Annotated in this window: 52 protein-coding genes and 1 tRNA gene (2 of these 53 only partly in view); 37 read left to right on the forward strand and 16 right to left on the reverse strand. The window is 63.3% G+C overall.

What is annotated here, in order from left to right; genetic code table 11:
• The 3 genes in view from METAC_RS26530 to METAC_RS0116140 are tightly spaced (at most 34 nt apart) and all read left to right on the forward strand, a layout consistent with a single transcriptional unit that may run on beyond the window.
• A protein-coding gene (locus METAC_RS26530) for a MarR family winged helix-turn-helix transcriptional regulator (RefSeq protein WP_156898249.1) crosses the window boundary here: on the forward strand, positions 1–421 show its 3' portion. The gene continues 53 nt to the left of window position 1, outside the view; only the last 421 of its 474 coding nucleotides appear in the window; its start codon lies off the left edge, out of view; its stop codon occupies positions 419–421.
• Positions 418–1,158 (forward strand): response regulator, encoded by a 741-nt coding sequence (locus METAC_RS0116135; protein WP_051335628.1) that lies wholly within the window; start codon positions 418–420, stop codon positions 1,156–1,158. The genes METAC_RS26530 and METAC_RS0116135 overlap by 4 nt, the downstream gene beginning before the upstream one ends.
• Before the next feature lie 34 nt (positions 1,159–1,192).
• Positions 1,193–2,560, forward strand: coding sequence for an ATP-binding protein (locus METAC_RS0116140; RefSeq protein ID WP_026607844.1), 1,368 nt, complete (start codon positions 1,193–1,195; stop codon positions 2,558–2,560).
• Positions 2,561–2,574: 14 nt separating this feature from the next.
• On the opposite strand, the gene METAC_RS0116145 is transcribed toward METAC_RS0116140, so the two are convergent.
• The 5 genes from METAC_RS0116145 to METAC_RS0116165 form a co-directional block, all read right to left on the reverse strand.
• The gene (locus METAC_RS0116145) at positions 2,575–3,027 is read right to left on the reverse strand and encodes an OsmC family protein (RefSeq protein WP_026607845.1); all 453 of its coding nucleotides are present in this window, start codon (positions 3,025–3,027) and stop codon (positions 2,575–2,577) included.
• A gap of 43 nt (positions 3,028–3,070) precedes the next feature.
• A complete protein-coding gene (locus METAC_RS0116150; RefSeq protein ID WP_026607846.1) occupies positions 3,071–3,796 on the reverse strand; it encodes a glutamine amidotransferase in 726 nt (241 codons plus the stop codon).
• A gap of 31 nt (positions 3,797–3,827) precedes the next feature.
• A complete protein-coding gene (locus METAC_RS0116155) occupies positions 3,828–4,640 on the reverse strand; it encodes an SDR family NAD(P)-dependent oxidoreductase (RefSeq protein WP_036256674.1) in 813 nt (270 codons plus the stop codon).
• The gene (locus METAC_RS0116160; protein WP_026607848.1) at positions 4,637–5,149 is read right to left on the reverse strand and encodes a tellurite resistance TerB family protein; all 513 of its coding nucleotides are present in this window, start codon (positions 5,147–5,149) and stop codon (positions 4,637–4,639) included. Before METAC_RS0116160 ends, METAC_RS0116155 begins: the two co-directional genes overlap by 4 nt.
• 179 nt (positions 5,150–5,328) lie before the next feature.
• Positions 5,329–5,739, reverse strand: coding sequence for a hypothetical protein (locus METAC_RS0116165; RefSeq protein WP_156898251.1), 411 nt, complete (start codon positions 5,737–5,739; stop codon positions 5,329–5,331).
• Positions 5,740–6,213: 474 nt separating this feature from the next.
• Between METAC_RS0116165 and METAC_RS24050 the strand changes: the two genes are divergently transcribed.
• From METAC_RS24050 to METAC_RS0116180, 3 genes are all read left to right on the forward strand, one after another.
• Positions 6,214–7,053, forward strand: coding sequence for a transporter (locus METAC_RS24050; protein WP_198017235.1), 840 nt, complete (start codon positions 6,214–6,216; stop codon positions 7,051–7,053).
• A gap of 130 nt (positions 7,054–7,183) precedes the next feature.
• Entirely contained in the window at positions 7,184–7,558 is a 375-nt protein-coding gene (locus tag METAC_RS0116175) for a cupredoxin domain-containing protein (protein ID WP_084144034.1), read from the forward strand.
• A gap of 10 nt (positions 7,559–7,568) precedes the next feature.
• On the forward strand, positions 7,569–8,411 hold the full coding sequence (locus METAC_RS0116180; protein ID WP_026607851.1) for an FTR1 family iron permease: 843 nt from the start codon (positions 7,569–7,571) through the stop codon (positions 8,409–8,411).
• A gap of 71 nt (positions 8,412–8,482) precedes the next feature.
• On the opposite strand, the gene METAC_RS24055 is transcribed toward METAC_RS0116180, so the two are convergent.
• On the reverse strand, positions 8,483–9,781 hold the full coding sequence (locus tag METAC_RS24055) for a glycosyltransferase family 4 protein (RefSeq protein ID WP_051335630.1): 1,299 nt from the start codon (positions 9,779–9,781) through the stop codon (positions 8,483–8,485).
• Between the two features lie 197 nt (positions 9,782–9,978).
• On the opposite strand from METAC_RS24055, the gene METAC_RS24060 reads away from it, so the two are divergent.
• Complete coding sequence (locus METAC_RS24060; RefSeq protein ID WP_051335631.1) at positions 9,979–12,039, forward strand: WD40 repeat domain-containing protein; 2,061 nt, start codon at positions 9,979–9,981, stop codon at positions 12,037–12,039.
• 49 nt (positions 12,040–12,088) lie between these two features.
• On the opposite strand, the gene METAC_RS24065 is transcribed toward METAC_RS24060, so the two are convergent.
• A complete protein-coding gene (locus METAC_RS24065) occupies positions 12,089–13,117 on the reverse strand; it encodes a glycosyltransferase (RefSeq protein ID WP_036256682.1) in 1,029 nt (342 codons plus the stop codon).
• A 266-nt stretch (positions 13,118–13,383) separates the two neighbouring features.
• On the opposite strand from METAC_RS24065, the gene METAC_RS0116205 reads away from it, so the two are divergent.
• The 5 genes from METAC_RS0116205 (at position 13,384) to METAC_RS0116225 (ending at position 17,908) form a co-directional block, all read left to right on the forward strand.
• Positions 13,384–14,589: an efflux RND transporter periplasmic adaptor subunit gene (locus METAC_RS0116205; protein WP_026607852.1), complete on the forward strand. Its 1,206-nt coding sequence runs from the start codon at positions 13,384–13,386 to the stop codon at positions 14,587–14,589.
• Between the two features lie 52 nt (positions 14,590–14,641).
• The gene (locus METAC_RS0116210) at positions 14,642–15,796 is read left to right on the forward strand and encodes an ABC transporter permease (RefSeq protein ID WP_026607853.1); all 1,155 of its coding nucleotides are present in this window, start codon (positions 14,642–14,644) and stop codon (positions 15,794–15,796) included.
• Positions 15,793–16,536: an ABC transporter ATP-binding protein gene (locus METAC_RS24070; protein WP_051335632.1), complete on the forward strand. Its 744-nt coding sequence runs from the start codon at positions 15,793–15,795 to the stop codon at positions 16,534–16,536. Before METAC_RS0116210 ends, METAC_RS24070 begins: the two co-directional genes overlap by 4 nt.
• Positions 16,537–16,646: 110 nt before the next feature.
• Complete coding sequence (locus METAC_RS0116220) at positions 16,647–17,393, forward strand: glycosyltransferase (RefSeq protein WP_036255668.1); 747 nt, start codon at positions 16,647–16,649, stop codon at positions 17,391–17,393.
• Complete coding sequence (locus tag METAC_RS0116225) at positions 17,384–17,908, forward strand: hypothetical protein (RefSeq protein WP_026607855.1); 525 nt, start codon at positions 17,384–17,386, stop codon at positions 17,906–17,908. The genes METAC_RS0116220 and METAC_RS0116225 overlap by 10 nt, the downstream gene beginning before the upstream one ends.
• A 17-nt stretch (positions 17,909–17,925) precedes the next feature.
• Here the strand turns inward: METAC_RS0116225 and METAC_RS25310 are convergent, their stop codons facing one another.
• A complete protein-coding gene (locus METAC_RS25310; RefSeq protein ID WP_051335633.1) occupies positions 17,926–19,125 on the reverse strand; it encodes a glycosyltransferase in 1,200 nt (399 codons plus the stop codon).
• 97 nt (positions 19,126–19,222) lie between these two features.
• Positions 19,223–19,468 (reverse strand): hypothetical protein, encoded by a 246-nt coding sequence (locus tag METAC_RS0116235; RefSeq protein WP_026607856.1) that lies wholly within the window; start codon positions 19,466–19,468, stop codon positions 19,223–19,225.
• Between the two features lie 224 nt (positions 19,469–19,692).
• On the opposite strand from METAC_RS0116235, the gene METAC_RS0116240 reads away from it, so the two are divergent.
• The 11 genes from METAC_RS0116240 (at position 19,693) to pgi (ending at position 32,579) form a co-directional block, all read left to right on the forward strand.
• On the forward strand, positions 19,693–21,099 hold the full coding sequence (locus tag METAC_RS0116240; protein WP_026607857.1) for a cytochrome P450: 1,407 nt from the start codon (positions 19,693–19,695) through the stop codon (positions 21,097–21,099).
• Between the two features lie 17 nt (positions 21,100–21,116).
• Positions 21,117–22,787: a cyclic peptide export ABC transporter gene (locus tag METAC_RS0116245; RefSeq protein WP_198017236.1), complete on the forward strand. Its 1,671-nt coding sequence runs from the start codon at positions 21,117–21,119 to the stop codon at positions 22,785–22,787.
• 72 nt (positions 22,788–22,859) lie between these two features.
• Positions 22,860–23,600: an alpha/beta fold hydrolase gene (locus METAC_RS0116250; protein ID WP_026607859.1), complete on the forward strand. Its 741-nt coding sequence runs from the start codon at positions 22,860–22,862 to the stop codon at positions 23,598–23,600.
• 250 nt (positions 23,601–23,850) lie between these two features.
• Complete coding sequence (locus METAC_RS0116260) at positions 23,851–24,519, forward strand: LON peptidase substrate-binding domain-containing protein (RefSeq protein WP_026607861.1); 669 nt, start codon at positions 23,851–23,853, stop codon at positions 24,517–24,519.
• 79 nt (positions 24,520–24,598) lie between these two features.
• Positions 24,599–24,820: a Trm112 family protein gene (locus METAC_RS0116265; protein WP_026607862.1), complete on the forward strand. Its 222-nt coding sequence runs from the start codon at positions 24,599–24,601 to the stop codon at positions 24,818–24,820.
• Between the two features lie 212 nt (positions 24,821–25,032).
• A complete protein-coding gene (locus tag METAC_RS0116270; protein ID WP_198017237.1) occupies positions 25,033–26,121 on the forward strand; it encodes a choloylglycine hydrolase family protein in 1,089 nt (362 codons plus the stop codon).
• Positions 26,122–26,158: 37 nt separating this feature from the next.
• Complete coding sequence (locus tag METAC_RS0116275) at positions 26,159–26,836, forward strand: methyltransferase family protein (protein WP_026607864.1); 678 nt, start codon at positions 26,159–26,161, stop codon at positions 26,834–26,836.
• A gap of 99 nt (positions 26,837–26,935) precedes the next feature.
• Positions 26,936–27,802 (forward strand): acyl-CoA thioesterase II, encoded by an 867-nt coding sequence (gene tesB, locus METAC_RS0116280; RefSeq protein WP_026607865.1) that lies wholly within the window; start codon positions 26,936–26,938, stop codon positions 27,800–27,802.
• A gap of 580 nt (positions 27,803–28,382) precedes the next feature.
• Positions 28,383–28,721 carry a P-II family nitrogen regulator gene (locus METAC_RS0116295; protein WP_026607866.1) on the forward strand — a complete coding sequence of 113 codons (339 nt, stop codon included), beginning with the start codon at positions 28,383–28,385 and terminating at the stop codon, positions 28,719–28,721.
• Between the two features lie 33 nt (positions 28,722–28,754).
• Positions 28,755–30,299: an ammonium transporter gene (locus METAC_RS0116300; RefSeq protein ID WP_026607867.1), complete on the forward strand. Its 1,545-nt coding sequence runs from the start codon at positions 28,755–28,757 to the stop codon at positions 30,297–30,299.
• A 633-nt stretch (positions 30,300–30,932) separates the two neighbouring features.
• Positions 30,933–32,579 (forward strand): glucose-6-phosphate isomerase, encoded by a 1,647-nt coding sequence (gene pgi, locus METAC_RS0116315; RefSeq protein WP_026607868.1) that lies wholly within the window; start codon positions 30,933–30,935, stop codon positions 32,577–32,579.
• A 112-nt stretch (positions 32,580–32,691) separates the two neighbouring features.
• Here the strand turns inward: pgi and bfr are convergent, their stop codons facing one another.
• Together bfr and METAC_RS24080 are read right to left on the reverse strand one after the other, a co-directional pair.
• Positions 32,692–33,177: a bacterioferritin gene (bfr, locus tag METAC_RS0116320; protein WP_026607869.1), complete on the reverse strand. Its 486-nt coding sequence runs from the start codon at positions 33,175–33,177 to the stop codon at positions 32,692–32,694.
• A 330-nt stretch (positions 33,178–33,507) separates the two neighbouring features.
• A complete protein-coding gene (locus tag METAC_RS24080) occupies positions 33,508–33,732 on the reverse strand; it encodes a (2Fe-2S)-binding protein (RefSeq protein ID WP_084143709.1) in 225 nt (74 codons plus the stop codon).
• Positions 33,733–34,052: 320 nt separating this feature from the next.
• On the opposite strand from METAC_RS24080, the gene METAC_RS0116330 reads away from it, so the two are divergent.
• Entirely contained in the window at positions 34,053–35,579 is a 1,527-nt protein-coding gene (locus METAC_RS0116330; RefSeq protein ID WP_026607870.1) for a malonate--CoA ligase, read from the forward strand.
• On the opposite strand, the gene tssM is transcribed toward METAC_RS0116330, so the two are convergent.
• Both tssM and METAC_RS0116340 read right to left on the reverse strand, forming a co-directional pair.
• Positions 35,571–38,993 (reverse strand): type VI secretion system membrane subunit TssM, encoded by a 3,423-nt coding sequence (gene tssM / locus METAC_RS0116335; protein WP_026607871.1) that lies wholly within the window; start codon positions 38,991–38,993, stop codon positions 35,571–35,573. The two genes, METAC_RS0116330 and tssM, sit on opposite strands and share 9 nt — an antisense overlap.
• A gap of 87 nt (positions 38,994–39,080) precedes the next feature.
• A complete protein-coding gene (locus METAC_RS0116340; protein ID WP_026607872.1) occupies positions 39,081–40,301 on the reverse strand; it encodes a DotU family type IV/VI secretion system protein in 1,221 nt (406 codons plus the stop codon).
• Positions 40,302–40,543: 242 nt separating this feature from the next.
• Here METAC_RS0116340 and METAC_RS0116350 point away from each other — a divergent pair.
• Both METAC_RS0116350 and METAC_RS0116355 read left to right on the forward strand, forming a co-directional pair.
• Positions 40,544–40,618, forward strand: a tRNA-Val gene (locus METAC_RS0116350).
• 289 nt (positions 40,619–40,907) lie between these two features.
• Entirely contained in the window at positions 40,908–42,014 is a 1,107-nt protein-coding gene (locus METAC_RS0116355; protein ID WP_026607873.1) for a glycosyltransferase family 4 protein, read from the forward strand.
• A gap of 8 nt (positions 42,015–42,022) precedes the next feature.
• On the opposite strand, the gene METAC_RS0116360 is transcribed toward METAC_RS0116355, so the two are convergent.
• Complete coding sequence (locus tag METAC_RS0116360; protein ID WP_026607874.1) at positions 42,023–43,237, reverse strand: low temperature requirement protein A; 1,215 nt, start codon at positions 43,235–43,237, stop codon at positions 42,023–42,025.
• Between the two features lie 281 nt (positions 43,238–43,518).
• On the opposite strand from METAC_RS0116360, the gene METAC_RS0116365 reads away from it, so the two are divergent.
• The 3 genes from METAC_RS0116365 (at position 43,519) to METAC_RS0116375 (ending at position 46,242) form a co-directional block, all read left to right on the forward strand.
• Positions 43,519–44,949, forward strand: coding sequence for an aspartate aminotransferase family protein (locus METAC_RS0116365; protein ID WP_051335635.1), 1,431 nt, complete (start codon positions 43,519–43,521; stop codon positions 44,947–44,949).
• Between the two features lie 16 nt (positions 44,950–44,965).
• Positions 44,966–45,493 (forward strand): ribosome maturation factor RimM, encoded by a 528-nt coding sequence (rimM, locus tag METAC_RS0116370; RefSeq protein WP_036255670.1) that lies wholly within the window; start codon positions 44,966–44,968, stop codon positions 45,491–45,493.
• 335 nt (positions 45,494–45,828) lie between these two features.
• Complete coding sequence (locus METAC_RS0116375) at positions 45,829–46,242, forward strand: hypothetical protein (protein WP_026607877.1); 414 nt, start codon at positions 45,829–45,831, stop codon at positions 46,240–46,242.
• Here the strand turns inward: METAC_RS0116375 and METAC_RS25315 are convergent.
• Together METAC_RS25315 and METAC_RS0116385 are read right to left on the reverse strand one after the other, a co-directional pair.
• A complete protein-coding gene (locus tag METAC_RS25315) occupies positions 46,239–47,039 on the reverse strand; it encodes a DUF1275 family protein (RefSeq protein WP_198017238.1) in 801 nt (266 codons plus the stop codon). The genes METAC_RS0116375 and METAC_RS25315 overlap by 4 nt on opposite strands.
• A gap of 92 nt (positions 47,040–47,131) precedes the next feature.
• Positions 47,132–48,244, reverse strand: a complete 1,113-nt coding sequence (locus METAC_RS0116385) for a cobalt-precorrin-5B (C(1))-methyltransferase (RefSeq protein ID WP_036255672.1) — start codon at positions 48,242–48,244, stop codon at positions 47,132–47,134.
• Between the two features lie 15 nt (positions 48,245–48,259).
• On the opposite strand from METAC_RS0116385, the gene METAC_RS0116390 reads away from it, so the two are divergent.
• The 8 genes from METAC_RS0116390 to METAC_RS0116435 all read left to right on the forward strand — a co-directional run.
• Positions 48,260–49,609: a cobyrinic acid a,c-diamide synthase CobB gene (locus tag METAC_RS0116390; RefSeq protein WP_026607879.1), complete on the forward strand. Its 1,350-nt coding sequence runs from the start codon at positions 48,260–48,262 to the stop codon at positions 49,607–49,609.
• A 909-nt stretch (positions 49,610–50,518) separates the two neighbouring features.
• Positions 50,519–51,238 (forward strand): response regulator transcription factor, encoded by a 720-nt coding sequence (locus tag METAC_RS0116400; protein ID WP_084143711.1) that lies wholly within the window; start codon positions 50,519–50,521, stop codon positions 51,236–51,238.
• A gap of 220 nt (positions 51,239–51,458) precedes the next feature.
• Positions 51,459–52,073 (forward strand): GNAT family N-acetyltransferase, encoded by a 615-nt coding sequence (locus tag METAC_RS0116405; protein WP_026607881.1) that lies wholly within the window; start codon positions 51,459–51,461, stop codon positions 52,071–52,073.
• Positions 52,074–52,217: 144 nt separating this feature from the next.
• Positions 52,218–53,600, forward strand: a complete 1,383-nt coding sequence (locus tag METAC_RS0116415) for an ABC1 kinase family protein (RefSeq protein ID WP_026607882.1) — start codon at positions 52,218–52,220, stop codon at positions 53,598–53,600.
• A gap of 319 nt (positions 53,601–53,919) precedes the next feature.
• Positions 53,920–54,069: an aa3-type cytochrome c oxidase subunit IV gene (locus tag METAC_RS26535; RefSeq protein WP_156898252.1), complete on the forward strand. Its 150-nt coding sequence runs from the start codon at positions 53,920–53,922 to the stop codon at positions 54,067–54,069.
• 104 nt (positions 54,070–54,173) lie between these two features.
• A complete protein-coding gene (locus METAC_RS0116425; protein ID WP_026607883.1) occupies positions 54,174–55,313 on the forward strand; it encodes a Re/Si-specific NAD(P)(+) transhydrogenase subunit alpha in 1,140 nt (379 codons plus the stop codon).
• A 45-nt stretch (positions 55,314–55,358) separates the two neighbouring features.
• The gene (locus METAC_RS0116430) at positions 55,359–55,796 is read left to right on the forward strand and encodes a proton-translocating transhydrogenase family protein (protein ID WP_026607884.1); all 438 of its coding nucleotides are present in this window, start codon (positions 55,359–55,361) and stop codon (positions 55,794–55,796) included.
• Between the two features lie 4 nt (positions 55,797–55,800).
• Positions 55,801–56,353: the 5' portion of an NAD(P)(+) transhydrogenase (Re/Si-specific) subunit beta gene (locus METAC_RS0116435; protein ID WP_026607885.1), read on the forward strand. Its footprint extends 848 nt past the window's final position; only the first 553 of its 1,401 coding nucleotides appear in the window; it begins with the start codon at positions 55,801–55,803; its stop codon lies beyond the right edge, outside the window.

Consider the following 56,353-nt stretch of genomic DNA (forward strand, 5'->3'; position numbering starts at 1 on the left):
CGCCGACCATCTTCTGGAGAATTTCGGGCTCGGCCGGGCGCATCATCGAGTCTTGCATTTTGTTAACCGGCGGCCAGGGCTGACGATCGCCGAACTTCTCGAGATTTTGAAGATCACCAAGCAAAGCCTCAACCGCGTGCTCAAGGATCTCCTCGATCAGGACTATGTCGAGTCGCGGCCCGGCGTGAACGATCGCCGCCAGCGCCAATTATTTCCGACCGCGCAAGGCAAAACCTTGGCGCTCGACGTGGCGCGTCTGCAATCGCGACGGTTCGCCCGCGTATTTGCGCATTTGCGCGACGGCGCGCGCGCGGACGCGATCGATTTTCTTCTCGCCATGGTCGACGCCGGCGAGCGGGACAAGGTGGCGGCGCTCGTTGGCGCGCGCCCGGTCCTGGCGGCTCCGGGACCACGCAGGTGACTGCGCTCGAGATCGCCGGCTCGTCCAGCGCCGCCCCTGCGGATGACGCCGCGCATCTTTTGGTCGTCGACGACGACCGCCGGATCCGCGCCTTGCTGTCGCGCTTCTTGACCGATCAAGGCTATCGAATCACCACGGCGGCCGATGCAGCCGACGCCTTCGCCTGCCTCAAGAGCCTCGCCTTCGACCTCATCGTGCTCGACGTCATGATGCCGGGCGAGAACGGGTTCGATTTCGCGGCCAGACTGCGCCAGGGCGCATCCGAGCTCGCGCATGTTCCGATCCTGATGTTGACGGCCAGATCCGAGGCGATCGACCGAGTGCGGGGCTTCGAGGCCGGGGTCGATGATTATCTTGGCAAGCCTTACGAGCCGCGCGAGCTGTCGCTGCGCATCGCCTCCATCCTGAGGCGCGCGCAGCCCCGCGCCGCGCAAGGTCAAGTGACCGTGGTGCGGTTCAGCGACTTCACCTTCGATCTCGAGCGGGGCGAGCTTCGCCAGCGCGACGAGATCGTGCGCCTGACCGATCGGGAGCGCGACATGTTGAGGCTGCTCGCCGAAAACGCCGGCGAGACCGTGTCGCGCGAGGCGCTCGCGGGACATGGCGCCCCCGGCAATGAGCGCACCGTCGACGTTCAGGTCAATCGCCTACGTCGCAAGATCGAGCGCGATCCGGCCAATCCGTTGCATTTGCAAACGGCGCGCGGGGCGGGATACCGTCTGCTGGTCGATCGTTGAGCCGGCGGCAGTCGCCGCCGATCTGGAGCCGCCTTTGAGCCTCTCCCTTTCAGCCGCCTTCGAGCAGCCCCGCTCCTGGTGGCGGGGATTCTGGCGCTGGCTCGCGGCCATATTGCCGAAGGGGCTCTACGCTCGCTCGGCGCTGATCGTCATCGCTCCGATGGTGATCCTCCAATGCGTGCTCACCTATGTGTTCATGGAGCGGCATTGGCAGCTCGTCACGCGGCGGCTCTCGACCGTGCTCACCCAGGACATCGCCGCGGTCATCGAGCTTTACAAGGCGGACCCGAGCGAAAAGGCGCGCAGCGCGCTGGTGCGGATCGCGCAGGAGCGCCTTAAGATCGACATTGAATTTCTGCCGTTGGAGCCCCTGCCGCCGGTCTTGCCGAAGCCTTTTTTTCCGATCGTCGACCAGGCGCTGTCCAATGAGATCCGGCGCCAGATCGGACGACCCTTCTGGCTCGACACGGTCGGCCGCTCGACCTTTATCGAGATCCGCATCATGCTCGACGGCGCGATCTTGCGCGTCGTCGCCTATCGCAGCGCCGCCTACGCCTCGAATTCGCATATTTTCCTGCTCTGGATGGTCGGCACGTCCTTCGTCTTGATCGTGGTCGCGACCGCCTTTTTGCGCAATCAGATCAAGCCAATTCTTCTCCTGGCCGGCGCCGCGGAAGCTTTCGGCAAAGGGCGTGATCCGGAGTTCCGGCCGCGCGGCGCGCGAGAGGTGCGCCAGGCCGGCTACGCCTTCATTGAGATGCGGCGCCGCATCGAGCGCGCCTTCGAGCAGCGCACCGCCATGCTCAGCGGCGTGAGCCACGACCTTCGCACCATCCTGACGCGGTTCAAGCTCTCCCTCGCCCTCCTGCCGGAGAGCGACGAATCGCAGGATCTGCAAAAGGACGTCGAGGAGATGCAGCGCATGCTCGAAGCCTATCTCGCCTTCGCGCGCGGGGCGGCGGGCGAAGGCGCAGTCGAGATCGACATGCATGATTTTCTCGAGGATCTGCGCCTCGAATCCGAGCGGCGCGGCCGCGACGTCAAGCTCGCCTTCAGCGGCGATCCGCTCGTGGCCATTAGGCCCGACGCCTTCAAGCGCTGCTTGTCGAATCTGATCGGCAATGCGCAAGGCCATGCCGAGCATGTTTCGATCGAGGCGTGCCGAGACGAGCGCTTTCTGACGATCCATGTCGATGACGATGGACCGGGCATTGCGCCCGAGTGGCGCGAGGACGTCTTCCGGCCCTTCGTTCGTCTCGACGAATCGCGCAACCAGGATTCGGGCGGGACCGGCCTCGGCCTCGCCATCGCGCTCGACATCGCCCGTTCCCATGGCGGCGACATCGGCTTGAGCGATAGCCCTTTAGGAGGGCTGCGGGCGACGGTCCGCGTGCCGGTCTGAATTGCCGGTTCGGATCAAGGCTCCGGCAGAATCCTCACTTCCGCCGTCACCGAATTGGCGATGAAACATTCCCTGTGCGCCTTCTCGTGTAGACGATCGAGATCGTCCTGCGTCGGGCGCTTGTCGCCGCTGAAGACGATTTTCGGGCGCAGCTCGATGCGCGTGACGGCGAGCTTGCCGGCGGCGTTCTTCTCCAGAAAGCCTGTGGCGGCGTCTTCGTAGCTTTCGACCACAAAGCCGCGGTTCGCGGCGAGCGCGAGGAAGGTGAGCATATGGCAGCTTGCGAGCGCCGCCGCGAAAGCGGATTCCGGATCGACCCGGCTCGGATCGCCGAGATAGGCGGGCGCCGCCGAGGCCGGCGTCTCGACGCCGTTCTCGAACCGCCAAATATGGTTGCGGCTATAGGTCTTGTAACCGAAGTCGGCGCCGTCGCGCGCCCATAGGATCGTAGCTTTATGCTCGGACATGGGAAGCTCCTTTGGTTCGGCGCCCGCCCATTGTCGCAACGGGTCAGGCCGCCTTGCGGCCGCCGTCGAGCCAGGCTCTTAAAAAAGCGTCGGACCAGCGCGCGACCGCGGCGTCATGCCGAAGCCAGCCTTCGAGATGGCGGTGGCGGGGGCGCGCGCCCGGCGCCGCGAGGCGCGAAGCGCCGCGCATCGTCCAGAGGCACATCATCCCGAAGGTGACCTCGGGATGGAACTGGAAGCCATAGGCGGTTCGACCGAAGCGGAACGCCTGGGCCTCGAAATCCTGGCCTTTGGCGAGCAAGGTCGCGCCTTTCGGCAAATCGAACCCTTCGCGATGCCACTGATAGACGCGATCGGGAAAGCGGCGCTCGCAGCAGCTATGCCCGTGCTCGGTCGGATGGATCGGGTAGTAGCCGACCTCGACCCGCCCTTGCGGATGCGGCCGGACGCCATGGCCGAGATGCCGCGCCAGCATCTGCGCGCCGAGGCAAATGCCGAGAAACGGCTTTTCCTCCTTCAGCGCGACGCCGATCCAGTCGATCTCTCGCCGTAGCCAGGCGTGCTCGTCATTGGCGCTCATGGGGCCGCCGAAGACGATCGCGCCGTCATGCTCCGACAAGGTTTTGGGGAGCGGATCGCCGAAGCGCGGACGCCTGACGTCGAGCTCGCGCCCTTGGGCTTGCAGGATCCTGCCGAAACGGCCGGCAGAGGAATGTTCCTGGTGAAGGATGACGAGAATCTTCCCGCAATGTGAGAGATTAGTCGGCATTGTCCACAAGTTGATGAAATATAGCTGAGCTTTAGGCGCTCGCGCGGTGTTTTTGCTGCAACATCGCTATGATTCGCAGGATCAGTGTTTTTGGCTGGAAGGGCAAGGCCAAAACGGTGATTTTATTCAATAATCCGGGAACAGCCTCGCGTCGCCCCGCCATCAATGCGCGATAGCCGACTTCCGCGACCTCGGCTGCGCTTTGCGCCGGCATAGAGTTCAAGGCGGTTTCCGGGCCGAATCCGGCGCGCGACTGAAACCCGGTCTTCGTGACGCCGGGGCACAGCGCCGTTACTACGACGCCCTCGGCGCGCAATTCCTGCCAAAGCGCCCGCGAGAAGGAGAGGACAAAGGCCTTCGAGGCGTAATAGACCGCCATGCCCGGTCCGCCCGGGAAATAGGAGACGACCGACGCCACGTTCAGGATCTTGCCTTTGGCTGCGCGGATCTCTGGCAGGAATTGGGCGGTCATCTCGACAAGAGCCCGGACGTTGAGATCGACGATCCCGCTCTGCTCGACCGGGTCGAGCTCGGCGAAGGCGCCGATGAGCCCAAATCCAGCATTGTTGACCAAAATTTCGAGCGATGTGTCGAAGGCTTCGAGCGTAGCGGCGACCTCGCGCGACGCGCCGGGCCGGGCCAGATCGAGGGCGATAACAATCGGGCGCGGTCGGCCGGACGCCGCGATCTCGTCAGCGAGCGCTTCGAGCCTATCGCGGCTGCGCGCGACAAGCGCGAGATCATGGCCATGGCGGGCCAAAACGCGGGCGAGATCGGCGCCGATTCCGCCCGAGGCTCCGGTGATCAGGGCGATGCGGCGCTGTTGCGGCTGGCCAGAGTTCATGCGCGTCCCTTCGCCGGAGCCGTCGACCACGGGCTTTGGAATTCGGCTTCGGCCGGCGCTCGCTCGCCGACGCGCTGACGCAGCAGGACGCGGTCGCGCGTCGACACCCCGAGAAGCTCAGCCACGCGCCAAATAGTGTTTTCCTCGAGCTCGTCCGCCGTGCCATCGGCGAAGGCGATCTCCCACATCATCTCGACGATCTTGAGCCGTCCATCCTCGTCGAGCGCGCGCTTCAGGACGCTCGTGAACTGATAGAAATCAACCGCGTCGCGATCGCTCCGCTCGGCCTGCCGGATCAGCTCCGCGGCCGCGCTCGCGTCGAGCCCGAAACGCTCCTCAATGATCGCCGTGAGGCGGCGGCGCTCGGCGAGATCCGTCTGCCCGTCCACATTGGCGGTGTGAACCAGCAAGGCCACGGCGGCGAGCCGATAATCATCTTCGCTAAAGGCTCTGTCGCCGCCTTCAGTCCCTGCGACTTCGGCGATGAAATGTCTCAAGGCGTCGAACATTCGAAAATTCTCCCGGGGCCTGACCCCTGCGCTGGCAATTCTACAAAAAATCGCGCGGACCAACAGCTCGGCTCGTGACCCGCGGTCAAGATCCGCTTCGAGCGAATATGGGAAGGGCGGATCGACGCCGCACGGCTATCTTCAATCAGTCTGCGCTAATTTTGGGCGCGGCGGCTGGCTCAACGCAGGAGCAGGCAGGTCCACCAGCCCTCCGGGCGATGATAGGCGCGGCGCAATTCATTGATCCAGGCCTGACATTGCGCGCGAGAGGCGAAACAGACCTTCTCGTCGCGCCAGTCGACGCGACCATAGAAGACCGGGTCCGGCCTGCCGCCGGAAAAATGGCCGAGCCAGACAGAGGGCCATGGCAAGGTCTGGGCTGTCACCGGAGGCGACCAGGGCGGCGCGCCGATCATGCAGGGAACGCCGATGCTTTCGGGGGCCTCGTCGGGGCTGAGCGGCGCGCCGCCGAGCCCGAAAGGAATGGCGTTGAAACCCAGACTGTCGGCGCCGGCAGGGAGAACGTTGCTCACGAAGGCGGCGAAGGCGACCGCCATTCCGAGCCCCCGCGCGATCCGTCTCGACGTCATGCTCGCCTCCAACCGGCCTGAAATTCCCGCGCGCCCTCGCCCGAGCGGGACGACGCGCGACAATGCTAATTGCTGAAGCGCGACTTTGAAAGGCTTTTCCGGCAAGCGCTCGTGGGCCGTGCGGGCTCTCATGAGGAGCGGCGCATAGCGTCTCCGAGACGGATGTTGCGCTATCACGATAGGATATCAAGTTTTTATTTAAAATAACTATAAAATACGGTCGACTCTACTTAGAAGATGCCGGGAATATTTATTTTAGAATGAATATAAACTTGAAATATTGGTTGTGTGTGCAAGTCTTTTGCGCTTACCTCCGAAATATGACGCCTTGGCGTCGATCGCAGGCAAATAGGGGGCCCTATGTCTTCTTTCTGCATCGGGCCGCGCGCTGGCGCGGCTTTTATGGGCGCTGCGCTTTTCGCAGCTTTCGTCACTGCTGGCGCAAAGCCGGCCCGCGCAGCGGATGGAGCCTCTTTGACGCCTTCCACCGCAGCCCCGCCGGCGATCGATCCCTACCATGAGCTCGAGACGAAATATCTCTTCGGCTTCACCCAAGGCGCAGACATCGGCGCCGAGGGCGAGCAAGCGGTCGAATTCGAGACCACAGGCTCGTTTCGGATGCGGGGCGGCTCCTTCAACGCGATCGAGCAGGAGATCGAACTCGAGGGCGTGCCGACCCAGTTCTTCAGCTATGAGCTCTCGGCGCATCTCCTTGGCCAGTCGGTCAATTACGTCGAGGGGGTCGATAGAAACTACCATGACATCAATTTCAGCGGCCTTTCCGGAGAGTTCAGGTTCGCCCTCCTCGATCGCGGCCCTGGATCGCCGATCGGCCTCACTTTCAACATCGAGCCTGAATGGTCGCGGGTCGATGACGTCAGCGGCGCCTTGACGCGGGACTTCGGCACAGAGTTCAAGATCGTCGCCGACACGGAGCTCATTCCCAACCGGCTTTATGCGGCGGCCAATTTGAGCTACGGGCTCGGCTACGGCCGGGAATTCGGCGAGACGAAATGGCAGCAAGGCTCCGACATCGGCTTGACGGCGGCCATGGCCTATCGCGTCGCGCCGACCGTCACCTTGGGCGGCGAGATCCAATATTACCGCACCTTCGACGGCTTTGGCATGCAGAGTTTTGTCGGCAACGCTCTCTATGTGGGCCCGACCTTGCATGTCCAATTCACCCCGAAGATCATGCTGGCCGCGGCCTTTTCCATGCAAGTCGCGGGACATGCCGCTGGCGAGGGCCGGGCTCTGGATCTCACCAATTTCCAGCGCGACCTCGCCAATCTGAAGCTCGAATTTGAATTTTAGCATGGTGCGGAATCGCAGAGTTTTTGGAAGGCCCCATTTACTATGTTGCGGGAGCGACGACGTGACCGGGTGTCGCTTTCCGCTTGACTATTCGCTCGGCCGAGGCTGTGACGTTGAGGAGTTGAAAGAAATGAAGGCTTCCGCCTCAAAAGGATTTGTGATCGGCTTCGGCGCGGCGGCGATCGGCCTCTTCGCCTTAGTCGCTTCGATAGCCGGAATAGCTCCGGCCGCGGCCGAGGACGCCGCGGTCGTGCGCCTTGCGATCAAGGATCACCGCTTCCAGCCGGCGGAGGCGCGCGCGCCGGCCGGCAAGCCGATCACGATCGAGATCAGAAATCTGGACCCGACGCCGGCCGAATTCGAGAGCAAGACCATGCGCGTCGAGAAGGTCGTCGCGGGCGGCGGCGCGATCACAGTCCAGATTCGTCCGCTCCCTGCGGGGCGCTATCGGTTCTTTGACGATTATCACGAAGATACGACTGAAGGTTTCCTGGTGGTTCAATGAGAAGAAATCCATGCTTGGCGCGCTGATTATCGTTTTCAGAGAAGTGCTCGAGGCCGGCATTATCGTCGGCATTCTTCTCGCCGTGACGCGCGGCGTTCCGCGACGTGGCCTCTGGATCGCCGGGGGCGTCGCGGCGGGCGTCGCCGGCGCCGGTCTGCTCGCCATTTTCGCGGAGCAGATCTCCAACGCTCTGGCTGGCGTCGGGCAGGAGCTTTTCAACGCCGGCGTGCTGGCGGTCGCCGTCGTCATGCTCGCCTGGCATAATATCTGGATGGCGCGCCACGGCCGCGAAATGGCGGCGCATATGAAGGAAGTCGGCGATGCCGCGGCCAAAGGCTCGCGCTCGCTCGCGGCGGTCGCGATCGTGGTCGCCGTCGCTGTGCTCCGCGAAGGCTCGGAAATTGTGCTCTTTCTTTATGGCTTGACCATCTCCGGAGATTCGACGAACTCGGGGCTCCTCGTCGGCGGGCTCATCGGCCTCTTGCTCGGATGCGGCGTCACCGCTCTGACCTTTTTCGGATTGGTCAAGATTCCGGCCCGCTATCTTTTCGGCGTCACGACGGTGCTCATCACCTTTCTGGCCGCTGGGCTCGCCGCCCAATCCGTCGCTTTTCTTCAGCAAGCCGGAATCGCCACCGCATGGGAAGGGACCGTCTGGGACACATCGTGGATCTTGTCGGACAGAAGCCTGCTCGGCCGCGTTCTGCACACGTTGGTCGGCTATTCGGATCAACCGTCCGGCATGCAGCTCGCTGTCTACGGCCTGACCCTCATCACGATCTTTGGCCTCACCAAGGCATTGCGCCCGTCCTATCCGGCAAAGCCCAGGGCTATGGTTGAGCAAAGCCTTTGATTGGGATCGAGCTTTGAAAGCGCGGCCCTTGCCGAACTGAAGGAAGCCAGCCCTGCTTGGGCTCGGGCGCGCTAATTGCGCCGAGCTAACGCTTGTCCCTCCTCCCAGAGCGGTGCGGTCTGGTTTGATTGGGACGGGGGCTCGCGGGCGACGGAGCTCCAAAAGCTCGCAGGCAATTGTGCGAGCCATCTTTCCTTTGAAAAGTGGACAAGCGCATGCGCCCGCGCCGCACGTCCGAGACGCTGACGCTCCCCCGGATCGTTCAGAAGCCGCCGCAGCGCGTGGGCCGCCCGGTTGATGTCAGGCTCCGCCCAAACCGCCCCAAAGCCCTCATAGACATGCTGAGGATCGACGACCGGAGCGAGGGCCGCATCGATGAGGATGCCGCTGTCCGGCGTCATGAAATCGAGATTGCCGGACCAGCCCGTCGCGATCACCGGCTTCGCGGCCGCCATCGCCTCGGCGAGCAAGAATCCGAACCCCTCCGAGCGATGCAGCGACAGGACTATGTCGGCGCGCGCCACGAGATCCTTCAGTTGATCCTGGCTCGAGAGATCGTTGATCACATGCGCATTGGCTAATTGATCTAGGGCGCGCCGCAGCCGGGCCATCGATTCCGGCCAGACATGGGCGTTGCTGATCTTGATGACCAAGACCGCCGTTGGATCGTCGCCGGCGGCCCGCCGAAACGCCTCGATCGCGGCTTCGGGGTTCTTGCGCGCGTGTCCCGACCGAACGTCGTACATGAAAAGGACCACGGCGCGACCCCGGAAGGCCGGCAACGGGTCGTTCCGCGGCCTCGTAGGCGTCGCCTCCACGTCGATGAAATGCGGCGCGACATGAATAGGCTTGTCGGGAAGGGCGCGCCGGAACGCGTCCGCCACAAATCGGCTCGGCGTCCAAATTTCGTCCGCCTGAACAGCCGCGCGAGCCCATTGCGCGGGAACCGTCTCGAGCTCCCACGCCCAATAGGCGATGATCTTTCGTCGCGAGAATTGGCGGCGAAGAGCGGCTGAGATGAGATGAAAATCTTGCGGATTGACATGCACGATCGCGACGCCGTCGGCGCCGGCGCCGGGTGGCCAAAGAGGCCCGGCGGCGAAATCATCGAGTAGGGCGAAGAGCCGGCTTGCGTTCGCGGCCGAAGCAGGAAGGCTGATTTGCTGAAATATGTTCAGCATCTGTCGCGCGCCTTGCCCAAGTCCGGACGCCGTCCCCATGAGCCCGCAGACGACAATATCTCCAGGCGCAAGCGGCCGCCAAGGATCGATCGGACGCCTGAGCAGGCGCTCTGCGAGCTTGCGCTCTCTCTCCTGCATCCAGCGCGGCTGCGCGTCGAGGGCGATGCAGGCGAGTTTCCGAAGCACCATGTGTTGTCCAGTTGGCTCCGCGCGGCCGCGGCGACGTTTCGTCAGGATGGCATGCGGGCGCGCCTCGGAAAAGTGGCTTCGAGCGCATGCGCGAAGCTGTGCTAGGCTCTGTCGTGTGGCTCAGCCGAAGCCCCTTCAGTCTCGCCTCGGCGCGAGACTGAACGGTTTGGATCGGCCAGGAAGTTGGTGGAGGGCGCATGCCGGCCTGGTTCATTTTCCTGATCTGCCTCGCGGCCGGTTTGGCCGGCGGGGCGGTGGCGCAAGAAGCGGCGAAGAGCGGACCGCTTTCGGAAGGCGCCGCCGTCGTTCTTCAAATCGGGCATGGCGGGTCCGTTCAATCAACGGCTTTCTCGCCAGACGGCCGCATGGCGCTGTCGGGAAGCCGGGATCGCACCTTGAAGCTTTGGGACGTCGCCAGCGCCCGCTTGATCCGCACCTTCGCCGGCCACGCCGATTATGTTTGGTCGGTCGCTTTTTCGCCGGACGGCCGGACGGCGCTTTCGGGAAGTTGGGACAAGACGCTGAAGCTTTGGGATGTCGCCAGCGGGGATCTGATCCGGACGTTCGAGGGCCACGCGGGCTATGTGCGCGCTGTAGCTTTTTCGCCGGACGGGCGGTGGGCGCTCTCGGGAAGCTGGGACAAGACGCTGAAGCTTTGGGACGTCGCCAGCGGGGATCTGATCCGGACCTTTGACGATTCGGACCTCGTCGAGGGGGTCGCCTTCTCGCCGGATGGCCGCATGGCGGCCTCGGGCGGCGCGGACAAAACCCTGAAGCTCTGGGACCTTTCGAGCGGCGAGCGCCTCAAAACCTTCTCGGGCCATGATGGGGGGGTGTCTTCGATCGCTTTCGCGCCGAACGGGCAGACGATCCTGTCGGGAAGCGCCGATAAGACGGCGAATCTTTGGGATGTCGCCAGCGGCCGTCTGATCAAGAGCTTGGCGGGTCACGCCGCTCCGGTCACGGCCGTCGCCTTTTCGGCGGACGGCCGGTTTGCTGCGTCTGGAGGGCAGGACAACGAGCTGAAGCTTTGGGATATGGCGAACGAAGAGTTGATTCGAACTTACGGGGGCCAGGCGGACCCTGTGCTTTCGATCGCCTTCGCGCCCGACGGCCGCTCGATACTCGCCGGCAACGACGACAACACCTTACGGCTCTGGGACGCAGCAAGCGACGATTTGGTTCGCAAGTTCGAGGGCGCCGGCATGGTGAACGCCGTCGCCTTTTCCCCCGATGGGCGTTCGGCGCTTTCGGGCGGCGGCGATCATGCGCTCAGGCTTTGGGACCTCGGGACGGGCCGCCTGCTGCGGAGCATGTGGGGGCATCAATCCGTCGTGGACGCGGTCGCCGTCGCATCGGACGGCCGCACGGCGCTTTCTGGGAGCGGCGACAAGACCGCGAAGCTCTGGAGCCTGACGAATGGCGCCCTGCTGCGGAGCTTCGAGGGCCATGCCGAGCCGGTGCTGTCCGTCGCCTTCTCGCCCGATCGGCGCAACGCGGCCTCGGCGAGCCTCGACAAGACTCTGAAGCTGTGGGATCTCGCCGACGGCCGGCTCATTCGGACGTTCAAAGGCCATACCGGCCTCGTTTATTCCGTCGCCTTCTCAGCCGATGGACGAAAGCTGCTCTCTGGGAGCGATGATACGACCTTGAGGCTTTGGGACGTCGCCGCAGGTCAGGCGACCCGGACATTCGAGAACGCGGGCCTGGTCGAGGCCGTCGCGCTCTCGCCCGACGGCCGTTCCGCGCTATCCGGGAGCGACGACGCTAAGTTGAGGTACTGGGACGTCGCGAACGGTCGGCTGATCCGCACGTTGGAGGGCCATACGAACACTGTGTTTTCCGTCGCCTTTTCTCCAGACGGACGGACGGCGCTTTCAGGCGGGGGCGACAATAAAGTGAATCTTTGGGATCTGGAGAGCGGCCGACTGATCAAAACCATGGAAGGACATGGCGAACCCGTCCTCTCGGTTGCTTTCTCGCCGGATGGCCGACGGGCGCTTTCGGGCGCCGGCGACAATACATTGAAGCTCTGGGACTTGGCTGACGGCCGCAATCTCGCGACCTATATGGCGTCCGGGCCGGATTGGATCGCGATCGAGCCCGACGGGATTTTCGCGGCGTCTGGGGACCCTGGCAAATTCATCGCCCTCGTGCGCGGCACAGAGCTTCTGCCTTTGGATCGGTTCGTCGCCGACAGGCGGAGAGAGGCTCTGCCAAGCCCCATGCCCGACGCCAAGCCAATAAAGGCCCAGTAAGATCCGAACTCCTGAGCGCCTGTTGGAAATTCTATCGGCCTGATTTGCTTTAGGCGCGCTCCAAATCCTGGATGAGCGCGATGACCGTTTCCCGGTCTTGATCAGCGGCCCGATTATAGGCCTCGAGAATGCGATTGGCCGCGATGCGGCCGGCCGCGCGCCAACCGTCCGACCCGAAGTTTTGGAGGATCGCGTCGGCGGCGGCGCATGCGTCGTCTGGCGGAACGTAAACGGCCCAACGGCGAAGAGTCTCTCGGAAAATCGGAATATCGACCGCGACCGTCGGCAGCCCGGCATATTGGAGCTCGAGAAGCGGCAGGCCGAGCCCTTCGTCGAGCGCGGTGGAGATCAGAGCATCGCTCTCCTGGACCGCTTGGCGAATCTCCGAATCGGTCAGATAGCCGCATAGCTTGACCTGACGTCTACCTGACAGGGCCTGGCGATCGCGCCCCCAGCCGGCCTGGCCGATGATCAAAAGCTCGGCTGGCTGGCCGCGCGCGTTCAGCGCCTCGATGACATCGGCCGCATAGAGATAATTTTTCCGTGGCTCGACCGTGCCGAGCGCGACGAAGCGAAGGATTGGTCGCGGCGGCGGGGACGGCCCTGGATGCAGATCAAAAATATTTCGAATCCGCGGACGGTATAATTCGACCCGGGCCGGCTTTTGCGCTCGCGTCATCAATTCGGCGCGGGTTTTTTCCGAATTCGCGAGAAAGACCTCCTGCTTGCGGAGCAGGCGGGCGAGACTCGGTCGAGTATAAAAGAGGGCGGCTCGATCGAGAATCTGCGGCCGTTCGATTGCGAAGAGGTCGTGAACATAGGGAATGACGCGGCGACAGGCCATTTGCAGCGCGATCGAAGGCGGAAAACCGGGGCACAGGACCACGCTCCCGGGATTCGTCAGAGCTGTCCAGGGCAGGCCGAGCCATTGCTTCGACGCCATCCCGGCGATTGACGCGGCCGTGACATGGATCGTTTCGAGCGGAGCGAGCGCGCTGCGCGAGAAAAGCTCGAGAGCGATGCGCTCGAGGCCGGTGATGGGTCGATGAAGATGGGTGAAGTCGACGAAGACGGTCATATCTGCTTCTGAGACCGCGCGTCATAATCCTGGCGTTGGCGTCGCGGCCCGACGTAGAGCATGACCAAGACGAAATTTGCGACGTCTACAGCCATGCTGTAGGAATAGAGTGAAAATTCTTCTTGCCGCAAGGACAAGCAGCTGATCGGCGAAGACGAGGGCTTGTCCTTGAACGTGGCGCCAGATCATATTGGACGCACGCGCTTGCTTCCCTAAAAGGGGACGAATCGCTCCATGTCACCTGGGACAAAGAACCGTTTGGGCCAATGAACAAGGCGCCGCGAGAGAGCAGTCTGGCGCAGGAGGCTCGACCCGCGCCGCGGTGGCGGCGACGGATCTTTTTTGCCGTCGCGGCGGCGGCGCTCCTCGGTGCGGCGTTCAAGGTTTATGGCGACTATACCCATGTCGAGGCCGTTCAATTCTATCGCATAACGCCCGACGCCGCATTTGAGGTTGCCGGGCCAGGCCTTCTCGACGCAACAAATCGCGTCGTCATCTCGGCGCAGCTCGAGGGGAGGCTCACCGGCCTTCAAGTCGCCCGCAACGACAGCGTCAAGCCGGGCGACCTTCTCGCAACCATTGACGCCGAAGAGATTGCCAGCCAGCTCGTCTCCTTGCGTGCGGACGCCGCCGCCGCTGAAGAACATGTCGCTGAAGCCAGAAGCGAAAAAACCCGGATCGACTCTGTCGTCGAGAAAGCGGCGGAAGACCTTCAGCGTCGCCGCAGCCTCGCGGCGCGGGGCATCGCCTCGCAAAGCGACCTGAGCGCCGCGGAGGCCGCGTTCCAGCAAGGCAAGGCGGAACTCGAGCGCGCAGCGACGAGCATCAACCGAGCCTTGGCGCAAGCCAAGTCGTCGTTCGCCTTGCGCCAGGTTATGGAGGCGAGATACGCGAACGCCGCCCCGAAATCCCCGATCGCGGGGGTCGTGGTGTCGCGCGAGCCGAGCGTCGGGGATCTCGTCAGGCCGGGCCAGAAGATCATGGAGATCGTCGATCCAAAATCGATCGTCGTTTCGGCCCGTTTTGACGAATCGGTCATGGGACAGATGGAGACCGGCCAATCGGCGAAGGTTCGATTTATTTCGGAGCCCTCGGCGTTTCGCGACGGACGCGTCGTCGAGCTGCATAGAATCGTGGATCAGGAGACCCGTGAGTTCGCCGCGGATATTTCGGTCGCGGCGCTCCCAAAAAACTGGGCGCTCGGCCAACGCGCGAATGTTTTGGTCGAGGTCGCGCATGATTCGCGATCCATGCTCGCCCCGATCAGTTTTTTGGCTCGGCGCGACGGACGTGGCGGATTCTGGTTCTACAAAGACGGGCGAGCCCATTGGGGAACCGTCGCAATCGGCTATTCGATCGGCGGTTTCGTCGAGATCGTCTCGGGCCTGAAGGCGAACGACATTATCGTCGAGCCGGAAGGCCGATATGAATTTGAGCGCGTGGCCCTCGCCGCGCAGCCGGCGAACCCGTGATCCGCGAGGCGGCGGCGAGATCGGCGGCGCTTCGGGAACGTAGGTCGACGTCATGATCCTCGCTTGGAAGGACATACGCTTCAACTTCGCCCGCTTCGTCCTTGCGGTCGTGGGCCTAACCGCCATTTTGACCATGTCCCTCGCGATGAACGGCCTCTACCGAGGCATTGTTCATGAATCGCTGGTCATGGCCGCCGGCGTCGGCGCCGACGCCTGGCTCGTGCAAGGCGGCCGAGACGGTCCGTTCAATGACGAATCGCATGTGTCGAGCCTCTTGGATCGTCGCGCGGAAGGCTTGTTCGGGGTTAAGGAGGCGCGCCGCTTCCTATCCTTCAGCTTTCCAGTTTCCTTCGGCAGCCATAAGCAGCGTCTTTCCATTTTTGCGCTCGACTTCCCCAAGGACAAAGGCGATCGAATGCCGCTTGCGGCGGGGCGCTATCTGGAATCGCCGCATTTCGAGATGATCGTCGACAAATCGACAGGGCTCGCGCTCGGCGAGCGGATTAGGATCGGCCGCGACGATTACACCGTTGTGGGAGTCACGCGGGGCCAGGTGGACATGGCCGGCGACGGCTTGATCTTCGTGTCCCTGCCCGACGCGCAAAGCATTCTGAACGTCGCGCCGAGCGAGGCGATCTTGCTCGCCCGCGCGTCGAGCCGGAACCAGACGGCCGCGTCCGCTTTCGCGGCCGGTTCGCGGCCGATCATGGCCGTCATCTTGACCCTCGAGCCGGGCGCTCCGGTCGATCTGATCCGCGAGAAAGTCGCGAGTTGGGGCGATGTGACCATGATCACGAGAGCCGAGCAGATCGACCTCGTCATTCAAGGGCGATTGCGGCGGCTCCGGCTGCAAATTCTGCTCTTCGTCGGCCTGATGTACGCCATTTCCGGCGCGATCGTATCGCTGACGATCTTCACCATTGTTCTCGAAAAGCTTCACGCAATCTCACTGTTGAAGCTCATAGGAGCGAGCGACGCCTTCATCTCGCTTTGGATCCTGCAATATGGCCTGATTCTGGGTTCGATCTCTTATGGCCTGGCGGTCGCGATCAGCCTCGCGACCTTCGATCTTTTCCCGCGCGCGGTCATCCTCGAGCCATCGGACGCTTTGCTCGCCGGCCTTGCGCTTTTGGTGGTCTGCGCCTTCGCCTGCACGTTTTCAATCCGAAAGGCGCTGAGCGTGCGCGCCCGAGAGATCCTGTCGTGACGGAGACCGCACTTTCCCTTCGCGGCGTGAGCAAGTTCTACGGCTCCGGGGAACGGCGCGTGCTCGCTCTGCGCGATGCTTCGGTCGAGATCGCGACGGGGGAGCTTCTCGGCATCATCGGTCCGAGCGGGTCGGGCAAGACGACTTTCCTCATGCTCGCAGGGCTTGTGGAACCCCCGACGCAGGGCGAAATTTGGTTTCTCGGCAGAAAAGTCGCCGATCCCAGGACCCGCAGCGGCGAGCTGAGAAAATTGCGCGGTCGGCATATTGGGTTCGTTTTTCAAAAAGCGAATCTTCTGCCCTTTCTGACCGCCGCGGAAAATGTCCAGGTGGCGAGCGCCGCCGTCGGCCGCGGCGGCTCCGATGCGCGCCGGCGCGCCTGCGAATTGCTCGAGGAACTGGGTTTGGCGCATAGATTGGACGCCTATCCTCAGACGCTCTCCGGAGGCGAGCAGCAACGCGTCGCTCTGGCGCGCGCGATCGCGAATCGGCCGACCCTCTTGCTCGCCGACGAGCCGACGGCGGCCTTGGACAGCGATCGGCGCGGACAGGTCATGGGATTGCTGAGCGGACTCGCGCGTGATGAGGGGGTCACGGTCTGCGTCGTCACCCATGATGTGCGCGCGATCAGTTTTTTTGACAAGATCGTCGAGATCAGCGACGGAGAAATCGCCGGGACGCCCGCGCCTCCGCCGGCCTCGCGGGACGGCGAGCCGCTCTCGCATCGTCCTTCCGAGTGAAATTGCCGCCCACGTGATCGATTCCTACGGTTCAGCACGGCATGCGAACGGACTACCGGTTTCCACTTGTCCCCATCCCGCTCTAGAATTCAGTGAGGAGCCTTGTCGAGATGGTTGACGTTTCCCTCATCATTTGCGCCAGGAACGAGGAATCGCAGATTGCCGCCTGTCTCTCCGCCGCGATTGAGAACTCGCACGGCCGGTTCAAGGAGATCATCGTCGTCGACAATGCCTCGACCGACCAAACGCCCGCGATCGCACGCGCGTTTCAAGGCGTCCGTGTTGTTTCCGAGCCGCGCAAAGGCCTCACCTACGCGCGCCAATGCGGCTTTGAAAACGCCGGAGGAGACATCCTCGCCTATATTGACGCCGACACGCGCCTGCCGCCGGGCTGGCTGGACTCCGTCGAGGAGATATTCGAGGCGCGGGGGGATGTTGTCTCTCTGAGCGGCTCAGCGCGCTATTTCGATGCGAGCCCATGGGAGCGCTTCCTGCTCGGGCTGGGTTGGTGGATCGCCGCCCCGCCCGCCTATTGGTGCGCTGGCTATATGGTCTACGGGGCCCATTTCGCCGTGCGAAGATCTGCGTTGGAGACGATCGGCGGATTCAATACGGCGATTGATTTCTATGGAGAGGACACCGAGCTTGCGCGGCGCCTGGCGAGGACGGGCAAGACATTGTTTCGCATGCGTTTTTTTATCCATACGTCGGCCCGGCGGTTCCACAAGGAGGGCGTCCTACGCACCTGTTTTTTATATGCCGTCAATTTCCTTTGGCCGGCCGTGTTCGGCCAGCCGTTCTCGACGACTCATCTCGACGTCAGGCCTCAGACGCCCGCGAAGTCGCCATGCCGATGATCCGCGCCCTCGCCGCTGGCCTCGGCTTTTCGCTCATGGGCGTGTTCGCATTGTTGCTTCGCGCGCCGAGCACGCCGGAGCTTCTACCCGATTTGATTTTTTACGGCGTTCTGGTGCTGCACACCTATTTCTCCGTGCGCTATTTTTCCCATCTTATCCCGCAAGATTCCTGGCAGGTGGTGACTGACATCGCGCTCGTGGCGATCTATTTTGCTCTTGCCTTGGCCTTGGGCGACGGCTTTCGGTTCCTGTTCCTCGCGCTTTGTCTATTTGGCGTCGCGACACTCGAATATGCGCCCTCTCTCGGGCGAGCCCATCTTCGAGCCCTCATGCGGCGCAAGATCAAATATGAGATCGGCGGAATGGCTCTCGCCGCCTATTCGATCATCCTCGCGGCGGTCGCGAATCAGGCCATCGGCGCATGGTTCTTCGCGGTTGTCTACGCGGCCGTCACCTTCAACATTCTGTTCAACGAACGCATGTATAGCCTGGAGTTTCTATCGCGCCCCGAGTAGGCGGGCGAAGGCCGATTTCAACAATGTTCCGTAGCGTGGCGCCGATAGATGTGCTCCCATTGTTCCGCGATGAGCGCCGGAGCGTATCGCCTCGCGAACTCCACCGCTGAGGCGCCCATGCTGACGCGGAGCTTTTCGTCGGCGAGCAATTGCCCCAGGCGCTCGGCGAGCGCTGTTTCATCGCCTGGCTCGACGAGAAAGCAGCAGGCGGCGGAAACATGTTCCGGCAAGCCTTGGGCCCGCGCGACGACTGCGGGCAAGCCGCTGGCGAACGCCTGCATGAGCGCGAGCGATTGGGTCTCGGCCGTGCTCATCATGACGAAGACATCCGCCGCCTGATAAAATTCGGCGAGCCGCTCCAAGCTGACGAAACCGGTGAATTGTGCGCGCGCGCCGAGTTTTAGGTCGATCGCAAGCGCGCGCAAGCTTTTTTCTGCTTGCCCATGGCCAGTCGCAATGAGCGTCGCCGGCACCTGCGGCGGCAGCCGGGCGATGGCGCGCAAGACGACGTCGACGTGCTTTTCGGCCGCGAGCCGGCCGGCATACATCACGACCGGTCCGGATAAGCCGAGCGCCTTCCTGATTTCGCGCTTGCGTTCGGCGCAGGCCGGCTTGAAGGCTCCGAGCCGCACGGGGTTAGCGACCGCCCGCGCCGGCCGGACGAAACGCATCCGCCGCATGTCTTCGATGAGCCGGTCGTTCGGCGCTGTCACATAGGCGCATCGATTATAATACCAGGCGCTATATCGTCCCGCGACCTTCGAAAGCCTTCGACCGAGAAGGGGGACGTAACCCACGAATTCCTCGATTGGCGTATGATTGGTTCCGATCAGAGGAACATCGAGGACAGAACTTGCCAACAGGGCTTCGAATCCGGCCCCGAATGGAGTCTGCGTGTGAATGATGTCGGGCTTGAATTTTCGTAGGTGCGGCAGGCTCGCGCCGAAGGGAGCGACCAGGCGCCATTGGCCGGTGGGAGATCCAGGCGCTCCTACGGCGGGTAGGCGATGCGCGGTGAAATCCCAATCAACGTCGGGGGGTGCGGATTCGCTCGAATGCGAGGATCCGGCGAGCTTGTAATCCTTCTTGGAATATTCGGAAACGAAATAACCTATATCATGTCCGCGCTGCGCTAGCTCGCGCCCGGTCGCGATGATCGAATCCGCAATTCCGCTAATCTCCGGATAGAAAATGTCCGAGTAGAATGCGATCCGCATTGGCGCGCCTCCAAGAGCTCAAAGGCGCCGGCGCGCGAGCCTCACCCGCCGGAGATCCGTCGCGCGCCATTTTACGTGCATGCGGGATTGGAATGGCTCAATCGCAGGCTTGAAGCAAGCGCTCGCCTTGGGGGGTCGAAACATGACGGACGACGCATGCGGCGCGATCCACGGTTTCCGTGGAGGGGGTCTGGCCGACCGAGGCGGTTTGCGCCTCGATAAAAGTCGAAGGATGAAAATGCAGGCGCCCATTCGCTTCGTGCGCCGAGGCTGTTGGAGGAACGAAGGCCGCGACGAAAAGGGCGGCGACGATGGCGTTGGCGAGGTTCTGTTTCGAGATCATCTGAGCGCTCCGTGGCTGTCGCGAGGGCTGTTCACGCCCTTTCCATGCCGATAGTCATGACGCGATCCGGAAGCGGTCCCTGTGGGAAAACCCACAGGCCGGGACGCTGTTCGGATGGAGCTTGCGAGCGAATGATCTGGCGGTGTTATGGTCGTGCGCCGCCACGATCGGGGGAGCGCCGCGATCGCTTTTGAGATCGCGCCAGAGCTGAAGGAAATCCTCAAATGGACGACGTCGCGAAGCCGCGAGCAAACCGGACGCCGCCCGGTCCCAAAGGCCTTCCGTTTCTCGGCAATTTGCTGGAGCTCAAGCGCGACCCTCTCGGCTTCCTCGCCAATTGCGCCGCCGCCTATGGAGACGTCGCGCGCCTTCGTCTCGGAGGCCAGCCCGCCTATCTCGTCAATAACGCGAAATATATCGAGAGCATTCTGGTCACGAACGCCGGCAATTTCGTCAAGACCGCCGGCGGGACGCAAGCAAGGCCGCGCGCTGCGCGCCGTGCGCCCGATCTCATGACCTGGGTGAGAAACTTTCCGTCCGATGGCGAGGCCTGGCTTCCGGACCGCGAGCTCGCACATCCGGACCATCGAGAACGCCGGGACATTCAGCCGGCGTTTCATGCCGAACGCATCGAGTCTTACGCCGCGCACATGGTCGCTTTGACGGTGGATATGCTTGCGACGTGGAAGCATGGCGAGGCCCGTGACATTCACGCGGATATGACGCATTTGTCCGTGGCGATCATCGCCAAGACCTTGTTCGGCGCCGAGGCCTCGGCTGACGCTGAAACACTGGCGGAATCGTTTCGGGTCGTCATCGCTCAGATCGTCAGCCAGATGGTCGATCCCATCCATTTTCCCAGCTTTGTTCCGACGCCGCATCAACTCCGGCTGCGAAAAGCGATCCGCCAGATCGAGGCATTCCTGAACGAGCTCATTCGCCAGCGCCGCAACGAGCAGCATGACGATTTTCTGTCGCTGCTGCTCGCCGCTCACGAGGACAAAGGCGGCGCGGTCGGCGAGAATAATTGGCGCTATCAGGCGATGACCGTGTTCGTCGCCGGCTATGAGACGACCGCCTTGACCCTCACATGGGCTCTCTATCTCATTTCGCAAAATCCCGACGTCGAAGCCCGGCTTTTGGACGAGCTGCACGCCGTCCTGGGCGGCCGGCCGCCCAGCGCCGCAGACGTGCGCAAGCTTCGATATGCAGACATGGTGATCAAGGAGACCTTGCGCCTCTATCCGCCGGTTTGGCTGCTCGGCCCTCGCGTCGGAGTGGACGCGTTCGAGGTCGGTCCATATCGGTTGCCCGCCGGCGCCACGGTCTTGATCAGCCCCTGGGTGACTCATCGCGATCCGCGCTATTTCGCGCAGCCGGAAAAATTTGATCCGGATCGCTGGTCCGAGAAGACGAACGAGCCGTCGGAGAAATACGCCTATTTCCCGTTTAGCGGCGGCGAGCGTCAATGCATCGGGAAATCCTACGCCACGATGGAGGCTGTTCTTCTGCTCGCGACAATCCTTCAAGGCTTCCGATTGGAGCTTGTGCCGGAGGCGAGGGTTGCGCCGCAAGCGCTCGTGACCCTTCAGCCGCGGCGCGGCTTGCCCATGCGGGTCACGGCTCTCTAGAAGGAGATTGTCTTGAAATGCGCAGACATTTCGCAAGACGGCGCCGCGCTGAGCCGAGGCCGCCCCCGGCAAGCGTTTCGTCGCTTTCTTTCCTAGGCTTGCTCGCGCATTCGCGTCGCCTGCTGCTGGCGTCGGCCGCCACGGGCCTTTCGGCGGGAGCAGGCGTCGCCGCGCTCGTGACCTTGATCGGGGGAGCCTTGGGCCAAGCCCCGCACGATGGGACGGCGTCCGCCCTGCCTTATTTCAGTCTTTGCCTCTTCGTCACCGCCGCCGGCGGCATTTCGGAAATTCTGATCGTGCGATTGGCGCAGGATAATCTGTGCGATTTGCGGTTGCGGTTGGCGCGCCACATTCTCTCCGCGCCCTACCGCCAGTTGCAATCTATTGGGCCGCATCGACTCACCGCGACATTGACTGAGGACGTCGGCCATCTCGCGGCGCTTCTCGAATCGGCGCCGCCGCTTTTGATCGAGGCCGCTACGCTCATCGGCGCCTTTGTCTACATGGGTTGGCTTTCGTGGTCGTTCCTGCTCCTGTTTCTGGCGTTCTTGCTGGTTGGCGGCCTCGGCGCGTACATTTTGCAGATTCGCTCCTACCATTGGCACCAGAAGGCGCGCGAGGCGACCGACGCCTTGTTCGGCCATTTCCGCGGCCTGACCGACGGCAGCAAGGAATTGAACATGAGCGCGCCGCGCCGGCGCGCATTCCTGAATGATTTGAACGCCGCCGCTGACGCCATCAAGACGCGGATTGTCAGAGGCAGAATTCTGACCGTTGCGTCGGACTATTGGGGCAAACTGGCGTTCTTCCTCCTGATCGGGCTTATCGTGTTCGTTCTGCCGAGCCTCGAAGGCGCGAGCCGCGAGAAGGTCGCCGGATTCGCCTTCGTCGTGCTGTTTGCGATGCGCCCTATTTCCGTGCTCCTGAACGCCACGCCTGTTTTCGGCAAGGCCGCCGTTGCGTTGCGCAATATCGAGGAGCTCGGCCTCGCCGTCGGCCCGGAGCCGCGCGTGGAAGGCGAAAGGCTCGGGGCGATCGCAACCAGCCCGACAAGGCTCGAGCTCGCCGGAGTCGCGCATAGGAGCCCGGCCGACGACGGAGAAAGCGGCTTTCTTCTTGGGCCTCTCGATCTGCGGATCGAGCCGGGCGAGCTCCTCTTCGTCACCGGCGGCAATGGCGCCGGAAAGACGACGCTGGCGCTGCTCATCCTCGGGCTTTATCCGCCGGACGAGGGCTCGTTGCGGCTCGGCGGCATGGTCGTCACGGAGGCGAACCGCGATCATTATCGGCAACATTTCGCCGCCGTCTTCGCCGACGCCTTCATATCGGATTGGTTGCCCTGGGATCGCGCGCCGGAGACGGCGGCGCGCGCGGCGGCGTTGCTCGCGCGCATGCGCCTTGCCGAGAAGGTGCGCATTGACGATGGACGGTTCTCGACGATCGATCTGTCTCGAGGACAGCGCAAGCGCCTGGCGTTGATCGCGGCCTATCTCGAAGATCGGCCCTTTTATCTTTTTGACGAATGGGCGGCCGAGCAAGACCCGCCCTTTCGCGATATTTTTTATGAAGAGCTTTTGCCGGAACTCAGGGCGCGCGGAAAGACGGTCGTCGTCATCACTCATGACGATCGGCATTTTCACTTGGCCGATCGGCGGATTCATTTGAATTCCGGGCGGATCGAAGAATAGGCCGCCGAGCTTGCCGCGTCGCGGGCCGCGGCTATGATCTTGTTCCGAACAGGCGCAGGAACAGCGGGCGAGATGAACGGAGAGCGAGACGAGTTCGCCAAGCCTTTCGTGCTGGCGCATGGATCCTGGCATGGCGGCTGGTGCTGGCGGCGCGTCGCCGATCGGCTGGAGGCCGCCGGGCGCCGGGTCTTTGCGCCGAGCTATACGGGAATGGGCGATCGCGTCCATCTCCTGAACAAGAACATTTCGATCGATACTTTCGTGCAAGATCTCGTCGAGGTCTTCGTGGCGGAGGAGCTGACTGGGGCCGTGCTTGTCGGGCATAGTTTTGGCGGCGTCCCGATCACCGGAGTCGCCGACCGAATCCCCGAGCGCATCGCCCATCTCGTCTATCTCGACGCCATCGTGCCGGAGAGCGGCGAGAGCGCCTTTTCGACCCTTCCGGCCGGGGAGGCCGAGCGGCGCATCACCAGCGCTCAAGAAGCGAATGGCGGCGTCGCGGTCCCGGCGCCCGCCATTCTGCCGGCCGCCTTTGGCCTCGCGAAAGGGACCCCTGAGTATGATTGGGTGGCGCGGCGGCTGACCGCTCATCCGCTCGGCGCCTATACGCGCCCGCTTATGCTGCGCGGCCCGACCGGGAACGATCTTCCGCGCACCTATGTCTATTGCGGGAGCCCTCCACATCCTTACATGGCGCCGTCGCAGGCCCGCGTGCGAGCCGCCGCCGGCTGGGACTGGGTCGAGCTTTTAGCGCCGCATGAGGCGATGATCACCCATCCCGACGAAGTGGCGCGAATTCTCCTCGGCCTTTAGCTTCGTTTGGCGTCTCGCTTTGGCCGCCGTGCGGCCGCGCCGAGCGCGCCGATCGGTTCAGGCCAGCGTCGGCCAGACATATTTTACTTGCCAGCCTCTCGAAATCACGACAATGGATTTTGCTTGAAGCGCGGGCGCCGCGAGAAGGCGATGCGCTTCGACCGTGACATAAGGGAAGTGGGGGCGTGATTGCTCGCGGCGGTCGCGAGCCTGTTCAGGCCGGGGCGCGTCCGGGGGCGAGGAGCAGACCATGACGATGAACCACCCCTATGCCGGGCCGGACGAATTGCCCTCCGCGTTCCCGATTTTTCCGCTCGCCAAGGCGCTGCTGCTGCCGCGCGGCCAGCTGCCGCTCAATATTTTCGAGCCGCGCTATCTCGCCATGATCGAGAATGTGATCAAGGGGGAGCGGATTATCGGCATGATCCAGCCGGATCCTACGGCGACCGAGTCTTCCGTAGGGCCGGCGCTGTTTCCGGTCGGCTGCGCCGGCCGCCTCACCCAATTCGCCGAAAGCGGCGACGGACGTTATCTCATCACCTTGACCGGCGTAGCGCGTTTCCAGCTCGTCGAAGAGATCGAGGCCGGCACGCCCTATCGCCAGGCCCGCGCCGATTTCAGTCCTTTCCTGGTCGATTTCAGTCCTCGTGCGGGGGAGGATCTCGTCGACCGTGACGGGGTGCTGCGCGCCTTGCGGGAATTCGCCGAGACGAATAATCTTCAAATCGACTGGAGCAGCATTCACGAGGCGCCCAATGAAGCGCTTGTGAACGCGCTTTCGATGATGAGCCCTTTTGGGACGCGGGAAAAGCAGGCGCTTCTCGAAGCGGGCGACCTGAAGCGCCGCGCCGATGTTCTCGTCGCGATCACCGAGTTTGAACTCGCGCGCGGGAAAGGCGCAGCTTCGCCTTTGCAATAGCCTATCAAAATGCGCGCGGGCGCTTCCAAACCGCAATTCCAAACAATGAACGACAACCACGACCATGAGGGAGAAGGCGATGGTGGACAGAACCCAAAAGACCAGCGGCAAGACGGCGCCCGAACCGTCGCGGATCGACCCGCGGCTGCTCGAGATCCTCGTTTGCCCCCGCACCAAGACGACGCTCGAATATGATGCGCAAAAGCAGGAATTGATCTCGCGCGCGGCGCGGCTCGCCTATCCGATCCGCGACGGCATCCCGATCATGTTGCCCGACGAGGCGCGTCCTCTCGAGGACTGAGGCGTCCCCGCATCCTTTCAAGCCTACGCCCAGATTTACGCCGCGATGTCTTAGTCGCGGCGTTTTTTGTTTCGTATGATGAAAAATCATATTTCCTTGACGCCGAATGATGTCGGTTCATTCTGAGCCGCGGCCGTGAGACGCGTTAACGGACTCGATTCGACTCGTCAGGCCGCCTCACAAGACGAAACCGCTCATTCGACCGGGAGGAAATGATGATCCAAACATTCGCCAAGGCGGTCTTGGCCGCGGCTCTGGCTTTCGCCTCGCCGGCTCAAGCCTGCACCGGCATACGCCTCGTCGCCAAGGACGGCGGAGTCGCGCCCGGCCGCACCTTGGAATTCGGCGTCGATCTCGAATCGGACGTCATCATCATCCCGAAGGGAACGGCGATCACGGGCTCGACGCCCGACGGCGGCAAAGGGATCGCCTATACGACCAAATTTGGCGCGGTCGGCGCCAATGGGGCCGGGTTGCCCGACATTATCGATGGGATCAACGATCAGGGTCTTTATGTCGGGCTCTTCTACTTTCCGGGCTATGGCTCCTTCGCCGAGACGACCAAGGAGAACGCTGCGCGCGCCCTCGCCCCTTACGAATATGGCACATGGCTTCTCGGCAATTTCGCCAGCGTGGACGAGGTCAAGGCGAATTTCGAAAAGGTCGTCGTTGTTCCCGTCGTCGTCGATGCGATCAAGGAGGCGCCGCCGGTCCATTTCGTCATCCATGACCGCAGCGGCAAGTCCGTGGTCATCGAGCCGGCCGATCATGGGCTCAAGATCTACGACAATCCGCTTGGGGTCTTGACCAATGCGCCGACCTTTGATTGGCATATGACCAATCTTCGCAATTACATTAATTTGACCGCCACCAATGTTCCGCCGGTGGATTTGTCGGGCCTCAAGCTCGCACAGTTCGGTCAAGGCAGCGGCATGCGCGGCCTTCCGGGGGATTTCACACCGCCCTCCCGCCTCGCGCGCGCGGTCGCCTTCTCCCAGGCGGCGCCACAGCCGCAAACCGCGCCCGAGGCGGTTCTTCAGGTCTTCCATATCCTGAACAATTTCGACATTCCCTACGGCGCCGTGCGCGACGCGCATGACGGCCTCAAGCATGCCGATTATACGCTATGGACCAGCGCGGCCGACTTGAAAAATTTGAAATGGTATTTCAAGACCTTCAACGATCAGTCGATTCGCAGCGTCGATCTTGGGACCGCCGTCGCGGCGGCCAAGGGCAAGATCAGATATATCAAGATGGATTCGAAACAGCCTGTGCGCGATGTCTCGAAGGACTTGAAGTAGTCCTTCGCCTTCGCGGCGACGGCGGAGGGAGCGTCCCGTGAAAACCAAGGTATGGATTGCGATCGGGGCGGAGTTCGTCATTCTCGCCGCGCTCCTGTTCGGCGGCGCGGGAACGCTGGCCTGGCGCGCCGCCTGGTATTTCCTCATTCTGTTCTTCGGCGCAGCCATACTGGCGACGCAAAAGATCGCGCAGGATCATCCGGACCTGCTCGACGAAAGGCTTAAATTGCCGTTCCAGCCCGACCAGCCGCGTTGGGACAAGATCTTTCTCGCAACCTTCCTCTCTCTCTTCATCATCTGGTTCCCCGTGATGGGACTCGACGCCGTCCGCTTCCGCTGGTCGGTCATGCCGGATTGGCTTCCCTGGATCGGCGCGGATGGCGTCGCCATCGCCATGTGGATCAGCTTTCGTGCCTTCCAGGCGAACCCTTTCGCCGCCAGCGTCGTGCGAATCCAAACCGAACGCGGCCACAGGCTGATCTCGACCGGCCCCTATTCCTATGTCCGGCATCCGCTTTACGCCGCCGCGCTCCTTTTCCTCCCCTCGATCGCCTTGATGCTCGGCTCCTGGGTCGGCCTCGTCATGACGATCCCGATGATCGGCGCCCTGGTCGTCCGCACCATTCTGGAAGATCGCGAACTCCATCGCGCCTTGTTCGGCTATGAGGCCTACGCCCGCCACGTTCGTTTCCGCCTCCTTCCCTTCATTTGGTGAGTTCGACTCTCGACTGGCGAGCCTTGCGCGAAATAGGCGACTTGACGCGCCGCTTCGCGTCGGCCACGTCAGGGCTCCGTAGCGCAACCCCGTCCCGCCATGTCCCGCGCCGTCTCCGATCTTCTGAGCATTCTCGATCTCGAAAAGATCGAGGAAAACATCTTTCGCGGGCGCAGCCCCCAGGTCGGCTGGCAGCGCGTCTTCGGCGGCCTCGTGATCGCTCAGGCGCTCGTCGCCTCGGCCCGCACGGTCGAAGGCCGCGCGCCGCATTCGCTGCACGCCTATTTTCTTCTGCCCGGCGATCCCTCCGCGCCCATCGTCTATGAGGTCGACCGATTGCGCGACGGCAAGAGTTTCGCCACCCGTCGCTGCAACGCGATCCAGCATGGCCGGGCGATCTTTTCGCTCTCCGCCTCGTTTCAAATTGAGGAGCAAGGCTTCGAGCATGCGGTCCCCATGCCGGCCGTTCCCGAACCCGAGGCCTTGCCGAGCGAAGCCGACATGCTGGAGCGCTTCGGCGCCCTCATGCCGGAGCCTATTCGGCGCTGGTTCGCGCAGGAGCGCCCGATCGAGGCCCGTCCTGTCGACCTCGCCCGCTACGTTCGGCACGCGGCCGGGGCGCCGGAGCAAATGGTCTGGTTGCGTGCGACGGGGAGGCTCCCCGACGATCCGGCGATCCATCGCGCCGTGCTCGCCTATCTTTCCGACATGACTCTGCTCGACACCGCGCTGATCGCGCATGGCCGCACTGTGTTCGATACGGACATCCAGATCGCGAGCCTCGATCACGCGCTCTGGTTTCATCGGCCGTTTCGCGCCGACGAATGGCTCCTCTACGCGCAGGACAGCCCGAATACCGGAGGGGCCCGCGGTTTTACGCGGGGGCTGATCTACGCTCACGACGGTCGTCTCGTCGCCTCGGTGGTCCAAGAAGGGCTGATCCGCGGCGCGCATCCGCAGAGATAGGGGCCGCGGAAAGGCTCGAGAATCTTGGCGCGCCGAAAGTAGCTGCGCGATTATGCCTAATTCGACGCCAACTTGGCTGGCTAAGGGAAGCGGGCGGCAATTTCAACGGCGCCGCCTTTAGTCAAAGAGCGGCCTCGCATAGCTTCGGCGCGTTCGAGCGGACTCCATGCCGGTCACGATGCTTCTGTCCAGAAACATGAAACGTGATCCGCTCCTGAAAATAGACCACGATTTCCGCGAAAAGCCGGATTTCGCGTCTTGGCAACCCAATCTCGCCACCGAGCGCGCGAAACGATGTGGAAAGGAAATAGTTGGCGTTCTTAATTCGAGACGGCGCGCAACTCCTCCGTGCGCCAAATGGCTTGCGGCACGGCCGCCGCATCGCCGCTCGGGGAGGTCCAACAACCTCCGGTTTGAGTAAAAAGCCAAAAAAGCCTGTGCTCATCGATTGCGAGGAGGCCCATCGCTTGCTAGCAAGGATGTGAGCATGGCGCGCCTCTCGCATGTCAAGCTCTTCGGCGGCGAGCCGGTTTCCCGGCAGTTCAACGGCTCTCGGGTACACGCAACCAGGAAAATCGACATGAAGATCGTCATTGCGATTATAAAGCCGTTCAAGTTGGACGAGGTCCGTGACGCCCTGACAAATCTGGGCGTTCATGGAATGACTGTCACTGAAGTCAAAGGCTACGGCCGCCAGAAAGGCCACACGGAAATCTACCGGGGCGCGGAATATGCGGTTAGCTTTCTGCCTAAACTGAAGGTCGAAGTCGCCTTGGCGCCGGAGTTCGTCAATCAGGCGATCGAGGCGATCACTGCGGCGGCGCGGACCGGCCAAATCGGCGACGGCAAGATTTTCGTCGCCTCGCTCGATCAAGCGGTGCGGATTCGCACCGGCGAACGTGATCTCGACGCACTTTAGGCCTTCGTTTTTCAAGACCCGCAGGAGTTTGAAATGAAAATCGCTTCACCTCCGCCGACCGCGCTTCGGGCGTTCGGCCTCGGACTGCTTCTGGCGTGCGGCGCTGTGGGATTGGCCCATGCCGAAGCCGCCGCGCCGACTCCGAACAAGGGCGACACGGCCTGGATGCTCGTCTCCACCGCGCTCGTCCTGATGATGTCCATTCCGGGCCTCGCGCTTTTCTACGGCGGCTTGGTGCGCACCAAGAATATGTTGTCGGTGCTGTCGCAAGTCTTTGCGATCGTCGCGCTCGTTTCGATTATTTGGGTTATTTATGGTTATTCTCTCGCCTTTACCGAAGGCAGCTCCGAGGCGCTGCCTTATACGGACGGCGACAACGCCCCGCTCGCCTTCCTGGCCGGCATTCAATGGAACAATCTGGTCGGCGGCCTCGACCGCCTCTTCCTGAAAGGGCTGACCCCGGATTCGACATCGGCCACTTTCTCCAACGGCGTCGTCATTCCTGAATATGTCTACATGGCGTTTCAGATGACCTTCGCCTGCATCACGCCGGCCCTGATCGTCGGCGCTTTCGCCGAACGCATTAAATTCTCGGCGTTGCTTATCTTCATCCTGCTGTGGGTGACCTTCATCTATTTCCCGATCGCTCACGCCGTTTGGTATTGGGCGGGCCCGGATGCGCTCGGCGACGCCGCCAAGGCCGTAGCCAGCGCCGTGGACGAAGCGGCCAAGGCCGAGGCTCAAACGAAGCTCGAGGCGGTTCAGGCCAACGCCGGCTATTTCAATAAATTGGGCGCGCTCGACTTCGCCGGCGGCACCGTCGTCCATATCAACGCAGGCATCGCCGGCCTCGTCGGGGCCCTGATCATCGGCCGCCGCATCGGCTATCCTCGCGAGATCGAGCCGCCGCATTCTCTGACATTGTCCATGGTCGGCGCCGCCCTGCTGTGGGTCGGCTGGTTCGGCTTCAACGCCGGCTCGAACCTCGAAGCGAATGGAACGACTGCGCTGGCCTTCGTCAACACCTTTGTGGCGACCTCTGCGGCCACGCTCGGCTGGCTGTTCGCGGAATGGATCACCAAGGGCAAGCCCTCGCTTCTCGGCATGATCTCGGGCGCCGTCGCAGGACTCGTCGCCATCACGCCGGCGTCCGGCTACGCGGGTCCGATGGGTTCGATCGTGCTCGGCTTCGCGGCGGCCATCGTATGCTATTTCTTCGTGGCTTATGTGAAGAAATGGGTCGGCTATGACGACGCCCTCGACGTGTTCGGCGTCCATTGCATTGGCGGCATAATCGGCGCGATTGGCACTGGCATCGTCGTCGCTCCCGTCCTGGGCGGCGTCGGTCTCACCGACTATACGCTGAAGCCCGGCTCGGCGGCTCCCGGCGACTACGACATGCAGACCCAGGTGCTGATCCAGGCCAAGGTGGTGCTCTTCACCCTTCTTTGGTCGGGTCTGGGATCCGCGATCCTCTACAAGTTCGTCGATATATTCGTCGGCTTGCGGGTCCGGAAGGACGCTGAGCTCGAAGGGCTCGACATCGCGGAGCATGGCGAGCGCGCCTATAATCCTTGAGCCGATCAGGGTCCGCGCGGCCTCTTGGAGCGGGATCTCATGCGGCGGCTGCGCCGCGTGAGCGCGCTTCATAGAAAGCCGGGACTCGATAGGGAAATCGGCGAAGCTTTCCCATGACAAATAAAGCCGGGTCGAATTGACCCGGCTTTATTTTCGAGCGGAGCCTGCTTCAATTCGGGACGTCGAAGGCGAGCTGTTCGCAAAACCTCGTCTGCGCCGCGGCGTCGAGCTCGTCTTCGGGCGCGCCCGCCACAACAGGCGACTCATGGGTTTCGGCTGCGGGAGTCATCTGTTCGACAAACTATTAGAGCAAACGGATTGGCGCCGCCGCCAGTTGCGACGGCGGCTTGATGGTGCGGTTTTAACGGGATGATCTCGGCTTCGATCCGGATCAGCCTGAAGGCATAATTGGAGATGCGCCGGCCTATAATGGCTGGACGGCCCTTCCGAGTGCGCCTGAGCGCGCCTGGCTGGCTCCGGCTTTCTTGCCGCGGCCAAAAAAAGGGCGATATGATGTTTCAGATCGCGGGGACGCGCTAAGTCCGCATCCATGGCCCGCGGCGCAGGCGCGATTGTTGATTCGCCTTGTTGAAACGGGTCGTTTGCGCCGGCTGCTTATTTTCGGGGTATGGCATGGTTCGTGGTGAGGTGGCGCGGGCTTTGGCCGCGCTCGCGGCGCATCGGGTTGAGATCGAAGGACAGTCCATCTCGGACCTGTTTCGCGACGATCCGCAAAGGTTCGAGCGTTTCCATATCGAGCTCGACGATATTCTCTTCGATTTCTCGAAGCATCGGCTGACCGAGACGACGCTCCGGCTTTTACTCGATCTCGCCCGCGCCGCGGACGTCGAAGCGCGCCGCGCGGCGCTTTTCGCCGGCGAGCCCGTCAATACGACCGAGCATCGCCCGGCCATGCATATGGCGCTGCGCAATCTGACCGATCGGCCGATGTATGCAGGCGGCCAGGACGTCATGCCGGAAGTCTTGGCCGAAAGACTGAGAATGGAGGCTTTCGCCGAAGCCGTGCGCAAAGGCGAGGCGAAAGCGGCGAATGGCGCGCGGTTCACCGATATCGTTAATTTCGGCATCGGGGGCTCGGACCTTGGCCCGGCCATGGCGGCCCGCGCGCTCGCGCCCTTCGTCGCCGATCATCTGAGCCTGCATTTCGTCGCCAATGTCGACGGCGCCGATCTCGGCGATCTTCTCAAGCGGCTTCCGCTCGAAACGACCTTATTCGTCGTCTGCTCCAAGACTTTCACGACGCTCGAGACGATGACCAACGCCGCGACCGCGCGGCGGCGCGTCGCCGAAGCTCTCGGGGAGGAGGCGGTCGCGGATCATTTCTGCGCGGTTTCGACCCATCTCGACAAGATCGCGGCTTTCGGCATCAGAAGCGACCGGATTTTCGGCTTTTGGGATTGGGTCGGCGGGCGCTATTCGATTTGGTCGTCGATCGGCCTGACGCTGGCGATCGGGATCGGCGCCGAGAAATTTGAGAAATTTCTGCTCGGCGGTCAGGACATAGACGCCCATTTCACCAGCGCCCCGCTCGATCGCAACGCGCCGGTGCTGATGGCTCTGCTCGGCGTTTGGTACCGCAATCTGTGGGGGTTCGCGACCCATGCGGTCATTCCCTATGACCAGCGCATGGCGCGTTTTCCCGCCTATTTGCAGCAGCTCGAGATGGAATCGAACGGCAAATCGGTTGATCTTTCAGGCGGGTCTGCGAGCCTCGCCACCGCGCCGGTCATTTTTGGCGAGCCAGGCACCAATTGCCAGCATGCTTTCTTCCAGCTTTTGCATCAGGGGACGGACATCGTGCCGGTGGATTTTCTAGTGGCGGCACAGCCTTCAGGCGCCGATCTCGAGCATCATCAATTGCTCTTCGCCAACTGCCTGGCGCAGAGTCAGGCCTTGATGCAGGGACGCTCTCTCGCGGAGGTTGTCGGCCGCCTCGAAGCCGAAAACATGAGCCCGGAGGCCATCGCCGCGCTTGCGCCGCATAAGGTTTTCGCCGGCAATCGGCCGTCGAGCACGTTTCTTTACAAGCGACTGTCGCCGCGCGTCCTCGGCCAACTGATCGCGCTCTATGAGCACAAGGTGTTCGTGCAGGGCGTGATCTGGAACATTAATTCGTTCGATCAATGGGGCGTCGAGCTTGGCAAGGAGCTCGCGGGCAAGCTCGCGCCCATCATCGCCGATCGGGAAAGCTCCACTGAGGCTTTCGATCCATCGACCGCGGGCCTCATCGCCGCCGCGCGGCGGCGAAGCAAAAATTAACGCGGCCGCCACCAAAGCGCGGAAATGTTAGATTGATCTTTTAGATGCGACAACGCCTCGCCGATGGTCCATCGGCGAGGCGTTCTAATTTCGATAGCTTTCCTAAGACCGTTCAGCTGCCGCCTTCGATCTCGCCCATATGTTTCTGGCTATAGAGCTGGACGCCGAGCTGCTTGATGAGCTCGAGCTGCGTCTCGAGAAGATCGATATGCTTTTCTTCATCGATCAAGAGTTCGTCGTAGAGTTCCTTGGACACGCGGTCATGGACCGAGATGCAATATTCGGCCGCCTCGATATAGAGCGCGCGGGCCTGGAGCTCCGCCTCGAGGTCGCAGCGCAGGATTTCCTCGACGGTTTGCCCGATGCGCAGCGGATCGAGGACCTGGAGATTGGGAAATCCTTCAAGAAAAAGGATGCGCGCGACGAATTTATCGGCGTGGCGCATTTCCTCGATCGATTCTTCGCGCCATTTCTTGGCCAGTTCCCGGAAGCCCCAGTTCTCGAAAATCCGAAAGTGCAGCCAATATTGGTTGATCGAGGTCAGCTCGCTTCGCAAGCTCCTGTTGAGATAGTCGAGGACCCGTTCGTCACCCCGCATAATGGCGCGCTCCCTTTAACTTTAAGTCCGCGGCGTCGGTTCGGCCGCGCTTCATTGCAATGCCTCACGCCCGTCTTGCGTTCCACCTCGGCCACATGTCGTGACCGAGACGCGCGCCCGCCGCGCCGCGAGAATCAAAACCTATATAAACGCATATGCAGATCTGGAAGAAGCCGCGTGACAGAAATAATTCGCTGGCGCGGCGCTGGTTTAGGCTCAAACGCGGCCGGCTTCGGGAATTTTTATCCGGTCGGAGCACAATCACGCGCTCGCTTGATTGAGCGATGCAAATCTGGGTAGGCCGTCGTCTGAAAGCCGACAGCCGCGTAATTATCCGGCTCTCGCGTCGCAGGCGCCGGAACGTCCGGTCTCGCCGGACTGCGCTTGCGTCAATGCCTCGTTGATAATCGACCGGACGGTCGCGGCGCAGCGCCCGCAACTCGGGCTGCAGCCGAGACATTTATAGACGGCGCCCGGCGTGCGCGGGCAGGCCTCGCCATTGAGGGCGGTCCTGATTTTCGCGTCGGAAAGGACGTGGCAGGAGCATACGATCATGGGGCTGCCCAAGATAAAACCGACCAAGGGGATGATGCGAGAAGTTTTAACCTAATCGAGCAAACAGCACAAGCGTTGCTTTACAGTTTAAAATCACTCCAATAAAGCAACGTCGCTGCCTTCTAGTTTATACTTAGTCAAAAAGACTTTATGCAGTCCGATGTAAGCAACAGATCGGAGCCTTGGAGGCTTTCCATCACGCCGCCGTGCTCGCGGAGGTGAAAGCAAGATCTGGGCCGCTTGCGCCGACGGTGCGTCTTTCTCTCGTTCAGATATAAGAGCGCTATGCCCGTTTTCGCCTCGCTACGAGAAAATTATCGATGACCAACCCCTTGTTTCAGCAAATCCGGGACCGAATCGGGACGGCCGCGGACCAAATATTTCTGGAAACACCGGGCGCAAGTAGCCTGACCTTCGCCGATCTATTGGCGCAATCCGCGCGCGTCGCGTCCGCGCTCGTCGCGCATGGCGTGAGCCCAGGCGACCGGGTGGCGGCCCTGGCGGAGAAATCGCCAGAGGCGTTGTTGCTCTATCTCGGGACAATACGGGCGGGCGCGATCTTCCTGCCGCTGAACCCGGCCTTTACCGACGCCGAGCTCGCCTATTTTCTGGCCGACGCCGTGCCCAGGCTCGTCGTTTGCGATCCGGCGCGGCGCGACAGCTTGGCGGAGGTCGCGACCAAGGCGAATGTCGCCGCGCTCCTGACGCTCGGCGCCGATGGGAGGGGCTCGCTCACTGACGCGGCCGCCGCCGCGTCAGCGGAGTTCGCCGACGTCGCGCGTGCGCCGGACGATCTCGCCGCCATTCTCTACACGTCGGGGACCACCGGCCGCGCCAAGGGCGCGATGCTCACGCACGCCAATCTCGCCTCCAACGCGGAGAGCCTCGCCGCGCTCTGGCGGCTCACGTCCTCGGACGTCCTGCTTCATGCGCTGCCGATCTATCACACGCACGGGCTTTTCGTCGCGGTGAACACGCTTCTCTTCGCAGCGGGCCGCATTATCTTCCTGCCCCGGTTCGACGCCGACGAGTGCCTGCGCCTCATGCCGCGCGCGACCGTCATGATGGGCGTCCCGACCTTCTATACGAGGCTGTTGCGCCATGAAGGGCTGACGCGCGAGGCCTGCGCGGCTATGCGCCTCTTCGTTTCGGGCTCAGCGCCGCTTCTCGCCGAGTCGCATCGGGACTGGCGCGAGCGAACCGGCCACGCCATTCTCGAACGCTATGGCATGACCGAAACCAACATGACGACCTCGAACCCCTATGACGGCGAGCGCTTGGCCGGCTCTGTCGGTTTTCCTCTGCCCGGCGTCGATCTGAGGATCACCGAGCCGGAGACGGCGGCGATCCTGCCGCGTGGAGAAATCGGGGTCATCGAGGTCAAAGGTCCGAATGTCTTCAAGGGCTATTGGCGCAACCCGGAGAAGACCGCGGCGGAATTTCGCCCTGACGGTTTTTTCATCACCGGCGATCTCGGCAGGATCGACGCGCGCGGCTATGTGCATATCATCGGCCGCGCCACGGATTTGATCATCACCGGCGGGGAGAATGTCTATCCCAAGGAGGTCGAGGCCGAGATCGACGGTTTGCCGGGCGTCGTCGAAAGCGCGGTCGTCGCGCTGCCGCATGCGGATTTCGGCGAGGCCGTCACGGCTTTCGTCGTCCGCGCGGCTGGGGCGCGCCTGAGCGAAGAGGACGTGCGCGCCGCGGTCGAACGCCGTCTCGCCAAGTTCAAGGCGCCGAAACGGGTCATCTTTCTCGACGAGCTGCCGCGCAACGCGATGGGCAAGGTGCAGAAGAATGTCTTGCGCCAGGCGCATAGGGATCTTTACGCGCCCTCACCGTGATTTCGCCTCGCCGGGGCAGCGGAATTTTCGGAGCTGCGCCAAATCGAGCGGCTTCAGCCTGCCGCCGGGCGAGGCGGGGCGGGACTCGAAGCGATAGTCGAGATCTCGACCGCCGAGCGAAAATGTGACCGTTTCGCCGCCCGTGGCGCCGCCGGCGTCGATGAGGCGGAAAATCGCCCAGACTCCCGCCTTCTCGATCGTGGCTTCGGCTCTGCCCGGACGATGAAAACTGAGCGCCACTCCGCGATCCTCGGCGGGGCCAGGCCATTGGACGCCGGTCGCTGACGCGGCTTTGCGGGCTTTGGCCACGACCGCGATCGCGCCGATGTCCAGCCTCGCTCCGGGGAGCGGAGGCGGGGTCACGCTGAACGCGAAACCTGGAGCCGTCGTTTCGGGCGTAGCAAAAAACGCGTCGCGGATTTCGGCGGCGCGCTGGAAATCGGCGAGCGCATCCTTTCCGAGTCGGCGGGCGAGGGCGCTGTCCTCGCGCCATTTCCAATCTGGCCCGGAGGTCTCCGCGGCGGGCAGGACGTTCTCGCTCGCGAATTGGTCGATCAGGCCTTTCGGTCCGAGCACATGCGCAAGATCTTCGAGGGCGACTTCGCGCTTGCCGTCGCGGGCGAAAGGATAGCGGGCGGCGATCCGCTCCCGACATGCGGAGGCGATCGCGCCGCGCAGGGTCTCGACGATCCGTGCAGCGGTGATGTCGGCCGCCTCGGCGGTCGCGGCCGTCGCCGTCTCCGCCATCATGCGGCCGAAGGGGGGCGGCAGCGCCTCGGCCTGGAGGCCGGCGACGGACTCGGCGAGCGTGGCGGCTTCCTCCTCGGACGGCCCGCCGGCGGCGGCGATGCGGCCGAGATCGGCGCGGATATCGCGAAGCCGCGCGACGGCGCGGTCGATCGGCCGGGCGCCCGCCTCTCCTTCGACCAGCTGATGATAGGGCTGCAAAGCCGCGTCGATCTTGCGCGCCGGCGTCTCGCCCGACGTTCCAACGATCAGCGCGGCCTCCGGCGCTTCCGCCTCTTCCTTCGTCTCGGGCAGAAGGGTTTCCTCCCGGATCGAGGCGAGAATCCGCTCGATCGGCGAATTCGCCGCAGCGGCCGCGGCGAGCAATGGATAGGCGGGACGGTCGGCGATCAAGCGGCGGAACTTCAATTTATCGATCGCGTCGCGCCATGAGTCCAGGAAGCCCTTGACGTAAAGATCGACGAGCTCCGGCCGCCACCGGTCGAATTGGGCCAAAACTGCCGGCTCTCGTCCCGCCGCTCCAAGGACGCGGCGAAGGCGCTCCATCTCTACGTCGAGCGCGGGAAGGCCGGCGAGGAAGGCGCGCTCGAACCCGCGCCTGGTATGGAAATAAGGGGCTCGGATCGTCTCGATGGATTTCTCGAAGACCTGGAGGGCCTCGGGCCCGGCGGATTTGCCGGCGAACCAGTCGTCGCCGAGGCTTTCTTTCGCCCGCGCCGCGAGCAGCCGATAGGCGCGCTCGGCGAAATTGACGCGTGCGAGAGCCGCCTGCGCCTTCTCGATGAGCCGCCCGTTCAGCGGGATCGCGCCGCCGTCTCCGGCTGCGAGATCGAGCATGGCCGCGACATGCAGTTCGAGCGCTTTGCGGCCCTCCGCGTTCTTGGTCCCCGGATAGAGATTTTTCGACCAATCGCGTTCGAGAAAGGCGAGCAGGGAGCGCCGATTAACCGGTTCGCGCCCGCCCAGCATCAGATAGGCCTCGAGCGTCTCGAACAGAGCGGTCGGATTTTCGGCGTCGGCGGCGAGCTGCTCCTCCAACCGCACGAGGAGCCTTGGCCGCAACAGCCGCTCGAGGCCGGCCCCATAAGCGGCCTCCGCCGCCGATTGCAGGCGCGCGGCTTGGTTCAGTCCGAACCCCGCCGGGACGGCGGCGGCATTGGTCGAAAATCCATCGGGAAGAAAACGCAGCGCATGGAGCGCGGGAAGGATTTTGACCAGATCATGGTCCGAGACGCTTTCCGTTTCGCCAAGGCCCGCCGCGAGCGCGCGATATTTGGCGGCGGCCTCGGCGCTTCTTGCGATCCGCGCGTTGTTTTTAGCGTAATTCATCCACAAGGCGCCGAGGGCGAGGGACGCGACCGCCAGAAGGATCGCATAGCCCACGCGCGCGCCGATCCGGCCGCTGCGTGGGGCGGCCGCCACGCCGTCGCCGTCCATCGTCGCCGTCTGGAAGACGTCTTCCAGGAAAAAACCCTTGCCTGGGCCGGAATTGGCGGGTCTGGCAACAGGCTCGGCTCTAAAGGCGCGGGCCATCATGTCTTGCAAAAGGTCGATCGGCGCGTCTTGCTGGGTCGCGGAAGTGAAGAAAAATCCGCGCAAGGGCGCGCTGAATTTGCCTTGTCCGGGATCGAAGATCCTGTTTAGCGCGTCGATCGCGTGCCCGCGCAAGCTTTCCATTTGCGTCGGGAAACCGAAGAGGAGCGCGCGCCGCGCCGGATCTGGCTCTTCCGCCAATCGGCCCGCGACCCCCTTGTCGAGGCGGGCGATAAGCGCGTCGAAGGCCGCGCCGGCCTGGGCGAGCGCCGATTTGGCCGGGTTCGTCGGCTCCAATAAGGCCCCCCAGGCCTGCGCCCGGCCGGCCTCGTCCAAATTCGCGAAAAACTCGCTGAAGCCCAGAACGACGTCGGCCTTGGTGAAAAGAACATAGACGGGGACGTCGACGCCGAGGCGCCGGCGCAGCGCAAGGAGGCTCGCCCGAATAGCATCCGCCTGCGCCGCCGTCTCGGCGGGCTTGCGCATGAGGAGATCCTCGACGCTGATCGCGACGAGAACGGCGTCGATCGGCGCGTTCGGCCGGCCGCGCTTGACGAGATCGAGCAAGCTCGACCAGCTTGTCGGATCGGGCCGATCCGTGGCCTCTAAACCGGCCGCGAGGCCGGAGGCGTCGATCACCACGGCGTCGCCGCTGAACCACCAGTCGCAGAAGCGCGCCGCGCCGACTCCGCCGATGGGGCCGGGAGCGCCGCCCGTCGCGAGCGGCGAGGCGAGGCCGGAGCGGGCGAGCGCCATGGTCTTGCCGGCGCCGCGCGCGCCGAACAGGATGAGCCAGGGGCGGTCGAGCAGATAATGCGTCCGTCCGCCCTCGACTTTGTCGAGCGCGGCGAGCGCTTTTTTCATTTGCGCGGCCTCGGCGCGCGGATCGTCGGCGCTCGCGCCTATCTCGCGCATGAGCCGCGCCGCTCGCTTCCGCCGTCTATAGGGATGAAGGAACTCGGCGCCGGCGATGAGGGCGACGGCGATCAGGATCGCGGCGCTTCGCGCGCTCGCGGCTTCGAAGGGTCGGTCGCCGCCGATTTTGATGAAGGGCGCAGCGAGCCAGATCAGGGCGGCGACGGCGATCGCGCCGAAAAGGCGGATCAGGAGACGAAGCGGCAGCCTTTCCTTCATGCTGGTCGTCCCTTCGCGCGCCTGTCCGCCGACAATCGGAACAAAGCTCTCGTCACCCGGCCTCCGCTTTGTCGATCCGCCTGCAGCTCAATCGCTGCGTAAAATAATGATGTCGACGCCGCGCGTCGCTCCCGACGCCTCGCCGGCGCGGGGCGCGGCAGCGTTCGCCACAATGCGCTCCGGTCGTGACAGCGATTGCTTGAGAACCGCGGCGACATTTTTCGCGCGTTCCAGCGCTAAATCGAAATCGGCGCCGAAATAGGGGTTGGAGATCGGCTTGCCGTCGGAATGGCCGATCACTTTCACGACGCCCTGCTCGGGCTCCAGCGCGAGCCCGAGAAAGCTCAGGAGGGAGCGCGCCGAGGCGCGGATCCGCGTCCGTCCGGGCTCGAATAGCGCCGCTTCCGGGATTTGCAGAACGATCGCGCCGAGAGCCGCATGAACGCTGATCGCGCCGGCCGCGAGATCCGGTTCGAGCGTCTTGCGGATTCGGTCGATCCGCGCGTCTTGCTCATCGACGTCGCTCATGGGCGGCGGCGCGGTCGGGCTCTTGCGGGCGATCGAGACGGGCATGAGAGGATTGAGCGAGGCCAGGGACTTGGCCGCCGCTTCGGCGCGGTGGACGAGGGTGAGCCGCATGCCGATGAAGACGCCAAAAAGCAGGAGGCAGGCGAGGCTCGCCCAAACCCAGAGCGGCGCGCGGACGCCGCGCGCGGGGCTATGGCGCGGCCGACCCCTTAAGCTCGGCGAGAGTTCGGGCGGCGGCGGCGGCGTCCGCTTACGCAATTCGGCGTAAAGATCGCGCCGAATATAGCGCAAGGAGGCTGCGCCGCTTTGAAAGCCGAGCGCAAGGCAGGCGTGAAATAATTCGAGGAGACGGACGTCGAGACGCGGGTCCGCCTTGATGCGATCGAGCGCCTCAAAAAATTGACGGGCGCCTTCCTCACGGGCCGCGAGATCCGGATTCGCATCCGGCAAGTTGGCGAGAACTTCGTCGGCGGTCGCCCGAAGAGCCTGAGTTGCGGTCCTCGCCGCGCCCGGCGGCGCTTTGGCGGCGATCATCGTGCGTTCGCAGGCCTCGATCGAGGCCGCGATGGAAGGCGCCAGCCCAGCCGAAGGCGCGCGCACGAGGCCAGCGCGAAGCTGGCCGAAGAAAATGAGGAGGGGCTTCGCGGCCCGCATCGCCGGATTTACGTCGGCTCCAATCGGATTTTGGCGTTGAAGCGGCGCTTTCCGGCGCGCAACGTCCGGCTCGCTCGCCGCGCGGCCGCTCGGCTCAAATCCGGTGGGCGATTCGTTGTCCCGCATTGTCCGCCGCTCCGGCTCCAGTAAGGTCCAAACTTTCGCGGATGCGCGCCGCCGCCGGATCTCGCGGTCGCGCCGTCAATTTTCAGCTTGGTCGCGCCGCGCGCCGAAGTAAAGCTGGAAGGCGGCGGCGCGTCTGTGGACGGCGACAGGCCTCCGATTGCAACGCCGATCTTGCGGCTTGCGCAGGCGCAAGCGAGCCGATATACCCTGTCGCCACCTAGCCGGCCCCAACTCGGGGCCTCGGGCGCGTAGCTCAGCGGGAGAGCACTACGTTGACATCGTAGGGGTCACAGGTTCGATCCCTGTCGCGCCCACCATTCTATCCGGGACGGAGCCGATTTACGCTCGGCTTGCGGTTCCCCCCGCGTGTCGCACGGTCATAATAAAAATCGGCGACTTTACACTCTCTCGCGCTGAAATTTCCTGAACATCGCCCCGAACGGCGGCGTCCACTCGCGGATTTCCGTCGGCTTGCCAGCGAGGCGCGAGCGGAGCTACAGGACTCCGAAGCTGTTCGGCGCTATTGCGCCTTCCGCGAAAAACGCTTGGCGCACAATCGTCGCCGCGCAGTCCCGTGATTGAAGATCACATCGAAGCGAGTTCGCCATGAGGGTTCTTCAGGTCACGCCGGCCTTCTTTCCGGGGATCGGCGGCATCGAGACGGTCGTGCAGGAGCTCGTCATTCATTTGCGCCGCAATGGCGTCGAGAGCGATGTCGCGCATTTGTCGCCAGGACATGCGTCGTCGCGTCGGGACCAGATGGGCGATTTCACGGTGTTCCGGGTTCCCCTGCGGCCCAATCGCTTCATCGGCGTCGCGTCCGGGCTCGGCCAACTCTTCCAAGATTATGATCTGATTCATGTGCATGACCCGCAACTCATGGCGGTCAGCGCCAACGTCATTCTGTTCGGACGCGGAAAGAAGAAGGTGTTGAGCACGCATGGCGGATATATGCACACGTCCAACCATGCGCTGTTCAAGCGGATCCATTGGGGTCTGGTCGCGCGCCCGTTGCTTCGTCAATACGACGCGATTCTCGCCTCCGGGGAGCAGGATTTCGAACTCTATAGAAGCAAGGCCCCGCATGCGCGGCTGATCCAAAACGGCGTCAATGTCGAGAAATTCGATTCGATCGTACGCACCTCCGCGCCATGCGCCGCCCGCTGGATTTATTGGGGTCGGCTTTCCCGCAACAAGCGTCTCGACAATTTGATCGCCAGCGTCGGGGCCTGTCGGCGGTCGGGGCTCGACGTCGATCTTCTCGTCGCGGGGAGGGATTTTGACGGTCTCGAGCCGGCGCTACGCGCTCAGATCGCCGAGCTGGGCCTCGCCGAACATGTGCATATCGCGGGTCCCTTGTCCGACAAGGAGCTGGCGAACGAGCTCGAGCGCCGGTCCGTGTTCGTCACGGCGAGCGAGTATGAAGGCTTCGGTCTGAGCCTCATCGAGGCCATGGCCGCGGGACTCGTGGTCCTGTGCCGCGATATTCCGCCCATGAACGGCTTTGTCGACGACGGCAAGAACGGAGTCTTTCTTTCGTTCGACGGCGGCGATGAGGATCTCGCCGCGCTCAAGGCGTTATGCGCGAAGCCCGAAGCGGAGCTCGCCGCCATGCAGAACAATGCGCGCGCGAGGGCCCAGGCCTACGGTTGGAAAAACGCGGTCCAGAAATTTATCGCTGCCTATGAGAACGTGCTGGCGAACCGAATTTAGCGTTCGCGTCAATTTTCGATCCGAATGTCGTCGCCCGCCGCTTGCGCCGGGCCGCGCCGACCTCCGAGCGAAATCCGCTCCCATGCGGCGACGCTCACGAGGATCGCCGCCGTCGCCGCGCCGAGCGGCAGCAGCGCAAGGCGCGGCGCGAAGGGCAGGAGAAGGCCCAAGGCCGAGACGCCGGCGAGATGCGACAAAGGCGGGCGGCCGCGGACGGCCCATTTGAAGAAAATATTGCCGATGAGATAGAGGGCCGGGGCGCCGAGTAGGATGGCGAGCGCCTCCGTCCCGGCCGCGCCTTGCGGATGAGCGAGGATCAGCTCGTCGCCGACGGCCGAGACGATGATTCCGGCGACGATCAGAAGGTGAATATACGTATAGACAAGCCGGCCGAGGCGACCGGGGTCCGGCGCCCCGGCGATCGCGTCATGTCCCGTTTCCGCGCCTGTGTCGAAATAGATCCACCAGGCCGCGACGCTGCCGACGAAGGCCACGACGAAGGCGCAGACCGAGGGGAGCGACCACGCGATCTCGGCGAATGCCGCTCCAGTGACGAGAAGGGATTCGCCAAGCGCGATGATGATGAACAGTGAGCATCGCTCGGCCAGATGGCCGCCTTCGATGTCCCAATCGCGCGCCGTCGACCGGCCGAGGCCCGGAACGTAGAAGCCGAGCGACGGCGAGACATATTCGAGGGCGAGACCGATCGTCCAAAGTTCGAGGCGATGGGCGCCTTCGGAGAAGGCGCCGGCGATCCAGAACAATCCGGCGAAACCGAGCCAACTGGCGATGCGCTGGAAATTCCTGGTGTTCGTGGGGCTCGCGTCGCCGAGCGCCCAAATCACGAAGACCGAGCGCCCGACCTGCATAAGGACATAGGCGAATGCGAACGGAAGACCCTTGGCCTCGAACGCCTCCGGAATCGAGGTCGACATGATCAATCCGGCGAGCATCATCGCGAGCAGGAGCAGCCGAACCGGGCCTCGCTCCGGATCGAGCCAATTGGTCACCCAGCAGGTGAAGACCCACACCCACCAGACGGCAAGAAAAAGAAGCAGGACGCGGATCGCGCCGAGGACGCTCGGATCCTTCAGCAAGGCGTGCGAGAGTTGCGTCACCGCGAAGACGAAGACGAGATCGAAGAAGAGCTCGATATTGGCGACGGGCGCGCCGCGCTCCGCCCTTCTGGAGCGGAGAAGCTCGCTCCCCTTGATCGCGGTCATGCCAGCGCCTTTGACAAATTCGTGAAGTCGGAAGCCAAATCGCCCGCGGCGCGCCGCGAGACGCGACCAAGCATTTCCCTGACCTCCTCGGAAATGCCCTCGCGCAGGACTATTGGCAAGGGGCCGACCGCGGAGCGGGATGCGGCCGCCGAGCCGAGGACTAGAAAGCGGATGGCTATAGCCCGGCCGGTTTCTTTCGGCCGCGGAAAATGATTTATATTCGCCCCGGATCAACCGCGGCGGGCGAGGCCCCTTAATCCGCGCGCAGGCGAGGCGCCCCAATGACAGATGCGTCGATCGACAAAACGGCTCAGGCAGGCGAGGCGCGCTTCGACCTGGCGGCCCTTTTGTCCGCGCGCGAGCAGGAGCGCTATGGCCTCCATTCTCGCCATATGAACGAGATGATGGTGCGGGTTCTGCAGACCATCGGCTTCGACGTCGGCTTCCGCTGCGGTCGGGGCCAATATTTGTTCGACCGCGAGGGCGAGCGCTATCTCGATCTTCTCAGCGGCTTCGGCGTATTCGGGATCGGCCGCAATCATCCGGCGCTTCGGCAGGCGCTCGGGGCCGTCCTCGAGAGCGATCTCCCAAATCTGGTCCAGATGGACGTCTCTGTTCTCGCCGGCCTCCTCGCCGAGCGGCTGCTTCGCTACGCGCCCTATCTGGACAAGGTCTTCTTCACAAATTCAGGGACGGAGGCGGTCGAGGCCGCGCTCAAATTCGCCCGCTCAGCGACCGGCCGGCCCGGCGTCGTCCATTGCGATCATGCCTTCCACGGCCTCACCTATGGCGCTTTGTCTCTGAACGGCGATGAGATCTTCCGGGACGGGTTTGGCCCTTTGATTCCTGGCTGCGTCCAAATACCATTCGACGACCTTGCCGCCTTGGACCGCGCCCTCTCGAAGCGCGACGTCGCCGCTTTCATCGTCGAGCCGATCCAGGGCAAGGGCGTCAATATACCGAACGACCTCTATCTTCGTGGCGCTCAGGCGCTGTGCCGGAAATACGGGACCTTGTTCATTGCGGACGAGGTGCAGACCGGCCTAGGCCGCACCGGCAAATTTCTCGCGATCGAGCATTGGGGCGTCGAGCCGGATATGGTTCTGCTCGCCAAGGCGCTCTCCGGCGGCCATGCGCCGGTCGGCGCCGTGCTGGCCCGGAAGGCGATTTTCGAGAAAGTCTTCAACCGCATGGACCGCGCCGTGGTCCATGGCTCGACTTTCGCCAAGAACGATCTGGCGATGGCCGCCGGCCTCGCGACTCTGGACGTCATCGAATCGGAGGGGCTCGTCCGCAACGCGGAGCAAAAAGGCGCGCGCCTTCTCGCGGCCTTCGAGGCCATGGCGGAGCGTCATGAACTGGTCAAGACCGTGCGCGGCAAGGGATTGATGATCGGGGTCGAGTTCGGCGCGCCGCGTTCCCTGGCGCTCAAGGCCTCTTGGGCCTTGCTCGAAAGCGTCAGCGTCGGCCTGTTCTGCCAGCTCATCACGATCCCGCTTTTCAAGGAGCATAAGATCTTGAGCCAAGTCGCGGGACATGCGAGCCACACCGTGAAGCTGCTTCCCGCGCTCGTCATCACCGACGCCGACTGCGACTGGATCGAGCGCGCCTTCGACGCCGCCATCGCCGACAGCCATCGCGTGCCGGGCGCCGTTTGGTCGCTCGGCAAGACCCTGGCGGATCACGCCTTGAAGACGCGCGCCGCAAGATAGGAGGCCGCGTCGCGACATGGTCAAGGATCGCATCCTCGTCGGCCGTTTTGGCGCGCCGCATGGCGTCAGGGGCGAGTTGCGGCTCAAATCCTTCACGAGCGATCCCGCGGCGATCGCGACCTATGCGCCCTTGCTTGACGCGAGCGGGGTGCGGCGCTTCGTCATTAAGGCGATGCGTCTGGTCAAAGACGATTTATTTGTCGCCCGCGTCGCAGGGGTGGAGGATCGTGACTCGGCCAGCGCTCTGACCAATGTCGAGATCTTCGTGCCGCGCGAGGCGCTGCCGGCGGCCGAGGACGAGGAATTCTATCTCGCCGATCTCGTCGGCCTGGCGGCGGTCGATGCCGAAGGCGGGGCGATCGGGCGCGTCGTCGACGTGCTCAATTTTGGCGCCGGGGATCTTCTGGAGATCGCTCCGGCCGCGGGCGGCGAGACCGTGCTGCTGCCCTTCACGAAAGAGGTCGTTCCTGAAATCGACGTCAGCGCTGGCCGGTTGACGATCGTTCCGCCCGTCGAGATCGACGGCGAAGGCGCGGACAAGTAACGCGCGCTTTGCAAATTCGCACCCGCGCAAGAACGTATTCCGATCAGATCGAATCGATCCGATCCGATCGACCAGAATATGCTCAAATCTCTGAAACTGTGGCGATCGCCAGTCGACCGAATGAGTCCATTCGGTCGGAAAGCGCTCTGGCCAGACTTTCCACATAAATCCGAACGCCGTGTTGTCCGCAGCCCGTAATCGTGCGGCGAGGCTGCGCTCGTCGAGTGGGATTTGCCACACTGTTGCGCATATCCGCGGGGCACAACAGGCCGTCGCCGCAAAGTTCGCGGCGAATATCATCATTTGCGCAACCATGAATTTTTCAGGAGACGACAATGAACCGCGTAACCACGCTCGCCTTCGCCGCGGCGGCTTTTCTTTCCGCCTCGCCGGCTTTCGCCCATGGCTTCGGCCATTTCTCTTCGATGGGCGCCGTCAATATGAACACGCATATGAATGCGAACATGAATATGTCGAAAACCGATTCCAACTTGGTTCGCTTCAATGATCACAGCCAACATGACTCAAATCACAACATTGTCGGCGACCGTCATGATCATAATTTCAACCTCAACCGCCAGCTCATCCGCTTTCAGGCTCATCTCACCAAGTTGCAGAATCAACTGAGCCATGCTCAAATGAACGGAGATGCGAGGCTCGCATCCTATATTCAGCAGAAGATCAATCGGTTCGAAGCGGAGAACCAACATCTCCTGTACGTCCTCAAGAGGTTCGGCGGCGTGATCTAAGGCATTGGCTGCGTCCCGCGCGCATCGCCTCGTCCTAGGCGCAGATGAAGCCAGAGCGCCGCGATGACAGCCGCCAGCGGCGCGAAGGCGATGAATGAGCCGCCGGCGCCGATCAGGCTGCAAGTCATGAGGCCGCAGGTTGCGGCGCCGACGCCATAGGTTGCGAAAATGCCGATCTGACGCTTGGCCGCGACGGGGAGCCGCCGCGGCGGCCGAAGAACGGCGGCCGTCGCCGCGGTCGCGATGGCCGTCAGCGTGCTGGTGAAGACGACCGTCGTGATCCCCGGCCGGCCGATCAGTCGCGCCGCGACGCTTTGGAGCCCCATGGCGGCGGCGCCGAGCGGGATGAGTCCATAGAGCCACGCGCCGGCGACGGGCGGCGGGGCGATTTGGAAAAGCAGAGCGAAGCCGACCAGAAGGCCGGCCTCGATGGCGAGAAGCGCGCGAATCGCCTTGGACGGAAGGAGTTTGTCGCGGGCGAGTTCGACAAAGGCGGAGGCCGCCGCCGCGCCCAGCAGAAATCCGGCCAAAGCAGCGAAAGGCGTCAGGGCCGCGATGACGCGTCCCTGGCCGAGCGCGAGGCCGAGCAGGGCCAGCGCGAGGTCCTCACGGTCGAAGCGTTCGTCCGAGGCCGGGGGGCCGGATTTCGGAGGGTCGGGTCGATCGGACGTGACGGCGCGTCCCGAGTTGCGCCGCCTCGAGCGCCCTCCGCCGGCTCTGGTCGCGCGCCCACCGCCGAGCGGGGTTGTTGTGTGATCGCCGCCTGAAGAGCAGGGCTCTTGAGCGCGCCTATTCATGGCTGGCCTCCGCGCCGAGGCAAGCGCCAGTTTTCCGCCATGTTTGCGGCCGAACGCGAAAGCGCTCTTTAGATATGCGGTCTTGCAGGGCGTCATGCCGCCCAGAACGGCGTTCGCGCAAGAAGGCCCCCCTCGCGGTCGAAGACGGCGATTTCCAATCCGATCGCGGCGCCCCTCAGCGCCTTTGCGGCGGTCGTCCAGGCGGCTTTCGCGACTTCGGCCGGGAGGTCGACATTGTTGGCCAAGGCGAGATCGGCGGCTTCCTTGGCCGTGTTGGCGCCTGCGACGCGCGTGATGAGATCGGCCTCGGCGCCGATTGCGCGGCAGCGTTCGGCGAGCCACGCGAGATCGACAGCGCCCCGGCTCGAATGAAGATCGAGCAGCCCTTGGCCGAGCTTGGTCATCTTGGCGAATCCTCCGGCGATCGTGACCCGCGGAATCGGATGGCGGCGCAGATATTTCAAGAACGCGCCCGCGAAATCGCCCATCTCGATCAGGGCCGTTTCCGGCAATCTATGCAAGGCCTGCGCGGCGGCCTCCGAGACCGAGCCGGTCGCGCCGACGACATGATCGAGGCCGGCCGCGCGGGCGACGTCGACGCCGCGATGGATCGTGTCGATCCAGGCAGAGCAAGAATAAGGAACGACGATCCCGGTGGTGCCGAGGATGGACAGGCCTCCGACGATGCCGAGCCTCGCATTGAGCGTGCGCTCAGCGATCGTCGCGCCGTTGGGAATGGAAATTTCGACGATCACGTCGCCCGAGGCGCCGTGCCGGCGGGCCGCATCCTCAATTGCGGCCGAGATCATTCGCCGTGGCGCCGGATTGATGGCGGGCTCGCCCGGCGGCAAAGGCAGGCCGGGTCGGGTGACGATTCCGACGCCGGGGCCGGCGCGAAAGGCGACGCCAGAATGCGGCGGCCCATGGCTGAGGCGGACGATCACCAGGACGCCATGGGTCACGTCGGGATCGTCGCCCGCGTCCTTGACGATCCCTGCCGCGGCGAAATCGGCGCCGAGCTCCTCGAAGGCGAGCGCGAAGCTCGGCCGCGCGCCGCCGGGCAGGAGGATCTCGACGGGGTCTGGAAAACGGCCGCAAAGAAGCGCTTCATAGGCCGCGCGGGCCGCCGCCGCCGCGCAGGCGCCGGTCGTCCAGCCTCTGCGCAATTCGGTCGCGGATGGGCGGCCGTCAGTTGATGTGCTCATCGAACGGAACGTTCCTTGTCGAACTCGGCGACTCCCTATTCATCTAAATTAGCACGTGGGCTCGTCGTCGCGGCGCCGCGATCGGGCGGCGGCAAGACGATGTTGACGCTCGGCCTGATGCGGAGCTTCACGAAGGCCGGCCTGCGCGTCGGCGGCGCCAAATGCGGGCCAGATTATATCGATCCGGCTTTCCACAGAGCCGCCACCGGCGCGCCGAGCTATAATTTGGACAGTTGGGCGATGGCCCCCTCGCTGCTCGCCGCTCTGGCCCGCGCGGCTGGGACAGACCGAGATCTCGTTCTTTGCGAGGCGTCCATGGGCCTTTTCGACGGCGCGCCAGGCGCGCCCGGACGGACCGGATCGTCTGCCGACGTTGCAGCGATGCTCGGCTGGCCTGTCCTTCTCGTCGTGGACGTCGCCGGACAGGCGCAGACGGCGGCGGCGATCGTCAAGGGATGCGGGCTCTACGACCCGCGCCTTCGCATCGGCGGCGTCGTCTTGAACCGCGTCGCCGGCGAGAGGCATCGCCGGCTTGCGACCGACGCGATCGAGGCTTCGGGATTCGACGTGCTCGGCGCCTTGCCGCGCGCCGAAAGCATCCGCTTGCCGGAACGGCATCTCGGGCTCGTCCAGGCGGAGGAGACGGAGGATCTCGACCGGCGGCTCGATGCGATCGCGGATTTCGTCGGCCGGCATATCGATTCCGACGCGATCTTGCGCCGCGCGCGCGCCGGTTCGACCGAAACCTTGGCGGAGGCGCCTTTCCTGGCGCCGCCGGGGCAGCGAATCGCGATCGCGCGCGACGAGGCTTTCACCTTCGTTTACCCCCATATCGTCGCGGGATGGCGGGCCGCCGGAGCGGAGCTGCGCTTTTTCTCGCCCCTCGCCGATGAACGTCCCCCAGAAGATTGCGACCTCTGCTGGCTTCCCGGCGGCTATCCCGAGCTTCATGCCGGGCGGCTCGCGGCGGCGACGTCCTTTTTCGAAGGCCTGCGTCATTTTGTCCGAGACCGGCCCGTTCACGGCGAATGCGGCGGTTATATGGTTCTCGGGCAATCCCTCACCGACAAGGAGGGCCGCGCCCACCGAATGGCGGGGCTGCTCGGCGCGTCGTTCAGCTTTGCTAAGCGAGAGCTGCGTCTTGGCTATCGCAGCGCGCGAATGGCGGCGGCGCACCCGCTGGCGCCAGCCGGCGCGCGCTTGCGCGGCCACGAATTCCACTATGCAACGAGCGATTCCCCTGGCGCGCCGGACGCGCCCTTCGCTTTCGTCCGCGACGCGCATGGCGGCGCCGAATGCCCAGACGGAAGCCGGCGCGGGCGCGCCAGCGGAAGCTTTTTCCATGTCATCGCAGCGGATGCTTGACCGGTCTTGGGGCCTGTCCGAACTTTGCGCCGGCGGTCCATTTTGCGAGGGCGGTCGCGCAAGTGCCGCTTGACCGAGGCTTAGAATTGCTTTTATAAGGGCAAATCGAAAGATGAATGGTCTGCGTCTAGGCTTTTCCTCAACAATTTTATGAGAATGGCTCGGGCGCACAATCTATTCATCGCGAGGAAATGTCCTGCCTGCAATGCCGATTGGGCAAGTAGGTTCCTAGTATTCAAGTCCGCCTCATCTTAAACCCATGCCCTGCTAGATCGGTTGACGGTGTGATGAGTCTTTGAGGCATGAAGTAATAATCTAAGGAGGAAGGTGATGGGTGCAATTCTGGACTTGCTCGGATATCTGACGACTCCGCTCGGCGCTGCGATTGCGATCGGCGGTGCGGTGGCGCTTTATTTCTTCGGGCGTTGGGTCCTGACCGACTGATGAACTTAGCGGCGCGTCCGAGAACGCGCCGGACGGACCAAATGGCTGAATTGTTGGTCCAAAGCTAAGCGAGCCCTGGAACGCATCATTTTTGAGATCGGCTTAGCGCCGAACGAAAAGAAGAGCGCTTTGGCCAAATGCGCTGATGGGTTCCAGCGCGCAAACATGCCGCTGTCCTCGCGATAAGCGTGGGCTATTTTGGTGCGCGTAGTAACGAAGACGAGTTGGGATGCAGTTTGTTCCCCAAATCGCTCAAAAACGACTATGGGGCCGTCCCGACAGCTCCTGCGCACGCATATATAATTGCGCCCGCTCGGCCGCGCGCGCCGTCCAAATCACCCCAGCCCAGTTGCAGTAGAGCCGTGGGAGGAGACTTTGGTCCAGGAGCTTTCGACGAGCACCGAAGCTGGGCGGATCCGGACCATCGATGGTTTGCCTGCGGCATCTCGACGCAGGTCGAAAACCATGGGGATTTCTCTTAACAATAATCGCGCGCCTGTCAACGATAATCCTTCGAGCTTGGCTCAAGGCGAATTCTGCGCGGTTAACTCGAGCGACGAAGTGCGCTCGCAGGCCATCTTTCCGGTCAATGTCGCCATCGCCGACAAAAATCCCATGGTTCTCAACGCGCTGGAGAATCTGCTCACGCGCGACAAGCGCTTCAATCTCCTGTTGAGCGCCACTGACGGCGAGCGCTTTCTCAGCAAGATCGGACGCTTGCCCATAGCGCTCGGCGTGATCGGCTGGGAATTGCCGTTACTGCACGCGCGAGACGTCTTGCACGCGCTCTCGAAACGTCCCGAAGCGCCCAAGATCGTCGTCTATAGCGGCACCAAGGATCCAAGCGCGCCCGCCGACACCTTGCGGCTCGGCGGGGCCGGCTTCGTCAGCAAACTGTCGCCGCCCGAACGGCTGCTTGAGGTCTTCGCGTCGGTGGCTGCCGGCGATATGGTGTTCCCCTTCGTTGACATCCAAAAGGGCCGCTCTGATCCCTTGGCTGGCCTGACGCACAGGGAGCGCGATCTACTCGCCGCGCTCGAATCCGGGCAAAGCAACGCCCAACTCGCGAGGGAGTTCGGCGTCTCGATCAATACGATCAAGTTCCATCTGCGTAATTTGTTCGGAAAGCTGGACGTGCGCAATCGAACCCAGGCGATCTGTCATTATCTCGAAATGAAGCGCTGATCTAACGCGGGCCAGTCTCGAGTTTCCGCGCGCACCGACGGCTGGCTCAATGGGGCCGACAGAACCCATCCGATGCGGCAAAGATGGCTGCGGCCGTCGCCGTTCGTCGCGCGTGCCGTCATCGCGCTTTTGCGAATTGCCCGGCGCGTCCCCATCTTAAGTGCGCCCTAGCCGGGCGAACCCACGGGTCGGGGCGCGATCGCGATCAGCAAGAGGGCGCATGTCTTCATCGACCAAAACCGCCGGTTCATTCACGTCACAAGCCGACGCCGAGGGCGGCCGCCAGGCGGCCCGCGTCGTGACGCTCCGGGACAGGGAACATTATGTTCTCCGGGAGCTCGGTCCTGACGATGAGCCGCTTTTGCGCGAAATGTTCGCGCGCGCGTCGCAGGAAGACATTCATTTCCGATGCTTCGGCGCCATGCGCGGCTTCGCGGAGGATATGGCCCATCGCCTGGCGCATCTCGATCCGAAGCAGGAATTCGCGCTCGCGGTCTTGACGCCGCCCGAGGCGGGCCGGGAAGAGATTCTCGGCGTCGTCCATCTCGAGAAGAATCCCGAGGCCGAGACGACAGCCGAATTCGATATTATGGTGCGCGCCGATCTCAAGCAGCATGGCCTCGGTTATTTGCTGATGACGGAAGTTCTCCGCAGCGCGCGCCGGCGCGGGCTAGAAGCAGTCACGGGCATGATTTTACGGGACAATTACGTGATGCTGCAAATGGCCCATGAACTCGGCTTCGCGACCGAGTCCGTCGAGGATGATTTGGTGAAGGTCAAGGCTCCCCTCGCGCGGTCGCCGGTTTTCGACGACGCGGAGCTTGACGACGCTTGAGGCCATAGCGCAGGTCAGAGGCGGGCCAAGCCCAGCCCGGCTGAACCGCGTGACGTCCAATTCGGCGAGATTCGATCGGCGTCCACGAGCAGAGCCTGTTTCCTCCCCTTTAAAAAAGCATCGCGATCCAGCACGGCCGAGCGCATGAAGGATGACGAAGGCAATCGCTTTTCCGCCCGGGCCGCGCGCTACGCCCGAGTCGGCGCGAATGTCGGCGGCGCGGCGGCCCGCATCGCGGGCGCGCGGCTCCTCGGCGCGGGGGACGCTCAATCCGGAAATGCGGCGGCCCTAGCGCGCGCGCTCGGTGGGCTCAAGGGCCCGATGATGAAGGTCGCGCAGATGATGGCTACCATTCCCGATCTGCTGCCCGCTGAATATGCCGACGAATTCCTAAAGCTCCAATGCGAGGCGCCGCCGATGGGGGCGGCTTTCGTCAAGCGGCGGATGCAGGCGGAGCTCGGTCCGGATTGGCGATCGCGTTTTGGCGCCTTCGATCACCATCCGGCCGCGGCGGCGTCGCTCGGCCAGGTCCATCGCGCGAGCGGCGCGGACGGCGCGCCACTCGCCTGCAAATTGCAATATCCCGACATGAGCTCGGCGGTCGAGGCCGACTTGAGCCAGCTTGGCGTGCTGTTCGCCCTGCATCGGCGCATGAATCCGGCGATCGACACGAGGGAGGTGGCTGAGGAAATCGCGGACCGAATCCGGGAGGAGCTCGACTATGCCCGCGAAGCCAAGCATGCCGCGCTCTATCGCCGGATCCTGGCGCCGTTTGAAGAGATCCGCGTGCCCAGCGTGCGGCTTGAACTTTCGACGGCGCGGCTTCTCACCATGGATTGGCTCGAAGGCGAGAAGCTCCCCAGCTTCGAGCAGGCGGAGGAAAGCGCGCGCAACGACATCGCCCGCGCGATTTTCAAGGCCTGGTGGGTCCCGTTCAGCCGTTTCGGGGTGATCCACGGCGATCCGCATCTCGGCAATTACACCGTTATCACCGCATCGAACGGCTCGGATAAGGACGCCCGCGCTATTGGCGGGATCAATCTGCTGGACTACGGCTGCATTCGGATTTTCTCGCCCAAATTCGTCGGCGGCGTGATCGATCTCTATGAAGGCTTGCTTCACGATGATTTCGCTCGCGTCATGCACGCCTATGAGACTTGGGGCTTCCAAAATCTTAGCAGGGAGCTCGCGGAAATTTTGAATGTCTGGGCGCGGTTCATTTACGCCCCGCTCCTCGAAGACCGCGTGCGCACCGTGGCGGATGGCGTCGCCCCAGGACAATATGGCCGCCGAGAGGCGTTTCAGGTCCATCAGGCCTTGAAGAAAAAAGGGCCGGTTCGGGCGCCGCGGGAGTTCGTGTTCATGGACCGCGCCGCGATCGGTCTCGGCGGGGCCTTTCTGCGTCTCGACGCGCGGCTCAACTTTCATCGCCTATTCAATGAGACGATCGGCGCTTTTTCTCAGGAGGCGCTGACCGAACGGCAGTCCGCCGCGCTCGTCGCCGAAGGGCTCGATCTGCCCGCCTGACGCGCCATCGGACCGAAGAGATACATGCAGCCGATAAGAAATCGCTTAAACGTCAAACGTGTGACCGCGTTCCCGCAGGTTGATCGCGGAGAACGCGCGCTTTCGGGCGGCGGCTCTGGCGCAAGGCCTTTGTTAACAATTTAGGTTTTTGCTAACGCGGCGCTCGCCGCAAGGCTGCGGGTTGCAGTCGCCGAAAGACCAGAAATTAGGCGTCTCGCCGCACAAGATTTTCGCGCTTTCGTTGCGCTCCCCCCTTGCAAGGAGGAAGAATCATTGCGAAAGCTTGGCGCCATGCAGCTCCGCAGAAGAGGCAGGCGCAATGGCCGATGATCACGCTCACTCCGCAGGTCCGACCGACCCGGATTTCGCCGAACATGTCAGAACCTATCGGATGTTTCTGCAGCTGGTGAAATATACGGCCATTGGCGTCGCCGTCCTCCTCGCTTTGATGGCCTTCTTTCTGGGTTGATTTCCGTGCGTAAATGCTTTGCGTTCGTCGGATCGGCCTGAGCCGAGGCCTGACCCGACAAGACCCGATCCCTTTCAGGTTCGACGATCTTTTCGGAGTTAAGCATGCGCATTGCTGTTCCCGCTGAAACTGATCCTGGCGAAACCCGCGTCGCGGCGACCCCGGACACCGTGAAAAGCCTGATGGGGCTCGGCGCCAAAGTCTCGGTCGAGACCGGCGCCGGACTGAAGTCCGGCATCCCGGACGAGGCCTATGCCGAGGCCGGCGCGACGATCGCGCCCTATGCTCAGGCCGCGGTGCAGGACGCCGATATTATTTTGCGCGTCCGCCGCCCGAACGCGGAAGACCTTTCCGGCGCTCTGCCGGGCGCAGCGGTCATCGCCATTCTTGATCCGCATGGTCATGTGGACGCGCTGCAGTCTCTCGCCGCCGAGGGCGTCTCGGCCTTCGCGATGGAGCTGATGCCGCGGATCACGCGGGCGCAATCCCTCGACGTGCTTTCGAGCCAGGCCAATCTCGCGGGCTACCGGGCCGTCATTGACGCCGCCGCCGCATTCGGCCGCGCCATTCCGATGATGACGACGGCCGCAGGCACGATCCCGCCCGCGAAAATCTTCATCATGGGCGTTGGCGTCGCGGGCCTTCAGGCGATCGCGACGGCGCGACGGCTGGGCGGCATCGTGACGGCGACGGACGTCCGCCCGGCCACGAAAGAGCAGGTGCTCTCGCTCGGCGCCAAATTCATCGCGGTCGAGGACGAGGAATTCGCCCAGGCGGAGACGGCAGGCGGCTACGCCAAGGAAATGTCGGCAGAATATAAGGCGAAGCAGGCCGAGCTTCTCGCCTCCCATATCGCCGCCCAGGACATTATCGTCACGACCGCGCTGATCCCGGGTCGCAAGGCGCCGGTCCTGATCACGGCGGACAATGTTCGCTCGATGCGGCCGGGCTCGATCATCGTCGATCTCGCGGCCGAGCGCGGCGGAAATTGCGAGCTGACCAAGCCGGGCGAGACCAACGTCACCGAGAATGGCGTGACCATCATCGGCCATTTGAATTTCGCCGGTCGCCTGCCGGCCAGCGCATCGGCGCTCTACGCCAAAAATCTCTTGGCCTTCGTCGAGACGCTGGTCGACGCCGAGTCCGGCGCGCTGGCGATCAATTGGGACGACGAGCTCGTCAAGGCGACCTTGCTGACGAAAGACGGGGCGCTGGCGCATCCGAGCTTTCAAGCCGCGTCCTGAACCGCGCGCGCAAACCGACACAAGTCCACTGAGGAGGGAGACGCCATGGCTACGGGAATCGACCAAACAGCGCTCGACAAGCTGCAGGCGGCAGCTAGCGCGGCGCAGAAGGCCGCCGAAAGCGCGCAGGCGCTGGCCGATCAGCTCGCAGTCGGCGCTGCGGCGGCGAGCGGCGGGGCGATCGATCCCTTCGTTTTCCGGCTCGCGATCTTCGCGCTCGCCGTTTTCGTCGGCTATTATGTCGTCTGGTCGGTCACGCCGTCCCTGCATACGCCGCTTATGTCCGTCACCAATGCGATTTCCTCGGTGATTGTGGTCGGGGCCCTGATTTCGGCCAGCGTCGCCGTCGGGCAGAGTGAAGATGACGGAGCTGGAGCGTCCCGCTTCTATGGCTTCATCGCCCTCATCCTCGCCTCGGTGAATATTTTCGGCGGCTTCCTCGTCACCCAGCGCATGCTCTCCATGTTCAAGAAGAAGGGCTGAACCGATGAACGCCAATCTCGCGGCTCTGCTCTATCTCGCTTCGGGCGTGCTTTTCATTCTGGCCTTGCGCGGCCTCTCCTCGCCGGAAACGGCGCGCCAGGGCAATCGCTATGGCGTGATTGGCATGGCGGTCGCCGTCCTGACGACGCTTCTCTATCATTTGCCTGCCGGCTTCGGGTCCTTTGTCTTGGTGCTGATCAGCATCGGGATCGGCGCGGCGATCGGCATTTGGAGGGCGCGCACCATCCAGATGACGGCGATGCCTCAACTCGTCGCGCTGTTCCATGCTCTGGTCGGCCTCGCCGCCGTGTTCGTCGCGGCGAGCGCGCTCAATGCGCCGCAAGCCTTTGGCCTCGGCGCCCCGGACGCCATCCACGCCGGCAGCCTGATCGAAATGGCGATCGGCGCCGCGATCGGCGCGATCACTTTCACCGGCTCGGTGATCGCTTATCTGAAGCTCGACGATAAGATGACCGGCCGCCCGATTCTGATCGCCAACCGCCATGCGATCAATATCGGCCTCGGCATTCTGCTCCTGATCTTCGCCATCGCCTTCT

It is taken from the genome of Methylocapsa acidiphila B2 (assembly GCF_000427445.1).
Lineage (GTDB): Bacteria > Pseudomonadota > Alphaproteobacteria > Rhizobiales > Beijerinckiaceae > Methylocapsa > Methylocapsa acidiphila.

What these genes read in the sequence shown, in the direction of transcription:
- METAC_RS0116145 (WP_026607845.1), bottom strand. Translation starts at nt 3,027, where the DNA reads ATGTCCGAGCATAAAGCTACGATCCTATGGGCGCGCGACGGCGCCGAC.
- METAC_RS0116150 (WP_026607846.1), bottom strand. Translation starts at nt 3,796, where the DNA reads ATGCCGACTAATCTCTCACATTGCGGGAAGATTCTCGTCATCCTTCAC.
- METAC_RS0116155 (WP_036256674.1), bottom strand. Translation starts at nt 4,640, where the DNA reads ATGAACTCTGGCCAGCCGCAACAGCGCCGCATCGCCCTGATCACCGGA.
- METAC_RS0116160 (WP_026607848.1), bottom strand. Translation starts at nt 5,149, where the DNA reads ATGTTCGACGCCTTGAGACATTTCATCGCCGAAGTCGCAGGGACTGAA.
- METAC_RS0116165 (WP_156898251.1), bottom strand. Translation starts at nt 5,739, where the DNA reads ATGACGTCGAGACGGATCGCGCGGGGGCTCGGAATGGCGGTCGCCTTC.
- METAC_RS0116175 (WP_084144034.1), top strand. Translation starts at nt 7,184, where the DNA reads ATGAAGGCTTCCGCCTCAAAAGGATTTGTGATCGGCTTCGGCGCGGCG.
- METAC_RS0116180 (WP_026607851.1), top strand. Translation starts at nt 7,569, where the DNA reads ATGCTTGGCGCGCTGATTATCGTTTTCAGAGAAGTGCTCGAGGCCGGC.
- METAC_RS24055 (WP_051335630.1), bottom strand. Translation starts at nt 9,781, where the DNA reads ATGGTGCTTCGGAAACTCGCCTGCATCGCCCTCGACGCGCAGCCGCGC.
- METAC_RS24060 (WP_051335631.1), top strand. Translation starts at nt 9,979, where the DNA reads ATGCCGGCCTGGTTCATTTTCCTGATCTGCCTCGCGGCCGGTTTGGCC.
- METAC_RS24065 (WP_036256682.1), bottom strand. Translation starts at nt 13,117, where the DNA reads ATGACCGTCTTCGTCGACTTCACCCATCTTCATCGACCCATCACCGGC.
- METAC_RS0116205 (WP_026607852.1), top strand. Translation starts at nt 13,384, where the DNA reads ATGAACAAGGCGCCGCGAGAGAGCAGTCTGGCGCAGGAGGCTCGACCC.
- METAC_RS0116210 (WP_026607853.1), top strand. Translation starts at nt 14,642, where the DNA reads ATGATCCTCGCTTGGAAGGACATACGCTTCAACTTCGCCCGCTTCGTC.
- METAC_RS0116220 (WP_036255668.1), top strand. Translation starts at nt 16,647, where the DNA reads ATGGTTGACGTTTCCCTCATCATTTGCGCCAGGAACGAGGAATCGCAG.
- METAC_RS0116225 (WP_026607855.1), top strand. Translation starts at nt 17,384, where the DNA reads ATGCCGATGATCCGCGCCCTCGCCGCTGGCCTCGGCTTTTCGCTCATG.
- METAC_RS25310 (WP_051335633.1), bottom strand. Translation starts at nt 19,125, where the DNA reads ATGCGGATCGCATTCTACTCGGACATTTTCTATCCGGAGATTAGCGGA.
- METAC_RS0116235 (WP_026607856.1), bottom strand. Translation starts at nt 19,468, where the DNA reads ATGATCTCGAAACAGAACCTCGCCAACGCCATCGTCGCCGCCCTTTTC.
- METAC_RS0116240 (WP_026607857.1), top strand. Translation starts at nt 19,693, where the DNA reads ATGGACGACGTCGCGAAGCCGCGAGCAAACCGGACGCCGCCCGGTCCC.
- METAC_RS0116245 (WP_198017236.1), top strand. Translation starts at nt 21,117, where the DNA reads ATGCGCAGACATTTCGCAAGACGGCGCCGCGCTGAGCCGAGGCCGCCC.
- METAC_RS0116250 (WP_026607859.1), top strand. Translation starts at nt 22,860, where the DNA reads ATGAACGGAGAGCGAGACGAGTTCGCCAAGCCTTTCGTGCTGGCGCAT.
- METAC_RS0116260 (WP_026607861.1), top strand. Translation starts at nt 23,851, where the DNA reads ATGACGATGAACCACCCCTATGCCGGGCCGGACGAATTGCCCTCCGCG.
- METAC_RS0116265 (WP_026607862.1), top strand. Translation starts at nt 24,599, where the DNA reads ATGGTGGACAGAACCCAAAAGACCAGCGGCAAGACGGCGCCCGAACCG.
- METAC_RS0116270 (WP_198017237.1), top strand. Translation starts at nt 25,033, where the DNA reads ATGATGATCCAAACATTCGCCAAGGCGGTCTTGGCCGCGGCTCTGGCT.
- tesB (WP_026607865.1), top strand. Translation starts at nt 26,936, where the DNA reads ATGTCCCGCGCCGTCTCCGATCTTCTGAGCATTCTCGATCTCGAAAAG.
- METAC_RS0116295 (WP_026607866.1), top strand. Translation starts at nt 28,383, where the DNA reads ATGAAGATCGTCATTGCGATTATAAAGCCGTTCAAGTTGGACGAGGTC.
- METAC_RS0116300 (WP_026607867.1), top strand. Translation starts at nt 28,755, where the DNA reads ATGAAAATCGCTTCACCTCCGCCGACCGCGCTTCGGGCGTTCGGCCTC.
- pgi (WP_026607868.1), top strand. Translation starts at nt 30,933, where the DNA reads ATGGTTCGTGGTGAGGTGGCGCGGGCTTTGGCCGCGCTCGCGGCGCAT.
- bfr (WP_026607869.1), bottom strand. Translation starts at nt 33,177, where the DNA reads ATGCGGGGTGACGAACGGGTCCTCGACTATCTCAACAGGAGCTTGCGA.
- METAC_RS24080 (WP_084143709.1), bottom strand. Translation starts at nt 33,732, where the DNA reads ATGATCGTATGCTCCTGCCACGTCCTTTCCGACGCGAAAATCAGGACC.
- METAC_RS0116330 (WP_026607870.1), top strand. Translation starts at nt 34,053, where the DNA reads ATGACCAACCCCTTGTTTCAGCAAATCCGGGACCGAATCGGGACGGCC.
- tssM (WP_026607871.1), bottom strand. Translation starts at nt 38,993, where the DNA reads ATGAAGGAAAGGCTGCCGCTTCGTCTCCTGATCCGCCTTTTCGGCGCG.
- METAC_RS0116340 (WP_026607872.1), bottom strand. Translation starts at nt 40,301, where the DNA reads ATGCGGGACAACGAATCGCCCACCGGATTTGAGCCGAGCGGCCGCGCG.
- METAC_RS0116355 (WP_026607873.1), top strand. Translation starts at nt 40,908, where the DNA reads ATGAGGGTTCTTCAGGTCACGCCGGCCTTCTTTCCGGGGATCGGCGGC.
- METAC_RS0116360 (WP_026607874.1), bottom strand. Translation starts at nt 43,237, where the DNA reads ATGACCGCGATCAAGGGGAGCGAGCTTCTCCGCTCCAGAAGGGCGGAG.
- METAC_RS0116365 (WP_051335635.1), top strand. Translation starts at nt 43,519, where the DNA reads ATGACAGATGCGTCGATCGACAAAACGGCTCAGGCAGGCGAGGCGCGC.
- rimM (WP_036255670.1), top strand. Translation starts at nt 44,966, where the DNA reads ATGGTCAAGGATCGCATCCTCGTCGGCCGTTTTGGCGCGCCGCATGGC.
- METAC_RS0116375 (WP_026607877.1), top strand. Translation starts at nt 45,829, where the DNA reads ATGAACCGCGTAACCACGCTCGCCTTCGCCGCGGCGGCTTTTCTTTCC.
- METAC_RS25315 (WP_198017238.1), bottom strand. Translation starts at nt 47,039, where the DNA reads ATGAATAGGCGCGCTCAAGAGCCCTGCTCTTCAGGCGGCGATCACACA.
- METAC_RS0116385 (WP_036255672.1), bottom strand. Translation starts at nt 48,244, where the DNA reads ATGAGCACATCAACTGACGGCCGCCCATCCGCGACCGAATTGCGCAGA.
- METAC_RS0116400 (WP_084143711.1), top strand. Translation starts at nt 50,519, where the DNA reads ATGGGGATTTCTCTTAACAATAATCGCGCGCCTGTCAACGATAATCCT.
- METAC_RS0116405 (WP_026607881.1), top strand. Translation starts at nt 51,459, where the DNA reads ATGTCTTCATCGACCAAAACCGCCGGTTCATTCACGTCACAAGCCGAC.
- METAC_RS0116415 (WP_026607882.1), top strand. Translation starts at nt 52,218, where the DNA reads ATGAAGGATGACGAAGGCAATCGCTTTTCCGCCCGGGCCGCGCGCTAC.
- METAC_RS26535 (WP_156898252.1), top strand. Translation starts at nt 53,920, where the DNA reads ATGGCCGATGATCACGCTCACTCCGCAGGTCCGACCGACCCGGATTTC.
- METAC_RS0116425 (WP_026607883.1), top strand. Translation starts at nt 54,174, where the DNA reads ATGCGCATTGCTGTTCCCGCTGAAACTGATCCTGGCGAAACCCGCGTC.
- METAC_RS0116430 (WP_026607884.1), top strand. Translation starts at nt 55,359, where the DNA reads ATGGCTACGGGAATCGACCAAACAGCGCTCGACAAGCTGCAGGCGGCA.